This window comes from Streptomyces sp. NBC_00234 (genome assembly GCF_036195325.1).
Taxonomy (GTDB): Bacteria; Actinomycetota; Actinomycetes; order Streptomycetales; family Streptomycetaceae; genus Streptomyces.
On sequence record NZ_CP108101.1, the window covers coordinates 6,463,116 to 6,520,102 of the forward strand.

Annotated in this window: 51 protein-coding genes (2 of these 51 cut by a window edge); 31 read left to right on the forward strand and 20 right to left on the reverse strand. The window is 71.3% G+C overall.

Annotated elements, in window-relative coordinates:
* On the forward strand, positions 1–72 hold the end of the coding sequence (locus OG230_RS28405) for an AraC family transcriptional regulator (protein ID WP_328906572.1). Its footprint begins 678 nt before the window's first position; the window shows 72 of its 750 coding nt (coding positions 679–750); the start codon falls outside the window, past its left edge; it ends in the stop codon at positions 70–72.
* Here OG230_RS28405 and OG230_RS28410 read toward each other — a convergent pair.
* The 4 genes from OG230_RS28410 to OG230_RS28425 all read right to left on the reverse strand — a co-directional run bounded on the left by OG230_RS28410 (position 12) and on the right by OG230_RS28425 (position 3,814).
* Entirely contained in the window at positions 12–404 is a 393-nt protein-coding gene (locus tag OG230_RS28410) for a VOC family protein (protein ID WP_328906573.1), read from the reverse strand. The two genes, OG230_RS28405 and OG230_RS28410, sit on opposite strands and share 61 nt — an antisense overlap.
* Before the next feature lie 101 nt (positions 405–505).
* Positions 506–2,044 carry a 3-hydroxyacyl-CoA dehydrogenase gene (locus OG230_RS28415; protein WP_328906574.1) on the reverse strand — a complete coding sequence of 513 codons (1,539 nt, stop codon included), beginning with the start codon at positions 2,042–2,044 and terminating at the stop codon, positions 506–508.
* Between the two features lie 35 nt (positions 2,045–2,079).
* Positions 2,080–2,859, reverse strand: a complete 780-nt coding sequence (locus tag OG230_RS28420) for a CoA-transferase subunit beta (RefSeq protein ID WP_328906575.1) — start codon at positions 2,857–2,859, stop codon at positions 2,080–2,082.
* 37 nt (positions 2,860–2,896) lie between these two features.
* Complete coding sequence (locus OG230_RS28425; RefSeq protein ID WP_328911561.1) at positions 2,897–3,814, reverse strand: CoA transferase subunit A; 918 nt, start codon at positions 3,812–3,814, stop codon at positions 2,897–2,899.
* A gap of 179 nt (positions 3,815–3,993) precedes the next feature.
* Here OG230_RS28425 and OG230_RS28430 point away from each other — a divergent pair, with 179 nt between their 5' ends.
* From OG230_RS28430 to OG230_RS28445, 4 genes are all read left to right on the forward strand, one after another.
* Positions 3,994–4,896, forward strand: coding sequence for a LysR substrate-binding domain-containing protein (locus OG230_RS28430; protein ID WP_328906576.1), 903 nt, complete (start codon positions 3,994–3,996; stop codon positions 4,894–4,896).
* A 149-nt stretch (positions 4,897–5,045) separates the two neighbouring features.
* Positions 5,046–6,269, forward strand: coding sequence for an acetyl-CoA C-acetyltransferase (locus OG230_RS28435; RefSeq protein ID WP_328906577.1), 1,224 nt, complete (start codon positions 5,046–5,048; stop codon positions 6,267–6,269).
* 127 nt (positions 6,270–6,396) lie between these two features.
* On the forward strand, positions 6,397–7,734 hold the full coding sequence (locus OG230_RS28440) for an MFS transporter (RefSeq protein ID WP_328906578.1): 1,338 nt from the start codon (positions 6,397–6,399) through the stop codon (positions 7,732–7,734).
* 37 nt (positions 7,735–7,771) lie between these two features.
* Positions 7,772–8,239, forward strand: coding sequence for a MaoC family dehydratase (locus tag OG230_RS28445; protein WP_328906579.1), 468 nt, complete (start codon positions 7,772–7,774; stop codon positions 8,237–8,239).
* Between the two features lie 4 nt (positions 8,240–8,243).
* Here OG230_RS28445 and OG230_RS28450 read toward each other — a convergent pair whose 3' ends face one another.
* From OG230_RS28450 to OG230_RS28465, 4 genes are all read right to left on the reverse strand, one after another.
* A complete protein-coding gene (locus OG230_RS28450) occupies positions 8,244–9,716 on the reverse strand; it encodes a sialate:H+ symport family MFS transporter (RefSeq protein WP_328906580.1) in 1,473 nt (490 codons plus the stop codon).
* Between the two features lie 66 nt (positions 9,717–9,782).
* Positions 9,783–10,460 carry an N-acetylmannosamine-6-phosphate 2-epimerase gene (locus tag OG230_RS28455; protein ID WP_328906581.1) on the reverse strand — a complete coding sequence of 226 codons (678 nt, stop codon included), beginning with the start codon at positions 10,458–10,460 and terminating at the stop codon, positions 9,783–9,785.
* Entirely contained in the window at positions 10,457–11,401 is a 945-nt protein-coding gene (locus OG230_RS28460) for an ROK family protein (RefSeq protein ID WP_328906582.1), read from the reverse strand. The genes OG230_RS28455 and OG230_RS28460 overlap by 4 nt, the downstream gene beginning before the upstream one ends.
* Entirely contained in the window at positions 11,398–12,357 is a 960-nt protein-coding gene (locus tag OG230_RS28465) for a dihydrodipicolinate synthase family protein (protein WP_328911562.1), read from the reverse strand. Before OG230_RS28465 ends, OG230_RS28460 begins: the two co-directional genes overlap by 4 nt.
* Positions 12,358–12,518: 161 nt before the next feature.
* Between OG230_RS28465 and OG230_RS28470 the strand changes: the two genes are divergently transcribed.
* A complete protein-coding gene (locus tag OG230_RS28470) occupies positions 12,519–13,208 on the forward strand; it encodes a FadR/GntR family transcriptional regulator (protein WP_328906583.1) in 690 nt (229 codons plus the stop codon).
* Between the two features lie 7 nt (positions 13,209–13,215).
* On the opposite strand, the gene OG230_RS28475 is transcribed toward OG230_RS28470, so the two are convergent.
* The 4 genes from OG230_RS28475 to OG230_RS28490 all read right to left on the reverse strand — a co-directional run bounded on the left by OG230_RS28475 (position 13,216) and on the right by OG230_RS28490 (position 17,961).
* Positions 13,216–14,373: an FAD-dependent monooxygenase gene (locus tag OG230_RS28475; RefSeq protein ID WP_328906584.1), complete on the reverse strand. Its 1,158-nt coding sequence runs from the start codon at positions 14,371–14,373 to the stop codon at positions 13,216–13,218.
* Positions 14,374–14,496: 123 nt separating this feature from the next.
* Positions 14,497–15,933: a sialidase family protein gene (locus OG230_RS28480; RefSeq protein WP_328906585.1), complete on the reverse strand. Its 1,437-nt coding sequence runs from the start codon at positions 15,931–15,933 to the stop codon at positions 14,497–14,499.
* A 120-nt stretch (positions 15,934–16,053) separates the two neighbouring features.
* Positions 16,054–17,058 carry an acetylxylan esterase gene (locus OG230_RS28485; RefSeq protein WP_328906586.1) on the reverse strand — a complete coding sequence of 335 codons (1,005 nt, stop codon included), beginning with the start codon at positions 17,056–17,058 and terminating at the stop codon, positions 16,054–16,056.
* Between the two features lie 171 nt (positions 17,059–17,229).
* The gene (locus tag OG230_RS28490; protein WP_328906587.1) at positions 17,230–17,961 is read right to left on the reverse strand and encodes a FadR/GntR family transcriptional regulator; all 732 of its coding nucleotides are present in this window, start codon (positions 17,959–17,961) and stop codon (positions 17,230–17,232) included.
* 167 nt (positions 17,962–18,128) lie between these two features.
* Here OG230_RS28490 and OG230_RS28495 point away from each other — a divergent pair, with 167 nt between their 5' ends.
* From OG230_RS28495 to OG230_RS28515, 5 genes are all read left to right on the forward strand, one after another.
* On the forward strand, positions 18,129–19,724 hold the full coding sequence (locus OG230_RS28495) for an ABC transporter substrate-binding protein (RefSeq protein WP_328906588.1): 1,596 nt from the start codon (positions 18,129–18,131) through the stop codon (positions 19,722–19,724).
* A gap of 77 nt (positions 19,725–19,801) precedes the next feature.
* Positions 19,802–20,752, forward strand: a complete 951-nt coding sequence (locus tag OG230_RS28500; protein WP_328906589.1) for an ABC transporter permease — start codon at positions 19,802–19,804, stop codon at positions 20,750–20,752.
* A 1-nt stretch (position 20,753) separates the two neighbouring features.
* Positions 20,754–22,724 (forward strand): dipeptide/oligopeptide/nickel ABC transporter permease/ATP-binding protein, encoded by a 1,971-nt coding sequence (locus OG230_RS28505; RefSeq protein ID WP_328906590.1) that lies wholly within the window; start codon positions 20,754–20,756, stop codon positions 22,722–22,724.
* Positions 22,721–23,710: an ABC transporter ATP-binding protein gene (locus OG230_RS28510; protein ID WP_328906591.1), complete on the forward strand. Its 990-nt coding sequence runs from the start codon at positions 22,721–22,723 to the stop codon at positions 23,708–23,710. Before OG230_RS28505 ends, OG230_RS28510 begins: the two co-directional genes overlap by 4 nt.
* Positions 23,707–24,648, forward strand: coding sequence for a dihydrodipicolinate synthase family protein (locus tag OG230_RS28515; protein ID WP_328906592.1), 942 nt, complete (start codon positions 23,707–23,709; stop codon positions 24,646–24,648). Before OG230_RS28510 ends, OG230_RS28515 begins: the two co-directional genes overlap by 4 nt.
* A gap of 81 nt (positions 24,649–24,729) precedes the next feature.
* Here the strand turns inward: OG230_RS28515 and OG230_RS28520 are convergent, their stop codons facing one another.
* Positions 24,730–25,440, reverse strand: a complete 711-nt coding sequence (locus OG230_RS28520) for a chaplin (RefSeq protein ID WP_328906593.1) — start codon at positions 25,438–25,440, stop codon at positions 24,730–24,732.
* A gap of 476 nt (positions 25,441–25,916) precedes the next feature.
* On the opposite strand from OG230_RS28520, the gene OG230_RS28525 reads away from it, so the two are divergent.
* The 5 genes from OG230_RS28525 (at position 25,917) to OG230_RS28545 (ending at position 28,324) form a co-directional block, all read left to right on the forward strand.
* Complete coding sequence (locus tag OG230_RS28525) at positions 25,917–26,141, forward strand: hypothetical protein (RefSeq protein WP_328906594.1); 225 nt, start codon at positions 25,917–25,919, stop codon at positions 26,139–26,141.
* A gap of 182 nt (positions 26,142–26,323) precedes the next feature.
* Positions 26,324–26,725 carry a rodlin gene (locus OG230_RS28530; protein WP_328906595.1) on the forward strand — a complete coding sequence of 134 codons (402 nt, stop codon included), beginning with the start codon at positions 26,324–26,326 and terminating at the stop codon, positions 26,723–26,725.
* Positions 26,726–26,954: 229 nt separating this feature from the next.
* Positions 26,955–27,188 (forward strand): chaplin, encoded by a 234-nt coding sequence (locus OG230_RS28535; RefSeq protein WP_443051395.1) that lies wholly within the window; start codon positions 26,955–26,957, stop codon positions 27,186–27,188.
* 248 nt (positions 27,189–27,436) lie between these two features.
* The gene (locus tag OG230_RS28540; RefSeq protein WP_328906596.1) at positions 27,437–27,727 is read left to right on the forward strand and encodes a hypothetical protein; all 291 of its coding nucleotides are present in this window, start codon (positions 27,437–27,439) and stop codon (positions 27,725–27,727) included.
* A 186-nt stretch (positions 27,728–27,913) separates the two neighbouring features.
* On the forward strand, positions 27,914–28,324 hold the full coding sequence (locus OG230_RS28545) for a rodlin (RefSeq protein WP_328906597.1): 411 nt from the start codon (positions 27,914–27,916) through the stop codon (positions 28,322–28,324).
* Positions 28,325–28,482: 158 nt separating this feature from the next.
* On the opposite strand, the gene OG230_RS28550 is transcribed toward OG230_RS28545, so the two are convergent.
* Positions 28,483–29,133: a hypothetical protein gene (locus OG230_RS28550; protein WP_328906598.1), complete on the reverse strand. Its 651-nt coding sequence runs from the start codon at positions 29,131–29,133 to the stop codon at positions 28,483–28,485.
* A 306-nt stretch (positions 29,134–29,439) separates the two neighbouring features.
* Here OG230_RS28550 and OG230_RS28555 point away from each other — a divergent pair, with 306 nt between their 5' ends.
* Both OG230_RS28555 and OG230_RS28560 read left to right on the forward strand, forming a co-directional pair.
* Positions 29,440–29,640 carry a hypothetical protein gene (locus OG230_RS28555; protein WP_328906599.1) on the forward strand — a complete coding sequence of 67 codons (201 nt, stop codon included), beginning with the start codon at positions 29,440–29,442 and terminating at the stop codon, positions 29,638–29,640.
* Positions 29,641–29,759: 119 nt separating this feature from the next.
* A complete protein-coding gene (locus tag OG230_RS28560; protein ID WP_328906600.1) occupies positions 29,760–30,170 on the forward strand; it encodes a rodlin in 411 nt (136 codons plus the stop codon).
* A gap of 130 nt (positions 30,171–30,300) precedes the next feature.
* Here OG230_RS28560 and OG230_RS28565 read toward each other — a convergent pair whose 3' ends face one another.
* On the reverse strand, positions 30,301–30,801 hold the full coding sequence (locus OG230_RS28565) for a DUF5949 family protein (protein WP_328906601.1): 501 nt from the start codon (positions 30,799–30,801) through the stop codon (positions 30,301–30,303).
* Positions 30,802–31,180: 379 nt separating this feature from the next.
* On the opposite strand from OG230_RS28565, the gene rsgA reads away from it, so the two are divergent.
* Positions 31,181–32,335, forward strand: coding sequence for a ribosome small subunit-dependent GTPase A (rsgA, locus tag OG230_RS28570; RefSeq protein ID WP_328906602.1), 1,155 nt, complete (start codon positions 31,181–31,183; stop codon positions 32,333–32,335).
* 74 nt (positions 32,336–32,409) lie between these two features.
* On the forward strand, positions 32,410–33,768 hold the full coding sequence (locus OG230_RS28575; protein WP_328911564.1) for a DNA-3-methyladenine glycosylase 2 family protein: 1,359 nt from the start codon (positions 32,410–32,412) through the stop codon (positions 33,766–33,768).
* On the opposite strand, the gene OG230_RS28580 is transcribed toward OG230_RS28575, so the two are convergent.
* From OG230_RS28580 to OG230_RS28595, 4 genes are all read right to left on the reverse strand, one after another.
* Positions 33,765–34,139 (reverse strand): PPOX class F420-dependent oxidoreductase, encoded by a 375-nt coding sequence (locus OG230_RS28580; protein WP_328906603.1) that lies wholly within the window; start codon positions 34,137–34,139, stop codon positions 33,765–33,767. The two genes, OG230_RS28575 and OG230_RS28580, sit on opposite strands and share 4 nt — an antisense overlap.
* A gap of 126 nt (positions 34,140–34,265) precedes the next feature.
* Positions 34,266–36,617: a glycosyl hydrolase family 95 catalytic domain-containing protein gene (locus OG230_RS28585; protein WP_328906604.1), complete on the reverse strand. Its 2,352-nt coding sequence runs from the start codon at positions 36,615–36,617 to the stop codon at positions 34,266–34,268.
* Positions 36,618–36,744: 127 nt separating this feature from the next.
* A complete protein-coding gene (locus OG230_RS28590) occupies positions 36,745–37,227 on the reverse strand; it encodes a DUF456 domain-containing protein (protein ID WP_328906605.1) in 483 nt (160 codons plus the stop codon).
* 70 nt (positions 37,228–37,297) lie between these two features.
* The gene (locus tag OG230_RS28595; RefSeq protein ID WP_328906606.1) at positions 37,298–38,287 is read right to left on the reverse strand and encodes a helix-turn-helix domain-containing protein; all 990 of its coding nucleotides are present in this window, start codon (positions 38,285–38,287) and stop codon (positions 37,298–37,300) included.
* A gap of 205 nt (positions 38,288–38,492) precedes the next feature.
* On the opposite strand from OG230_RS28595, the gene OG230_RS28600 reads away from it, so the two are divergent.
* The 3 genes from OG230_RS28600 to OG230_RS28610 all read left to right on the forward strand — a co-directional run bounded on the left by OG230_RS28600 (position 38,493) and on the right by OG230_RS28610 (position 45,808).
* The gene (locus OG230_RS28600) at positions 38,493–42,260 is read left to right on the forward strand and encodes a S8 family peptidase (RefSeq protein WP_328906607.1); all 3,768 of its coding nucleotides are present in this window, start codon (positions 38,493–38,495) and stop codon (positions 42,258–42,260) included.
* A 114-nt stretch (positions 42,261–42,374) separates the two neighbouring features.
* Positions 42,375–44,000: a protein phosphatase 2C domain-containing protein gene (locus OG230_RS28605; RefSeq protein WP_328906608.1), complete on the forward strand. Its 1,626-nt coding sequence runs from the start codon at positions 42,375–42,377 to the stop codon at positions 43,998–44,000.
* A gap of 65 nt (positions 44,001–44,065) precedes the next feature.
* Positions 44,066–45,808 (forward strand): pyruvate dehydrogenase, encoded by a 1,743-nt coding sequence (locus OG230_RS28610; RefSeq protein WP_328906609.1) that lies wholly within the window; start codon positions 44,066–44,068, stop codon positions 45,806–45,808.
* Between the two features lie 48 nt (positions 45,809–45,856).
* On the opposite strand, the gene OG230_RS28615 is transcribed toward OG230_RS28610, so the two are convergent.
* Entirely contained in the window at positions 45,857–48,970 is a 3,114-nt protein-coding gene (locus OG230_RS28615) for an alpha-mannosidase (RefSeq protein WP_328906610.1), read from the reverse strand.
* A gap of 177 nt (positions 48,971–49,147) precedes the next feature.
* On the opposite strand from OG230_RS28615, the gene OG230_RS28620 reads away from it, so the two are divergent.
* The 8 genes from OG230_RS28620 to OG230_RS28655 form a co-directional block, all read left to right on the forward strand.
* Positions 49,148–50,314 carry an NAD(P)/FAD-dependent oxidoreductase gene (locus tag OG230_RS28620; RefSeq protein ID WP_328906611.1) on the forward strand — a complete coding sequence of 389 codons (1,167 nt, stop codon included), beginning with the start codon at positions 49,148–49,150 and terminating at the stop codon, positions 50,312–50,314.
* Positions 50,315–50,421: 107 nt separating this feature from the next.
* Positions 50,422–50,769, forward strand: a complete 348-nt coding sequence (locus tag OG230_RS28625) for a (2Fe-2S)-binding protein (RefSeq protein WP_328911565.1) — start codon at positions 50,422–50,424, stop codon at positions 50,767–50,769.
* A gap of 139 nt (positions 50,770–50,908) precedes the next feature.
* The gene (locus tag OG230_RS28630; protein ID WP_443051604.1) at positions 50,909–52,357 is read left to right on the forward strand and encodes an FAD-dependent oxidoreductase; all 1,449 of its coding nucleotides are present in this window, start codon (positions 50,909–50,911) and stop codon (positions 52,355–52,357) included.
* A 139-nt stretch (positions 52,358–52,496) separates the two neighbouring features.
* Complete coding sequence (locus OG230_RS28635) at positions 52,497–53,411, forward strand: dihydrodipicolinate synthase family protein (protein WP_328906613.1); 915 nt, start codon at positions 52,497–52,499, stop codon at positions 53,409–53,411.
* Positions 53,412–53,493: 82 nt separating this feature from the next.
* Positions 53,494–54,495, forward strand: coding sequence for a proline racemase family protein (locus OG230_RS28640; protein WP_328906614.1), 1,002 nt, complete (start codon positions 53,494–53,496; stop codon positions 54,493–54,495).
* A complete protein-coding gene (locus tag OG230_RS28645; RefSeq protein ID WP_328906615.1) occupies positions 54,492–55,433 on the forward strand; it encodes an ornithine cyclodeaminase family protein in 942 nt (313 codons plus the stop codon). Before OG230_RS28640 ends, OG230_RS28645 begins: the two co-directional genes overlap by 4 nt.
* 82 nt (positions 55,434–55,515) lie before the next feature.
* On the forward strand, positions 55,516–56,238 hold the full coding sequence (locus tag OG230_RS28650) for a GntR family transcriptional regulator (protein ID WP_328906616.1): 723 nt from the start codon (positions 55,516–55,518) through the stop codon (positions 56,236–56,238).
* 485 nt (positions 56,239–56,723) lie between these two features.
* On the forward strand, positions 56,724–56,987 hold the start of the coding sequence (locus OG230_RS28655; RefSeq protein WP_328906617.1) for a M9 family metallopeptidase. It continues 2,112 nt past the right edge of the window; only the first 264 of its 2,376 coding nucleotides appear in the window; its start codon is at positions 56,724–56,726; the stop codon falls past the right edge of the window.

Consider the following 56,987-nt stretch of genomic DNA (forward strand, 5'->3'; position numbering starts at 1 on the left):
CGGGGTAGGGGCTACGAGGCGTCGGCGAAGAGCGACACGGCGCTGCCGTCCGGATCGAGCACCACCGCGTAGCGCTGCCCCCACACCGCGTCCCACGGCTTGAGATGGCCCTCGTACCCGGCGCCGGTCAGATCGCCGTACACGGCGTCCACCTCCGCCGGGCTGTCACAGCGGAACGCGAGTCCCAGCCGCTCCCCGCCGGCCGTGCCCGCCCAGTCCGGATCGAAGGAGCGGACGACGTCCTCGGTGTCCCAGAGCAGCCGCTGCCCGCCCGGCAGGGCCACTTCCACATGGGGTGCGGATTCGGCGCCGGCCGGGATGTCGAGCCCGAGCCGGCGGTAGAAGGCGAGCGAGGCGCCCAGGTCCGCGGTGGTGATGCTGATCGCGTCGAGTCGTGGAGTCATACTCCGAACCTAGGCCCGGAACGCGCCCGCGGTCTTGTACGAATCGGTCGTCCGGCCGGGCGCCCGGGACCACAGGTCCCTCCCGGGCGCCCGGCGCGCCCTCACACGCAGTCGGCGGGGGAGACGCCCGGGTCCGTCAGCGCGAGGCCGAGCCGCGCGCGTTCGGCGACCCAGCGGGTCGGCCGGTGACGCGGGTCGCCCGTCGAGGCGTACAGGGCCCGGTGCAGCTCCAGCATCCGCTCCGCGCCGACCCGCTCGCCCCAGGCCAGCGGTCCGGCCGGGTAGCCGAGCCCCGTCGTGACGGCCAGGTCGATGTCGGCGGGGGTGGCAAGGGAGCGCTCCGCGATCGACGCGGCGACCGAGACGATGGAGGCGAGCAGCCGCTGCGCGACCGAGCCCGCCGTGTCCCGGACCACCGACACGGCCCAGGGCTCCTCGCCGTCCGCCGCGCGGGCGAGCACCGCGCGGGCGTCCCGGGCGGCGGCCGGGTCCGCCGCGGGCGTCACGGCGAGCACCCGCCGCCTTCCCGCCGCGGGCAGCGGGTCCACGCCGAACGTACGGCCGGCCGGCAGCCCGTGCGCCGCGACCGCGGCGGCCACCGTGGTGCCCCAGACCGGGACGAGCACGACGGCGTCCGCGCCGGGCACCGGGCCGCTCCCGACCGTGGCGCCCGCCGCGGCCAGCTCCGCGCGCAGCCGGGCCGCCGCCGGGTCCGACTCCTCGCCCAGGACGTGCACGGGGCGGTCCGCGTCACCGCTGACCGGCGGCTCCGCGGCCGGGGCGGGCGCCCCGGGACCGTACGCGAACCAGCCCTGCCCGGTCTTGCGGCCGTGCAGCCCCGCCGTGACCCGGTTCGGGGTGAGGTAGGAGGGCCGCAGACGGTCCTCGTATCGGAACCCCTGCCAGATCGAGTCGATCACCGCGGCGGTCACGTCGAGCCCCGTGAGGTCCATCAGCTCGAACGGGCCCATCCGGAGCCCCAGTACCTCGCGGGCCACCAGGTCGATCCCCGCCGGATCCGAGACCGACTCCTCCAGCAGGGCGAGCGCCTCGGTCACCAGGCCGCGCCCGGCGTGGTTGACCAGGAAGCCGGGGGTGTCGGCGACCGTGACCGCGCGGTGCCCGCAGCTCTCCACCAGGGCGGTGAGCGCCGGCGGGATCTCCGGGCGGGTGGCCGCGCCCGGCACCACCTCGACGATCTTCATCAGCGGCACCGGGTTGAAGAAGTGCAGCCCCGCCAGGCGCGACGGGTCCTGGAGCGTGGCCGCGATCCCGGTGACCGACAGGGAGGAGGTGTTCGTCGCGAAGACGGCCGAGGCGGGCAGCGCCCGCTCCAGCCGGCCGAAGACCTCGGCCTTGGTCGCCGGGTCCTCCCGTACGGCCTCGATGACGAGTTCCACCTCGGGGCCCGCCGCCCACGGGTCGTCGAGCGGCACCAGGCGCCCGACGGTGGCCGCGCACTCCTCGGCGGACAGACGGCCCTTGTGCACGGCGCGCTCCAGCATGCCCGTCACGAACTCCAGGGCGTCTTTCACCGCCTCGGCGCGTACGTCGCACAGCTCGACGGTGTGTCCTGCGGTCGCCGCCCACTGGGCGATGCCGCGGCCCATGGCTCCGGCCCCGACGATCCTGATACGCATGGCAGTTACGGTCCTTCCGGTATGCGGACTTCGGCTCAGCGAAGATAGACGCGTTCGGGGTCGACGTCGTCGCGCAGCAGGCGCAGCTCGTCGGCGGTCGGGGGTTCGATCGTGGTGACGGTGTCGGCGACCTGGAGGTCCCAGCCGGTCGCGGCCCTGACCTGATCGACGGTGACACCGGGCTGGACGGCCACGAGGCGCAGTTCGTGGCCGATGCCCTCCCGGGCCAGGATGCCCAGTTCGGTGATGACCCGGGTGACGCCGACACCGAGCGGGCGGATGCCCTCGGCGAGCGCCCGGTCGGGGCCGGGGGTCGTGCAGAAGTCCAGCGGATCGGTGAAGGAACGCGGGGTGTGCCGGCGCATCACCACGAAGACCTCGCGCGCGTTGGCCATCACCTCGACACCGCCGCCGGACCCCGGCAGCCGCACCGAGGGGCTCGCCCAGTCACCGATGACCGAGGTGTTGAGATTGCCCCACCGGTCGATCTGGGCGGCCCCGAGGAAGCCGACGTCGATGTGCCCGCCCTGGAGGACGCAGCCGAACAGCGTCGGCATCGAGATGACCGCCTCGGCCCCCGTGATCAGGACGGCGTCGGCGATGGTCTCCGGCAGATGCGAGGGATGGGCGCCGCAGACCCCGGACTCGTACACCACCTCGATCTCCGGTGCGACCGTCAGATGCGCCAGCTCGGTGGCGAGCGTCGGCAGCCCGATGCCCGCGAACACCGTCCGGCGCGCGACGAGTTCGCGCGACGCCACGACGGACAGCAGTTCCGACGAGGTGACGGGGGCGTCCTGTGCGGTGATGGTCATGACCGGCTCCTTCTCGTATCCGTACTCACAGTGGGCCTCACAGCCGGCGTCCGTAGTTCACCGGCTCGCTCAGCGCCTCGCCGACGGCCAGGCCCGCCCAGAACTCCTCGCCCTGCTTCGCCACGTACTCGGCGTGGTCGGCCGTCCCGAGCACCCACTCGTCCAGCCACGCCCGGATGCGCTCCGGGTCCTGGCTGATCTGCGACCAGGCCCGGTAGAAGGCGTTGTCGCGGTCGTAGTACCCCTGCGCGAAGGAGGGGTGCGCGCCGCGCGGGCAGACGACGACGGCGTGGACCGCGTGGGCGGGCACGAGCGTACGGTTCGGATCCGAGCGGATCACCTCGTCGTCGACGAGCTCCTCGACCACGACGACCGCCTTCCTCGCGGCGTACACCGCCTCCGCCTGGATGCCGGTCAGGCCCCACATCTGGGTGTTGCCCCGGCGGTCGGCGCGCTGCGCGTGGATGATCGTCACGTCGGGGTTGACGGGCGGCACGACGTAGATCTGCTCCGGTTCGCCGTCCGGTCCCGGATAGGGCGAAGTGACCTTGCGCAGGTCGCTGTTGACGGCCGGCAGATCACTGCCGCCGTACGAGCGCAGCGGATAGAACGGCAGCCGCTGGGAGCCGGCGAGATAGCGGCAGATCATCCCGTAGTGGCTGTACTCCTCGTAGGCCAGCGGCTCCGGGTCGGCGCTCTCGATCCGGCGCCGCAGATTGCCGAGCGACCCGGCGGACGAGTTGCCGACGAAGGAGGAGACCAGACGGGAGACACAGCCCGCCGCGAGCATCTGGTCCACCACGATGTCGGCGGTCATCCGGACGACGGTGAGGTCCTTGCGGCCCTGGCGGATGATCTCGTGCCCCGCGGCGGTCGGGATGAGATGGGTGAAGCCTTCGAGGCAGACGGTGTCCCCGTCATGGACGAAGGCGGCGACCGCGTCCTTCATCGTCATGACCTTGTCGGTCCGGTCCTGCCTGTCTGTCCTGTCCACGGTGCTCCTCGGGCGTGCGCATGCGGGTGGCCCCACCGTGTCAGCGGCCATTGATTGCTGTCCAATACCAAATTAAGGTCGCATCCAGACCGCTGATTAATGAATGCCGGTCGAAAGTCGATACAGGAGTGGGGTGCGGCATGGAGCTGCGTCATCTGACCGCGTTCGTCGCCGTGGCCGAGGAGCTGCACTTCGGCCGGGCCGCCAAGCGGCTGCAGATGGCCCAGCCGCCGCTGAGCCAGCAGATCCGCCAGCTGGAGAAGCAGCTCGGTGTGCAGCTCTTCGAACGCAACACCCGCTCCGTCCGCCTCACCAGCGCGGGCGAGTCCTTCCTCGAACCGGTACGCACCGTGCTCGACGACCTTGATACGGCGGTCCGCGCGGCCAAGGCCGCCGGACGCGGTGAGTACGGCCGGGTCACCATCGGGTTCGCCGGAGCCTCCAGCCACGAGACGCTGCCGCAGCTGACCCGGGCCGTGCGCGCCGCCCACCCCGGCCTGGAGCTCGTCATGACGGGCCAGACGTACGCCAACGTCGCCCTGTCCCGGGTCGCCGACGGCTCGCTCGACCTCGGCTTCGTCCGGCTGCCCGTGACCCAGCCCGGAGTGACCCACCGGGTGATCGACGAGGAGGAGCTGATCTGCGCGCTGCCCTCGGACCACCGGCTCGCCCAGCTGGACCGGGTCCCGCTGGCGGTGCTCTCCGAGGAGCCGTTCGTCTCGTTCCCCGCCAACACCGGATCGACCGTGCGCGACGCCATGACCGAGGCCTGCGAGGCGGCCGGGTTCAACCCGCGCGTGGTGCAGGAGGCCCCCGACTCGTACACGATCCTGGCCCTGGTCGCCGCCGGGGTGGGCGTCACCCTGACGGTCACCTCGTGCCGCCACATCCAGCAGAGCGGCCTGGTCTACCGGCCCCTCGCCGGACCGCCCATCCGGCGCCAGGCCGCCCTGGCCTGGCGCCACGACAACCCGTCCGCCGCGCTCCGCGCGGTGCTCGCGGTCGCGGAGGAGGCCCTGCCGACCCCCGTTCCCGCGGAGTGAGACACCCGTACGCCCGATTGAGACGCACCACGTCTTGAATCAGGGCGAATTCAATATTGGACCGAATCAGTCACCTGATGCGAGGGTCGGCCCACACCGCCACCGCTCGCCCGCCGGCCCGTCCCCGCCCACCTCCGAAAGGTCCCGCCGTGCCCGACCAGCTCGATGTCGTCATCTGCGAACCCCTGCGCACCCCCATCGGCCGCTTCGGCGGAGCGTTCGCACAGCAGACGCCGGCCTCGCTCGCCGCGCGCGTCATCGCCGAAGTGGTCGCCCGCACCGGCGTCGACCCCGACCGGGTCGACGAGGTGATCCTCGGGCACGCCTACCCCTCGTCCGACGCACCCGCCATCGGCCGGGTCGCCGCCCTGGACGCCGGACTGCCCGTGACCGTCACCGGCGCGCAGATCGACCGGCGCTGCGGCTCCGGCCTCCAGGCCGTCCTCGACGCGGCCATGCAGATCCGGGCCGGCTTCAGCGACATCGTGATCGCGGGCGGCGTCGACGTGATGAGCGCGGCCCCCTACTACACGCACGACGGACGCTGGGGCATCAAGGGCCCCGGCCTCCAGCTCCACGACTCCCTGGCCCGCGGCCGGGTCACCGCGGGCGGCGTCAACCACCCCGTCCCCGGCGGCATGATCGAGACCGCGGAGAACCTCCGCCGCGCGTACGCGATCAGCCGCGCCGACCAGGACGCGCTGGCCCTGCGCTCGCAGCAGCGCGCCGCACGCGCCGTGGCGGAGGGACGCTACACCGCGGAGACCGTGCCCGTCACCGTACGCACCCGCAAGGGCGAGACGGTCGTCACCGCCGACGAGCACCCCCGTCCGGACACCACCGCCGAGCAACTCGCCGCGCTGCGCCCCATCATGGGGAAGTCCGACCCGGACGCCACCGTCACCGCGGGCAACGCCAGCGGTCAGAACGACGCGGCGGCGGCCTGCCTGGTGACGAGCGCCGCCACCGCCGAACGCCTCGGCCTCACCCCGCTCGTACGCCTCGTCTCCTTCGCCCGCGCCGGAGTGCCGGCCGCGACCATGGGCATCGGCCCGGTCCCGGCCACCCACGCCGCGCTCGGCCGTGCGGGCCTCGGCCTCGCCGACATCGACCTGATCGAGCTCAACGAGGCGTTCGCCGCCCAAGTCCTGGCCTGCACACGTGAACTGGGACTCGGCGACAAGGACCACGAGCGGATCAACGTCAACGGCTCCGGAGTCTCCCTCGGCCACCCCGTAGGTGCCACGGGCGCCCGCATCCTCGCCACCCTGACCCGCGAGATGCACCGCAGCGAGGCCCGCTACGGGCTGGAGACCATGTGCATCGGCGGCGGCCAGGGACTCGCCGCGGTCTTCGAACGCATCGCCGTCTGACCCCACTTCACCCCTCCGACCCCCACCTCCCCTCAGCACCGGGCTTCCCCGGCGGGCACGCGTCTCGGGCGACGCTGCTTCGCCATGCCCCCATCCGCTCGACCAACGACGTTCACCGGGAGCCACCATGAGTGCGTCCACCGCACGAGAGCGCACAAGAGCCGCCAACCGCGCAGGATTCGGAGCCTTCATCGGCTCGACCATCGAGTGGTTCGACTTCTACATCTACGGGACCGCGGCAGCCCTCGTTTTCGACAAGGTCTTCTTCCCCGAACTCGAAGGCCCGATAGGCACCCTGGTCGCCTTCGCGACCTTCTGGGTCGGCTTCCTCGCCCGCCCCATCGGCGGCATCATCTTCGGCCACTACGGCGACCGCCTCGGCCGCAAGAAGACGCTCGTCATCACGCTCCTGATGATGGGCATCTCCACCACCGCGATCGGCCTGCTGCCCGGCTACGCCTCCATCGGCATCGCCGCACCGATCCTGCTGGTCTGCATCCGCATGGTGCAGGGCATCGGCCTCGGCGGCGAATGGGGCGGCTCGGTCCTGATCGCCTCCGAGCACGCCCCGAAGGGCAAGTCCGTGCTGTACGGGGCGTTCGCCCAGCAGGGCTCGCCCGTCGGCAACACCCTCTCCACCCTGAGCTTCCTGGCCATCAGCCAGCTGCCCGACGAGGCGTTCGTCTCCTGGGGCTGGCGGGTGCCCTTCCTCGCCTCCGCCGCGCTCGTCATCGTCGGACTCCTCGTACGGCTCAAGGTCTCCGAGTCCCCGGCCATGGCCGACCTCATCAAGAAGAAGGAGGTCGTCAAGCTCCCGCTGACCGAGGTCCTGCGCACCCAGCCCATGCTGATCGCCCTCGGTATCGGCGCCTGCACCATCGGCCTGTCCGCGACCTACTTCAAGTCCACCTTCGCGCTGTCCTGGGCCACGAGTTCGCTCGGCTTCGACCGCAGCTCGTTCCTGACGATCATCCTCGTCGCCAACGTCACCCAGATCCTCGTCCAGCCCTTCGGCGCGGTGATGGCCACCCGGATGAAGAGCTGGTCCCGGGCCGTGACCGTGATGCTGCTGCCCGAACTGATCCTGATGCCGCTGATGTTCGTCCTCATCAGCACCGAGAACTACGGGCTCGCGATGGTCGGCGTCGCCGTCGCCACCATTCCGCACTGCCTCTACTACGCCGCACTCGCCGGCATGCTCGCCAGCCGCTTCCCGGCCCACCTGCGCTACACCGGCATCTCGCTCTGCTACCAGCTCTGCGGCACCCTGCTCGGCGGCACGACACCGATCATCGGCCAGTTCCTGCTGAACCGCACCGGATCGATCGCCGCCGTCATCGCGTACGCGGTCTTCCAGGTGGCCCTGACCCTGGGCTGCATGCTGCTCCTGCTCAAGCGCCCCAACCACGACGAGCAGGCGGCGGAGCCGGTCTCCGCGCGGTCCGCCGTCCCCGCCACCGCCTGACCCCCCACGCCTCGGCGAACCGAACGGAGGACGGACCGTGCCAAGGACCCCGCTGACCGTGAACGGCATCCCGGAGATCCTCGCCCTGAGCGGGCGCGACCTCGGGCACTCGGACTGGAAGGAGATCACCCAGGAGCTCATCGACGCCTACGCGTACGTCTCCGGCGACCACCAGTGGATTCACACCGACACCGAACGCGCCGCGGCCGGACCCTACGGGCGCACCATCGCCCACGGCTACATGGTGCTCAGCTGGGGCATCCCGATGTTCGGCGAGCTGCTCCGGGTCCAGGGCGTCGGCCGGGCCCTCAACTACGGCGTCAACCGGGTCCGGTACCCCGCTCCCGTGCCCGTCGGCAGCCGGGTCAGGCTGCACGCCTCGGTCGCGGCGGTGCAGGAGGTCGCCCGGGGCGGCGTACAGATGACCCGGGCGTTCACCTTCGAACTGGAGGGCTCGCAGAAGCCGGCGTGTGTGGCCGAATCCCTGACGCACTTCTACCCGTAGGGCGTTACGGCACCGGAACCGGAGCGCCGGAGCGCCGCCCGTCGCCGTCCGGGCTCTGTGCCGCCAGATGGTCCCGCGCCCCGTCCGGGTCCGTCAGCCGGTTCAGCCGGGCCGGCACGTCGAACCCGATCAGCAGCACCACGATCACCGTGCCCGCGAAGGTCAGGCCCGCCAGCGCCTGCCCCAGATCCATCCCGGAGGCGAGGTGGGCTCCCAGGACGGGGGCGACCGCTCCGCCGAGCGCCCCCACGTTGTACGTGAAGCCGAGTGCCGCTCCGCGGCTCTCGGTCGGGAAGTGGCCGCCGATGTAGCGCGGCAGCAGTCCGGAGATCCCGAAGCCGGTCGCCTGGAGCAGGAACAGCAGGACACCCAGGAGCAGCAGGTTGTCGTGCACGGCGAAGACCGGGAAGACGAAGGCGAGGGAGGCCAGGAGCGTCAGCGCGTACGCCTTCCTCGCCCCGATCCGGTCGCCCAGGAACCCCGCGGCCCAGCAGCCGGCCATGGTGCCGAAGCCCGCGAAGTAGAGGACGTCGGTGACCTGGCCTGGGGTGTATCCGAGGTCGTTCTTGAGGTACGTGGGCAGCAGCGCCTGGATGGGCCACGAGTACAGGAACGCGAAGAACAGGGTCACGATCATCGAGAGGTAGAGCGGCCACCCGCGTCTGCCGCCCAGCTGGAAGGCGAAGGCGGCGAGCGCGAGCCCGGCGATCACGGACAGCACCGGTACCTGTCCGCTGCCGCCCGGGGTGAAGACCAGGAAGAGCGAGACGGTCGCGGCGGTGGCGAGGACCGTGTTGACGGTGGCCCGCCCGCGCGTCGCGAACAGCGGGCGGAAGGGGTTGGGCTTCACGCCCTTCTCCGCGACGGACTCGCTCCACTCCGCCGTCTCCGGCAGCGCACGCCGCATCCAGAGCGCGACCGCGATGGGTATCAGGCCCAGATAGAACATCCACCGCCAGCCGAGCGCGGGCACCACCCAGGTGTAGACCTGCGCGGCGAGGACCGAGCCGACGGAGAACCCGGAGATCAGGAAGCCGCTGGCGCGGCTGCGGACCCGGGCGGGCCAGCTCTCCATGACGTACGTGGCGCTGGCGCTGTACTCGCCGGCCATGCCCATCCCGATGGCGAGCCGGGCGGCGAAGAGGCTGTGGTAGTTCCAGGCGAATCCGCAGGCGAACGTGCCCAGCGAGTAGAGCAGGATGCTCAGCACCATGGAGAGCCTGCGGCCGTAGCGGTCGCCGACGGCACCGAGCACGGCGCCGCCGAGCCATCGCGTGATGAACGCACCGGAGACCAGGCTTGCCGCCTGCACCGTGGTCAGGCCGAACTCGTCACTGATCTCGGTGAGGACGAGCGTGATGAGGACGAAGTCGAAGCCGTCGAGGACGTATCCGGTCCACGCGGCGAAGAAGGACTTCCACTGGCTGCGGCTCACCTCGCGGTACCAGGGGAGCGTGGGGGGTGATGTGGGGTGCACGGTCTCTCCAGGATGCGGGATGTCCGCGCGCCTTCGAGCGGACATCCCACGTGATGGGGGGGCGGGTCAGCGGCCGATGCCGGCCACGAAGCGGGCGGTGAGGGCGGTGGGGGCGGTGATCGCGGTGCCGACGACCACGCTGTGTGCGCCGCGTTCCAGGGCTTCGGCGGCCTCTTCGGGGGTGTTGATACGGCCTTCGGCGACGACGGGGACATCGATCGCGGCCGCCAGGGATGTGACCAGATCGAGATCCGGGCCGGTCTGCTCCGGCGTGCCCGGGACGTAGCCGGACAGGGTCGTGGAGACGAAGTCGGCCCCCTGCGCCGCCGCCGCGACGCCCTCGGCGAGCGTGGACACGTCGGCCATGACCAGTGCGCCGGCCGCGTGCACGGCGGCGGCCAGCTCCGCGAAGGAGGACCCGTCGGGGCGCGGCCGGTCCGTGGCGTCCGCCGCGACCACGGCCGCACCGGCTTCGGCGACCGCCAGCGCGTGCCGGACCGTCGGCGTGATGTAGACGCCGGTGTCGCCGTCCTTCCACAGCCCGATGACCGGCACGGTGACGGCCCCGGCGATCGCGGCGACGACCTCCGGCTCGTTGGCGCGGATCGCGGCGCCGCCGCCGGCGACGGCCGACAGCGCGAGCCGTACCAGCGTGCCGGTCTCCCGCATCGGGTCGCCGGGCGGCGCCTGGCAGGAGACGATCAGCCGTCCCCGGAGGGCGTCGGTCAGGTCGTGTGCGGTCATCGGGCAGCTCCCGGGTGGTGGAGGGGAAGGGTGGAGGTCAGGGCCGCCGCGCCGATCACGGCCGCGTCGTGGCCGAACGCCGGGGGACGGGGCACGAGCCCGCGCAATGGCGGCATCAGCTCGGCGGCGAAGGCGGCGGCCAGCGCGTCCCCGTACAGCGCGCCGATCCGGGGGACGCCGCCGCCGACGACGACCCGGTCGGGGCCCAGCGCGTTGGCGAGCCCGCCGAGGACGCGTCCCAGGGCGGTGGCGCCGGTGGTGATGGCGTGGACGGCGGCGTCCTCGCCCCGGGCGGCCCGGGCGGCGACGGTTTCGAGCCGGTCCGCCGACGTGCCGGTGAGGCGTTCGTAGTGGGCGGTGATGCCCGGTCCGGAGGCGATGACCTCCAGGTGCCCGGTCGCGCCGCAGGTGCAGGGCAGCCCGGCCGCCTCGGCGCTCGGCAGATGACCGAGGTGGCCGGCGATGCCGGAGGCGCCGTGCAGCATCCGGCCGTCGACGGCGACGGCTCCGCCCACCCCCGTGCCGACCGCCGCGAAGAGCAGTGAACCGTGCTCCCCTGGCAGGGCGGCGAGTTCCGGCCCGGCGGTGGCGCGCACGTCGTTGTCGCAGGCCACCGGCAGTCCCGTACGGTCCGCGAGTCCGGCGCCGAGCGCGGTGCCCGCCCAGCCGCGGAGGGAGTCGGTGGCGCTGGTGACCATGCCGGTACGGGGATCGACGACCCCGGCGCTTGCGATACCGAGCACCGTGGCGAGCCGGTCCGGATCGACCTCGGCGGCGGCTGCCGCGAGCGCGTCGAGCACCGCCGCCGGGCCGTCCAGGGCCGGGGTGGGCCGGGTGTGCCGGGCCTTCACCGTGCCGTCGGCGGCGAAGAGGGCGGCGGCGATCTTCGTCCCGCCGAGGTCGAGTCCGACGACCGTGGTCCCGGTGGCGGCGGGAGTCATCGGACCGGCGCCAGACCGGCGCCGCGCAGTCGCTGCGAGACGAGCGCGACCGACTCGGCGGAGAGCGGGATCTGGGGGAACGCGGTGGCCCCGTCGTCGATGATCCCGAGCAGCCGCAGCGCCGCCTTGAAGGCGCCGAGCGCCGACGAACCGCGGCCCATGTCGGCCTCCGGGCCGGCGTCGACCATGGCGAAGAGTTCGATCAGCCGCTCCTGCTCCCGTGCGGCGGCCGGCCAGTCACCGGCGCGCGCGGCGTCGTACAGCCGCACGTACCCGGCGGGGTCCACGTTGCCGAGGCCCGGCACCACGCCGTCGGCGCCGGCGAGCAGGGCCGCGTCGACGGTGAGCTCGGATCCGGTCAGCACGCTGAACGCGGGGGCGGGGCCCTGCGCCCGGCCGTCCCGGCCGCCCAGCTCGACGACGAGCCGCCGCAGGCCGCCCTCGTCGCCGCTGCTGTCCTTGAGTCCGGCCAGGGTGCCGTCCTCGGCGAGCTCGCGGACCAGGGAGGCGGAGAGCTTGGAGTGCACGGCCACCGGGATGTCGTACGCGAAGAGCGGCAGGCCGACGGTCCCGCGGAGCCGGCGGAAGTGCCCGGCGATCTCCGCGGGGTGGGTACGGGTGTAGAAGGGCGCGGTCGCGACGAGGGCGTCGGCGCCCAGGTCCGCGGCGGTGCGTGCGTGCTCGACGACGCGGGCGGTCGTCGTGTCGATGACCCCGGCGAGCACCGGGACCCGGCCGTCGGTCGCGTTGACCACGGTCTCCAGCGCGGTGCCGCGCTGTTCGTCGGTGAGGAAGGCGACCTCGCTGGTCGAACCGAGCGCGAAGAGCCCGTGCACACCGCCTTCGATCAGGTGCTCGACCAGCCGGGCGAGGGAGGAGGTGTCGACCTCCCCGCGGTGGTCGAGCGGGGTGCAGACCGGCGGTACGACGCCGTGCAGCGGTGTGGTCAGGGGCATGGTGAAGGGCTCCGGCTCCCGCTCGCGTCCCGCACCGGCCCACTGGCCCCGAGAGCGGGACATGAGACGTAAGATGTCCTATGTCTGGTGTCACCTTAAACAGATGCCCCGGCGACCGGTCAAGAGGCACCGGCGGCCGGCAACACCCCAGGAGGACGGTTGTGGCGCGCCCCACCATGGCTCAGGACATCGAGCGTCAGATCAAGGAACTCATCCTCGGGCGCGGGCTCGGCCCCGGCGACCCGCTGCCCACCGAGGCCGAACTGATGGAGATCTTCGGCGCCGGGCGCGTGTCCGTGCGCGAGGCGCTCAAGGCGCTCCAGGCGGTGAACGTGGTCGAGATCCGCCGGGGCTTCGGGACCTTCGTCGGATCGCTCTCCCTGGCCCCCTTCGCCGAGGGCCTCGCCTTCCGGGCCGCGGTCCGGCACCGGCAGGGCGAACCGGGCCTCCTGGAACTGATGAAGGTCCGCGAGGCGCTGGAGGCGGGGCTGGTCGGCGCCGTCACCGCGGGCATCCCGGCCGAGGATCTCGCCGTGCTCCGGGGGCTGGTGACGGCCATGGAGGCCGAGGCCCGCACCGGCCGCGTCGCGCGCGCCACCGACCGGGCCTTCCACCTCGCTCTCTACGCCTCGCTCGACAACCACCTGCTCAGCGAGGTGCTGGACGCCTTCTGGGCGGCCATGGACCGGGTGCGCGGGGACCTCGGCGACGGCCACCAGGACCCGGCGACCACCTGCGCCCAGCACCACGAGATCGTGGAAGCGGTCGCGGCGGCCGACGGAGCCCGCGCGGTACGCGCGATGCGCACGCACTTCGACGGCATACGCGGGAGGCTGGCCACCAGGAACTGACGCTCCCTCAGTAGTCGTACAGGTAACTTCGGTTGCCGGCCAGCACCGCGCGGAACCAGGTGTCCACCTCGGCCTGGCCCATCGCGCTCCAGTCGGGAGTCCGTTCCACCTGTGCCGCCCCCAGCCGGCGGCCCAGCTCCACCAGCCTCGCGCCCTCGGGCGTGCGTTCGGCCGTGTAGCGGTGCAGTGCCTCCGCCGGCGACGCGCACGCTCCCAGCGCCCGTTCCAGACAGAGCGCGTCCTGGAGCGCCTTGACCGCCCCGCTCGCGGTGTGCGGCCGGGTGATGCCCGCGGCGTCACCGGCGAGGACGAACGGCGGATCCGCGGCACGGGGGGCGTGGAGGTCGGCGACCGGGTGGCACACCAGGGAGGCGTGTTCGCTGCGGGCGACGATGCCGGCCCACTCGTCAGGGAAGTGCTCCTCGGCGATCTCCCGTACGTACGGGGCGGGTTCGCGCTCCTCGCCCGGAGGGGAGGCGGGCGGCGAGGCGTAGATGGCGTACGCGAGCAGACGCTCCCGCGGGTCGCCCCCGGCTGCTCCCGGGATGAGGTAGAAGATGCCGTGGCCGCCAGGGAAGCCCAGCGTGACCCAGGCGCCGCGCAGCAGCTCCAGCGTGCGGCCCGTGAGCGCGCTCACCGGGATCGTGCCGCGCCACACGAGGTACCCGGCGGGTTCGGGCCGCAGCCCCGGTGCGACCGTCTGCCGGGTGAGCGACCGGTGGCCGTCGGCCCCCACGACGATGTCGTACGCCTCCTCGCCGTCCGCCGTACGGATCAGGGCGCCGCCCGCGGGGACCCGTTCGACGGAGGTGACCGGCCGCCCCCGGTGGTGGCGTGCGCCGCCCGCGCTCGCCCGTAGCGACTGCCACAGCCGGCCCCAGTTGCACGGGGTCACCGGACTCGGCTGCCGGGCGAGCTCGCGGGTCCCGCCGCTCCCGGGGGAGCGGGCCAGCCAGACGTGTTCGGCGACCGGGGCCGTCGGCATCGCGGCGTCCAGATAGCCCAGTTCCACGAGCCGGCCGTGCAGGTCGGGCGGGATGACGATCCCCAGACCCCGGTCCTGGAGTGCGCCGTCGCTCCGCTCGTACACGGTGACGTCGGCGCCCGCCCGGGTCCCCGCGACGGCCATCGCGCACCCGGCGATGCTGCCGCCGACCACACCCATTCGTAAGCCTGTCGCTGTCACGCCGCTACCGCCTGTCCGGGGCTCGGGAAGGTGCCGTACCGGCACATCGTCGCAGCCGTCGCCGTGTGCGACGGGAACGGACACCCTCCCGGGCGGGGGACGTCACGGAGTGACGGTGACCGTCCCGCTGCCGGATGCCTGCTTGCCGTCCGCCCGGTACGTCGCGGTGAGTACCGCGCTGCCGGATGCCCCCGCCGCGACCGTGACCGGGACCTTGATGTTCGCGCCCTCGCCGGCGCGGAGCGCGGGCACGGTCACCTGCTGCGTGGACCAGCCGGCGGGCACGGTCAGACCGAGGGTGCCCTGGGAGCGCCGCACGTCCATCCGGTTGACGACCCGGACGGTCACCTCCGCGCTCGTGCCGGCCTTCAGCGTCGCGGGCGCGGTGAGGGTGATGTCCGCGCACGTGCCGCCGAGCCACTTCAGGTCGAACGACGTGTAGGTGATGGCGGCGTAGCCGGCGCGCTCGTACAGCAGCCCGACCCGCCCGCCGGGCAGCGGCGTCAGGGTCGAGTACGCCGCGCTGCCGGGGTCGACGACCTTCTTGATCGGCCAGGTCTTCCCGTTGTCGCAGGACATCTTCACGGTGAGGTTGCGCCGCGACGCCGAGTCCTCGGTGTTGCTGAACAGCAGCCACGAGGACTTGGGGTCGGAGGCGGGGGCGTCCGGCGCGTAGCGGATGACCGAGGCGTTGTTCGCCGGGTCGGGCAGCGCGGTGTCCTGGACGAACGGGGTGTAGGTGACGCCGCCATCGGTGGAGTACGCGATCGTGCGGTAGGGCTTGGAACGGTTGTTGAGCAGGACGCGGCCGTCGTTGAGCTCCACGGTCTTGTTCTCGTCACCGCCCGGACCCACCGGACTGCCCGTCTTCCAGGTGTCGCCGTGGTCGTCGCTGTAGGCGCTGACCGCGTAGTTGGCCCCGTTGTCGCGGATGGCGTACTGCTGGATCAGCCGCCCCTTGTACGCGCCGTGGCGCAGCTGGATGCCCTCGCCGGACGCGGCGAACATGCCCGCCCAGGCAGGGTTCTTGATCTGCCGGGTGATCCGCCGGTGGGTCCAGGTCACGCCGTCGTCGTCCGAGTAGCTGTAGTCGGCCTGGAGGACGTCCGGGTCGTTCTCGTCGTTGCCCGTGGCGGAGCCGAAGAAGCCCTGGTTCACGGAGGCGGCGTAGAACAGGAAGATCCGGCCCGTGGTCCGGTCGGTGAGAAAGCTCGGGTCGCCGAAGCCCTTGGGCGCGGCCTCCTTGCGTACGACCTGCTGAGCCTGCCAGGTGGTGCCGCCGTCGGTGCTGCGCCGCAGGACGATCCCGAGGTTGCCCGGCAGGTCCGCGAGGGTGGGGCGTGCGTCGTAGGCCGCGAGCAGGGTGCCCTCGACCGAGGTGGTCAGGGCGGGGATGCGGTAGTAGGGGGAGCCGGCACCCTGGACCGCCAGGTCCTGGAAGGCCGGTTCACCGGCGGCGGGCGCGCCCTGGGCGGTGCCCGCCGTGGTGGCCACGAGCATGGCCGCGGACAGAAGGGCGACGGTGACTCTGCGCTGCATGAGTGATCTCTCTTCTCACGAAGGGGGGATGGGCAGAGCGTGCGGCGTGGGGCCGACGCGTCAGGGGATGGACAGTGAGTGCACGCCGCTGGATCGTCCGCGCACGGGGCCGACCTCCGGTCAGGAGCGGGCGGCCTGCCCGGTCGCCAGGCCGGCGAACAGGGAGCGCACCCAGGACAGCTGCTCCGCACGGTGGCGCTCGGTGCCGCCCTCGTGCCCGTTGAACTCGTAGACGCGCACGTCCTTCTCACCCGCGTAGTGGTTGAAGGCCGTGAAACACGTGGAGGGCGGGCAGATCTCGTCCAGCATCGCGATGGAGAACAGGGCGGGCGCCGTGGCCTTCGTGGCGTGCAGAGCGGCGTCGAAGTACGACAGGGTGCGGAACACCTCGTCGGCGCGGTCGTGGTGGAGCCGCAGGTAGGAGGCGATCTCGGTGTACGGCGGCAGTGCGCCGATCCTCACCGCCCGAGGCACGTTGCACAGGAACGGCACATCGGGCATCACCCCGGCCAGCCCCGGCACCAGCCCGGCCACCGCCAGTGCGATACCGCCGCCCTGGCTGATCCCGGTGACGACGACGCGCTCCGGATCGACCTCGGGATGCGCGCGCATCATCTCGACGCAGCGGACCGCGTCGACGAACAGCCGCCGGTAGTAGTACGTCTCCGGGCTCCCGACGCCACGCGTCACGAAGCCCGGCACGGTGCCGGCCGCGCCGGGATCCGGGTCCGCCGTGGCGCCCGAGGCCGCCGACCAGCCCTGGCCGCGGGTGTCCATGACCAGGTGGGCGTAGCCCGCACAGGCCCAGAACAGATCCTCGTGCGGCAGTCCGCGGCCACGCCCGTACCCCAGGAACTCGACGACGCAGCCGAGCGGTTCGGTGGCCCCGGCGGGCATCCGCAGCCAGCCGCGTACCGGCTGCCCGCCGTACCCCGGGAAGGTCACGTCGTAGGTGAGCACCTGGGTGAGCCCGGTGCCCACCGGCACGAACAGGGGTTTGTCCGCGCCTTCGTGGCCGGGCTCCTGGTCGAGGGTCCGGGACCAGAAGGCATCGAAGTCGCCGGGCACCGGCAGGTCCGGCCGGTAGGTGCGGCAGTCCGCGAGCGGGAGATCGGCCGACGGCATGGCGGTGCCTTCCTGGGAGGTGCGGGAAGCGGCAGGACAGAAGACGTCAGATGTCCTGGTGGCAACCGGACCTTAGGGAGCGCTGCGGCCGAACGTCAAGAGGGGCGGCCGGGGCGGACTCCGTCGTCACGGGGCCCGCCCCGGCCGGGGACGCGAGGGTGAAGGGTGTGCTCAGCCGGTGAGGCCGTCGCGGGCCCTGGCTTCGGCGATCCGCCGCCTGACCGGGGCGTAGTGCTCGCCCAGCGCCTTGAGGAAGGCGGTCGTGTCGGCGGCCCGCGCGGCGTCCACGATGTTCTGGTGGGCGTTGACCGTCGCCGTCTCGTCGGCGTGCGTGAATCCGTCGAGATGCGGCGCGACGATCGCGTACACGTCCCAGAAGGCCATCGAGAGCTGGCCGATCAGGTCGTTGCCGAGGGGGGCCACGAGCAGCGCGTGGAACGCCCGGTCGGCGGCCACGAAGCCGTCCCCGTCGCCGGCCCCGGTCGCGCGCATGGTGGCCACCAGCTGGTCCAGCCGGTCGAGCTCCTCCGGGGTGAGCGACGAGAGGATCCGGTCGGCCATGCCCCGCTCGAAGAGCTCGCGTACGTCGACGAGGTCGGCCAGCACCTGGAAGTCGTCGTCGGGGGAGAGGAGTCCGCGGAAGGTGAGGCTCTCCACCAGGGCCGACAGGCTCAGCCGGCCCACATAGGTCCCGTGCCCGTGGCGCACCTCGACGATGTCGAGGGCGTTCAGGATCTTGACCGCCTCGCGGACGCTGGAACGGCTGGCGCCGAGCGCCTCGCAGAGGGCGGGCTCGGTGGGCAGCGGGTCCCCGGGGCGCAGCCGCTTCTCCAGGATGTAGCGCTTGATCCCCTCCACGACTTCCTGCCGGAGAAGCGTCCGGCCGGACCGGATGCCGGACATATGTGAACTCCCCACCTCTTGACCCCTCTCGATTGGCAAGCTACGTTCCCACGCTATCAAGGCATCAGACATCTGACGTCTGATGCTTGATGATCCGACGTCCTCCACGAGGACCGCGCAGCCCCTGTTCCGCCCATCCCACTCCCCGAACGTCCCTTGGAGGACCCGTGCCCGAGCTGAGGTCAGCCGGCGTCGAGCGCCGCACCTTCCTGCGATACACCAGTGCCCTTGGCGCGGCAGCCGCCCTGACGGCAAGCCTCTCCGCCTGCGGCGGGCCGACCTCGAGCGCCGACGGCGCGGCGGGCAAGGGCGACGGCAACGGCACCATCGAGGCCGGTCTGTCGTACCCCCTGTCGACCGGATTCGACCCGATGATCACCTCGGGCGCGACCCCGTACGCCGCCAACATGCACATATTCGAGGGCCTCGTCGATCTCGATCCGGCCACACTCGTCGCCCGCCCCGCACTCGCCACCGAGATGCCGAAGAAGATCAACGCCACCACCTACCGGGCCACCCTCCGCGACGGTGCGACCTTCCACGACGGATCGCCGGTCACCGCCGACGACGTCGTGTTCAGCTTCGAACGCATCCTGGACGAGAAGAACGCCTCGCTGATGGCACAGTTCGTGCCCTTCGTCGACACGGTCACCGCCGTCGACAAGACGACGGTCGAGTTCAAGCTCACGTACGCCTTCGCGCTGTTCCCCTCCCGCATCGCCGTCGTCCGGATCGTGCCGAGGAAGATCGTCGAGGCGGACGTCAAGGGATTCGACGCCAAGCCGGTCGGCTCCGGGCCGTACAGGTTCGTCGAAGCCACCCGCGAGGACAAGATCGTCTTCGAGAAGTACGACAAGTACAACGGCCCGCACCCCGCCAAGGCCGAGAAGATGATCTGGCGGCTGATGTCCGACCAGTCCGCCCGCGTCAGCGCCATGGAGTCCGGCCGCGTCCAGGCCATCGAGGACGTCCCGTACATCGACGTGAAGCGGCTCTCCGCCACGACGCGGACCGAGTCCGTGCAGTCCTTCGGGCTCCTCTTCCTGATGTTCAACACCGCCGACAAGCGGTTCGCCGACAAGCGGGTCCGCCAGGCCCTGCACTACGCCCTGGACACCGAGAAGATCATCTCCACCGCGATGGTCGGCAACGCGGCGGCGGCCACCGGCTACGTCCCCGAGACCCACCCCGACTACCACGAGGCCGCCACCGTCTACACGCACGACGTCGCGAAGGCCAGGGAACTCCTCGCCGAGGCAGGCGTCGGGAAACTCTCCTTCACCGTCCTGACCACCGACACCGGCTGGGTCAAGGACATCGCCCCGCTGCTCAAGGAGAGCTGGGCGGCGGCCGGCATCGAGGTCACCCTCGACATCGCGCAGTCCCCGGCCCAGTGGGCCAAGGTCGACAAGGGCGACTTCGAGGTCATCGTCGCCCCCGGCGACCCCTCCGTCTTCGGCAACGACGTGGACCTCCTGATGCGCTGGTTCTACTACGGCTTCTGGCCGGAGAAGCGCTACGGCTGGGCGGGGTCCGCCGGGTACAAGCAGGTCAGGCAGACCCTCGACAAGGCGGCACGGGCCGCCGACGAGCCGACGCGCAAGAAGCTGTGGGGCGAGGTCACCGACCTGGTGGCCGAGGAGGCCGCGCTCTACCCGATCCTCCACCGCAAGCTGCCCACCGCCTGGAACGAGAAGGCCCTGCCCGGCTTCAAGCCGCTGCCCACCACGGGCCTGTCCTTCGTGGACGTCGGCCGCGCCTGACCCCCTGCCGGCCCGGGCCCGCCGCTCCTCCCGGCGGGCCCGGACCCGCCGTCCGCCCAATCGCAAGGAACCCGACGATGGTTGCTTTTCTCCGGCTCGCGCTGCGCCGCGTCGCGATGATGCCGGTGATGATCCTCGGCATCGCGCTGCTGGTCTTCGTGGTGCTGCAGTTCTCGCCGGCCGACCCGGCCTTCAACGCGCTCGGGGAGAGCGCCACTCCCGAGGCCCGACACGCCTTCGCCGAGGCCAACGGGCTCAACGACCCGCTGCCCGTACGCTACTTCGACTTCCTGGGCCAGCTCCTCCACTTCGACCTCGGCATGACCGTCCCACCGAGCCAGCCCGTGATCGACCGGATCACCGCCGCCTTCCCGCTCACCCTCCAGCTCACCTTCCTCGGACTCGCCCTGGCGATCGTCCTCGCCGTCACCGGCGGAGTCCTGGGCGCGATGTACCGCGACCGCTGGCCCGACCAGCTGTTCCGGGTCCTCTCCATGGCCGGGGTCGCCATCCCGTCCTTCTGGCTCGGCGTCCTGCTCATCCAGCAGTTCGCGCTGAACACCCGCGTCTTCCCGACCGGCGGATACACCAACCCCGCCGACTCGTTCAGCGGCTGGCTCACCACCATGGCCCTGCCGGCCGTCTCGCTCGCGGTACCCGTCGCCGCCTCGCTCGCCCGTCTCGTACGGACCTCGATGGTTGCCGAACTGGACCGCGACTACGTCCGTACCGCACAGGGCAACGGCCTGCCCGTCCTCCTGGTGATCCGCTCGGTCCTGCGCAACGCGCTCGTCACCCCGCTCACCGTGCTCGGCGTCAAGGTCGGCTACCTGCTCAGCGGAGCCGTCGTCATCGAAGCGATCTTCGACCTGCCCGGCATGGGCAAACTCATCCTCGAAGGTGTCACCGGCGGCGACGTCGCCCTGGTCCAGGGCACCGTACTGACCATCGCCATCGCCTTCCTGGTGGTCAACGTCGTCGTCGACCTGCTCTATCTGCTGGTCAACCCCCGCATCAGGACGGTGTGACATGTTCGCCACGGGCCGTCTGGCCACCCAGCTCTCCCGACCCGGCATCGCCTTCCGCGCCCTCCCGGTCACCTCCCGCATCGCCCTCGGCGTCCTGGTCGTCGTCGTACTCGGCGCCGTCCTCGCCCCCCTGCTCACCCAGGACCCGCTGACCACCGGCACCCCCGTCCAGCCCCCGGGCAGCGAGCACTGGTTCGGCACCGACCGGGCCGGCCGCGACGTCTTCGCCCGCGTCGTCCACGGCTCCCGCTACTCGCTGGTCATCGGCCTCGGCGCGACCGCCGTGGCCCTGGCCGCCGGCGCCCTCCTCGGCTCGCTCGCCGCCACCTCGCGCAAGCTCGGCGACGAGTCCGTCATGCGCACCCTCGACATCGTGATGTCGTTCCCGCCGATCGCCCTGGCGGCCGTCCTCGTCGCGGTCTTCGGCACCAGCGTCCCGGTGATCATCTTCACCATCGCCTTCGTCTACACACCGTCGCTCGCCCGCGTCGTACGCGCCAACGTCCTCTCCCAGTACGGCGAGGACTACGTCGCCGCCGAGAAGGTCATCGGCGCCCGGCGCGGCTACATCGTGCTCCGCCACGTCGCCGTCAACTGCATGGCCCCGGTCATGGTGTTCGCCACCGTCATGGTCGCCGAGGCGATCATCTTCGAAGCCAGCCTCTCCTTCATCGGCGCCGGAGTGCAGGACCCCGACCCCAGCTGGGGCAGCGTCCTCGCCTACGGCCGCCAGATCCTCCTCGCGGGCGGCTGGTGGGCCACCTTCTTCCCCGGCCTGGCCCTCCTGATCACGGTCCTCGCCCTCAACATCCTCTCCGAGGGCCTCACCGACGCCTCCGCCGCGCCCAGGAGCGCCCGCGCCGCCGTCGACACCACCGGGACCACGGCACCGGACCCCGTCGAGGCCGCATCCACCGTGGACATCGACGCCGCCCTCGCCAAGCTCGCCCACCACATCCACACCACCGCGCCCGCCCTCACGCCGGTCCCCGAGGACGCCGCCGAACTCCTTGTCGTACGCGACCTGGCGATCCGCTTCCCCGACCGCTACGGCGACATCCCCGTCGTCGACTCCCTGAACTTCACCGTCCACGAGGGCGAAACCCTCGGCCTGGTCGGCGAGTCCGGCTGCGGCAAGTCCATCACCAGCCTCGCCGTCATGGGCCTCCTCGCCCGCAACGCCGAGGTCAGCGGCGAAATCCTCTACCGGGGCCGGAACCTCCTCACGCTCCCCCCGAAGGAACGCCGCGCCTTGATGGGCCCCGAGATCGCGATGGTCTACCAGGACGCGCTCTCCTCCCTCAACCCCTCCGTCCTCGTCGGGACCCAGCTCAAGCAGCTGACCTCGCGCGGCGGTACGAAGACCCCGGCCGAACTCCTCGACCTCGTCGGCCTCTCGCCCGAACGCACCCTGCGCAGCTACCCGCACGAGCTCTCCGGCGGCCAGCGCCAGCGCGTCCTCATCGCGATGGCACTCTCCCGCAACCCCCGGCTGCTGATCGCCGACGAACCGACCACCGCCCTCGACGTCACCGTCCAGGCCCAGGTCGTCGAGCTCCTCATCCGGCTCCGCGACGAGCTCGGCTTCGCCATGGTGCTGGTCAGCCACGACCTCGCCCTGGTCGGCGACCTCTCGCACCGCGTCGCCGTGATGTACGCGGGCCGCCTCGCCGAGGTCGGCGGCACCCGCTCCGTCCTCACCGACCCCGCCCACCACTACAGCCGGGGCCTCCTCGGCTCCGTCGTCTCCCTGGAGGCGGGCGCCCAGCGGCTCCACCAGATCCGCGGAGTCGTCCCGGCGCCCCAGGGCTTCGGAACGGGCTGCCGCTTCGCCTCGCGGTGCGGCGCCGCGACCGACCTGTGCCGCCGTACGACACCGGAACTCACCGACCGCGGCGCCGCCCAGGACCACGGCTTCGCCTGCCACCACCCGGCCGGGGCCCCCGCACAGCTCGAAGGGAGCGCCCTGTGATCAGGCTCGACGGCGTTCACGTACGCCACAAGGCACGCAGCGGAGGCGTCTTCCGGCGCGATTCCGTGCACGCGCTCACCGACGCCACCCTGGAGGTCGGGCGCGGCGAGATCCTCGGCCTCGTGGGGGAGTCGGGCTGCGGAAAGTCCACGCTCGCCCGGGTCCTGACGGGCCTGCAGAAACCCACCGAGGGCGAGGTCCGCTTCCACGGCCGCGACCTCTGGGAGATGTCGGCGGCCCAGCGCCGCGACGAGTTCGGCTCCGCCGTCGGCGTCGTCTTCCAGGACCCGTCCACCGCCCTCAACCCACGGCTCACCGTCCGCCGCATCCTCCGGGACCCGCTGGACGTGCACGGACGCGGCACCCGGGCCTCGCGCGAGGCCAGGGTGGAGGAGCTCCTCGACCTGGTCGGACTGCCCGGCCACACCCTGGAGGCCCTGCCCGGACAGCTCTCCGGCGGCCAGCGCCAGCGCGTGGCCATCGCCCGCGCGCTGTGCCTCGAACCGGAACTCATCGTCGCCGACGAACCGACCTCCGCGCTCGACGTCTCCGTACGCGCCCAGGTCCTCAACCTCCTGGTGGACCTGCGCGAACGCCTCGGCCTCGGCATGGTGTTCATCTCCCACGACATCCAGACCGTCCGCTACCTCGCGGACCGCATCGCCGTCCTGTACCTCGGCCGCATCGTCGAGGAGGGACGCGCGGCCGACGTCGCCGGCGCCCCCGTGCACCCGTACACCGAGGCCCTGCTCTCGGCTACGCCCAGCCTGCTGGAGACCACCGAGCGGATCGTGCTCACCGGACCGGTGCCCTCGGCCACCAACCCGCCGGCCGGCTGCCCGTTCCGTACCCGCTGCTGGAAGGCCGACGACACCTGCGCGACGGCCTTCCCCGCCGCGACGCACGGCCCCGGCGAACACCGCTGGCACTGCGTCCACCCCCGGACCCCCCTTCCCCACCTGCCGTCCGCTAGGAGCACCGCATGACCGCCCGCACCCCCCGCTACACGGGAGTGATCCCGCCCGTCGTCACGCCCCTCACCGAGGACGGCGAGCTCGACCGGCCGTCCCTGGAACGGGTCGTCGGCCATCTGCTCGACGGCGGCGTCAGCGGCCTGTTCGCCCTCGGCAGCTCGGGCGAGACCGCCTATCTGACGCCCGGACAGCAGGACGAGGTCATCAAGGTCGTCACCGCCGCCGCGGCCGGCCAGGTCCCCGTCCTCGTCGGAGCGATCGAGACCACCACCAACCGCGCGATCGAACGCGCCCGCGCCGCGGCCGGTCTCGGCGCCGACGCCGTCGTCGTCACCGCCCCCTTCTACACGCGCACGCACGACAGCGAGATCGACCGGCACTTCCGGGACGTGGCCGCAGCCGTCGACCTGCCGCTCCTCGCGTACGACGTACCGGTCTGCGTCCACAGCAAGCTCAGCCCGGAACTGCTGCTGCCGCTGGCCGCCGACGGAGTCCTGGCCGGCGTGAAGGACTCCAGCGGCGACGACGGTTCCTTCCGCCGCCTGGCCCTCGGTGCCCGGGAGCTCCCGCACTTCTCGGTGCTCACCGGACACGAACTGGTCGTCGACGCGATGATGCTCGCAGGCGCCGACGGCTCCGTCCCGGGCCTCGGCAACGTCGACCCGCACGGCTACGTCCGGCTGCACGAGGCGGCGGTACGCGGGGACTGGGCCGCGGCCCGTTCCGAACAGGACCGGCTCGTCCGGCTCTTCGACATCGTCACCGCGGCCCGCCCCGGCACCGCGTCCGCCACCGCTGCAGGGCTCGGCGCGTTCAAGACGGCCCTGATGTTGCGCTCCGTCATCACCACGAACGTGATGAGCCCGCCGATGCGCCGCCTGGACGCTGAGGAGACGGCGAGCATCGCCGCCCACCTCGACCGTGCGGGCCTGGGCGGGCAGGCCGGCTGACGGCGCAGCGGGCGAACAGCGGAAAGGGCCGGCCGGACAGCATCAGCTGTCCGGCCGGCCCTCCGTCCGGGTGTACCCGGCTCAGCCCTGCGAGCCGCGGGTGCGGCGCAGCAGCACCGCGCCGCCGAGCATCAGCACGGCGCTCGCGCCGGCTGCCAGGCCGACACCGGCCGAGCCGGTCTGGGCGAGCTGCGAACCGGCACGGTGCGGACCGTGGTCGACGGGGGTCTGCTCGGCCGGCGGCGCGTAGGCCGGGGGCTCGTTGGCCGGCGGCTCCTGCGGCGGCTGGTGGGCCGGGGGCTCCTTCACCGGCGGCTTGCCGGTGGGCGGCTCCTCGGTGGGCGGCTCCGTCGGCGGCTTGTGGTCCGGGCCGCTGACGTTGGCGCAGGTGTTGCCCCCGGCGGGGTTCAGCGCGCCGACGACGTCGACCGTGTTGCCGCAGGCGTTGACCGGCACCTGCACGGGGGCCTGGATCAGGTTGCCCGACAGCACGCCGGGGGAGTGGGTGGCCGCACCCTCGGCCGAAGCGCCGCTCTGGTGTGCGCCGTTGCCCTTGCCCTTGCCCTTGCCGGAGTCGACGTTCGCGCACGTGTTGCCGAACGCGGGGTTCAGGAGCGCGATCACGTCGACGGTGTTGCCACAGAGGTTGACCGGGATGTGCACGGGCGCCTGTACGGCGTTGCCCGAACCGACGCCCGGCGAACCGATGGCCGCGCCATCAGCAGAGGAGTCGGCGTGTGCATAACCGCCGGCCGCGGAGAGAATGCCCGAAGCCGCCGCCATGACGATCATGCTTTTATTCAATACCTGCCGCATTACTTGTCCTTTCCTAGGACATTCCACACCCAACGGGAAAGCAGTCCAGCGGCGCGCTGGACGACACCCATAACGAACGAGGCATGCGCGGGAAACTTGAAGGCGCGTGGAAATTGTGTAACCACCCGGACGGATGACGGATGCGTGTTCGTGTCCGTATGGGTTCGCCGGTGCACGGGATTCAACTATCCCTTCTGTGCTGGACATTGACCATGGAATGACCAGCGCGACAACTCCCGTGCGACCCTCTCGCGCACGCTCAGTTCCACGTTCGGCGGCAGCCGCGGCGGTGTCGGGGCCGCATTTTCTTCACGAACAGTAGGCCGTACGAACGTAAGCCTGAAAGTGCTCCGGATCGGACTATTTTCCGGGCGCCGGCACACCGCGCGCCATTCCTATTCGTCGGGTAATACTTCTGGTGTCCCCATTTTCTGCGCTCTAGGAGTAGAGACATGCGCAAGTTCCTCGGCCGTGCCGCGGCCTCGGCCGCTGTCGCCGCGTTCGCCGTCATCCCCCTCGCCGGTGTGGCTTCGGCGCAGGCGCCGTCCGACGTCGCCCGGTCCGCCGCACCCTCCGACTGCGGCTGGTGGCACGGACAGTGGGTGTGCGACTCGCACCACGGGTGGCACCACGACCACGACCTCCTGGACCTCGACCTGGATGTCGACCTGCTCTGACACGAGCCGTGCATGACGAAGGGCCCCCGACGGGGGCCCTTTCGTGCTTCCGGGGACCGTGCGTGCCCCTGCCGGGCGACCCCGAGCGCCCGGCATTCGGGTGAATGCGGAGAACCAAACGTGCCGCGCCCAGTTGGGCAGGACGCTCCGCCACGGGGCAATCGGTACGAGAAGGGTTAATCGTGATCAAGAAGGTTCTGGCAACGGGCGCCGTCGCCGCCTCCGTCCTCGGTCTCTCGGCTACGCAGGCCATGGCGATCGGTGACGACGGAGGAACGACCTCGATCAACGGCAACGGCGCCTCGCAGGCGTTCGGCAACGCCGAGACGCACGGCGACTGGAGCCCCCAGTTCGGTCTGGTCCAGGGCTCGCTCAACAAGCCGTGTGTCGGTCTGCCGCTGAAGGGCAACGTCGGCTCCCTCGTCGGCCTGGTGCCGATCTCGGTCCAGGACGTCAACGTCCTGTCCTCGCCGCAGAACCAGCAGTGCACCGAGAACTCCACCCAGGCGAAGGGCGACGAGCCGCTGTCGCACATCCTGGACGGCATCCCGGTCCTCTCCGGGAACGGCGCGAACAACAGCTGACCCGGCCGCAACGCGGGCCCGGGCCGCCGGTTTTCCTCCTCCGAGCGGCCCGGGCCTGCTGCTGTGCCAATCGAGGGTTTTTTCCGAGAATCTGCTCAGGAATGAGTTTCGATCTCGGCCGTAAATCGTTTACGAATTACAGCTTCGGAGTCACGAGCGATCAGGACAGCGCTCGTGCGGCACGAAAGTCGTGGCCGCTCCGGACTCCGCTGCGAGAAAGGGACGAAAAGTGAAGTACACCAAGGTTGCCGCCGTCGCCGCCGGAACCCTCATGGCGATGGGCGCCGCTGCGCCGGCCATGGCCGACTCGGGTGCCGAGGCCATCGCCGCGCACTCCCCGGGCGTGCTCTCCGGCAACGTCGTGCAGGTTCCGGTCCACATCCCGGTCAACGTCTGCGGCAACACCGTGAACGTCATCGGTCTGCTGAACCCGGCCTTCGGCAACACCTGCGTCAACAGCTGAACAGCGGCTGGTTGAGCTGACCGCTCGCCGCCGCCGGGCCCCGGACCGCCACTGCGGTCCGGGGCCCACTCATTTTCCCGGGCCGGCCGAAAATCCCGCAGCCCGACGAGAAATTCGACGCCATGCAGTTGCCCGTTCGCCACCTGATCGTTACTCCTTATGAAAGCGGCAGAAGTCACAGCTAAAGAAGGCTGGTGCGGCGCGGGAACGCGACCGAAACAGATGCCGCTGCAGAAGGGAACCTGAAAGTGAAGTACGCGAAGACCGCTGCGTTTGTTGCCGGTTCCGTGGTTGCTCTCGGAACGGCTGCTCCCGCCTTCGCCGTTACTGAAGCCACGGCCCCCAACTTCAGCCTCGACAGCGGCCTGAACCAGGTCATGGCCGCCGCCCCGCAGGCCGTCGACCCGCTGGTCGACACGGTCGGCGGCGCCGCCGAGTCGGTGCAGGAGGACGGCACCGTCGGCAAGCTGGCGGGCGAGGCCACCGGTGCGGCCCAGGGCGCTGCCCCGCTGCTCGGCGGCGTGCCCCTCGGCGGCTGATCCGTCGGCGCGACGGCAATTCCTTCACAGAACCGCATTTTCTCCGGTGTCCCGGCGCACGCATTCAGTAGCGGCCCGGAAGACAAAACACCGTTCGAGTGAATAAGCACAACCAATCCCGCCGGAACGAGTTGAACAGAGCGCTCCGGATAGGCGGGCAAAAGAATACCTCGGAAGGGTTATTTCATGATCAAGAAGATTCTGGCCTCGGCAGCCGTCGCTGCTTCGGTCGTCGGTGTCTCCGCTGCGGTGGCCCCCTCGGCCATGGCGATCGGCAACGACGGCGGCACCACGTCGATCAACGGCAACGGCGCCTCGCAGGCGTTCGGCAACTCCGCCACGCACGGCGACTGGAGCCCGCAGTTCGCGCTCATCCAGGGTTCGCTGAACAAGCCCTGCATCGGCCTGCCGGCCAAGGCCAACGTCGGTTCCCTCATCGGCGCCGTGCCGATCGCGGTCCAGGACATCAACGTCCTGTCCTCGCCGCAGAACCAGCAGTGCACCGAGAACTCCACCCAGGCCAAGGGTGACGAGGCTCTGTCGCACATCCTCGACGACATCCCGGTTCTCTCCGGCAATGGCGTCGGCAACAACTGAGGTCGCGTAGGTCCGGGTCCTCGCCGCTGAATTCCTCGAGCTCGTCGGGGACGGCCCGGTTTCTGCCTGTTCGAAGTGCGTGAAACGTGGGGCCAGTTCATCCCGCGGCCACCGGTCAACGGTGGCCAGGACGGACTGGCCCCTCGTCGTGCGCCGGGTCAGAGCGGCAGGCCGCCGATCACCGGAACGTCAGGCACGCCCGGGATCTTGGGGAGTGCCGGGAGCCCCGCCAGGTCGGGGGCGGGCAGGCCGCCGCCGAGCACCACGCTCACGACGACGTTGAGGCTGCCGGTGATGGTCGCCTGGACGGCGGCTGCCACCTCGGCGGGCTTGCCCGACGCCGCGGCCTTGACCAGCGCGTCCACCTTCGCCTGAAGGTCCGCCGCCGCCTCGGCCTTCAGGACGGCGCCCGGATCGGGTTCGGCCTGCGGCCCCGGAGCGACACCCGGGGTGGCGACGTCCGGGGCGGGCAGGGTGGTCGCGGCCTTCTCCTTGAACGGTGCCAGGGAGTCGGTCACGGGGGCGGCGAGCTTCGTGGCCTCCGCCTCCGGCAGTTTGCCGTCCGGGGCCTTGAGCACGGCGTCGATCAGCTCGGTCACCGGGGCGAGAACGCCCGAGGTGTCCTTCAGGAGACCTGCTTGGGCGCCGAGTTGCTCGGCACCCGGGATGGTGGGTTCGGCGGCGAGGATGCCGGTGGAGTTGGCGGGCGACTCGGCCGCGGCCATCGCCTGGGCGCCGGCCGACCCTAGGGTGAGGGCACAGCAGGCGGCCGTCGAGACGAGGAGACCGGTCTTCCGGGAAATGCGCATGAAGCTTGTCCTTCCAGAAACGCTCGGATTGCGTGCCCTCTTCGTGGGAGGGCCACGACCACCGTGTAAAGGCCAGCTACCCGACGCAATCGGACGGGCACTCAAGGTGATCGGTGTTCGAGTGAGACCGGGCCTCTGAGCAGGCATTTCCGCGCGCACCAGTCCTGCCGCCATCGGGGGGACACGCCGGAGTGTCGGCCGGTGAGCGCCGCCTCCGGTGTGCATGTGCGGCGCGCGGAACGGGGCTTGGGCCGGATGGCCGAGGCGCAGGCTGCCCGGATTCGCCGCACGGGGTAGAGGCCCCTCATGGACCAGTACGACAGTCAACGCCCGTCGGGCGGCCGGCGGCCCGCGGAGGACAGCACACCGATCTACGACCGCCTGTTCGCGGAGTGGTGCGCGGCAGGCCGCAGCGTCGCGTCCGGCGCACCCTCCCACCTCGTACCGCGCCCCACGGGCGGTTTCGTCCCGGCGGCCCGCACGTCCGGCGAAGCCGGCCGTGAGTGAACGCGAGGCGTCGACCTTGCGCCGTATGGAACCCATTTGAGTGGTACTGCGGAACTGAATCCTCCGAATGGGGTTGATCAGTACGTTCCACAACGGGACGCTCCGAAAGGTGAAGCTTGATGAAGAAGATGATGGCCGGCGCGGCAGTAGCCGTGTCCCTGGTCGGTCTGTCCGCCGCTGCGGCCCCCTCGGCCATGGCGATCGGCAACGACGGGGGCACCACGTCGGTCAACGGCAACGGCGCCTCCCAGGCGTTCGGCAACGCCGTCACCGAAGGTGACTGGAGCCCGCAGACCCAGCTGGTCCAGGGCACCCTGAACAAGGCGTGCATCGGTCTGCCGGCCAAGGTCAACGCCGGTTCGCTCGTCGGCGTGCTCGTGCCCGTCGCCGTTCAGGACATCAACGTCCTGCACTCGCCGCAGAACCAGCAGTGCGCCGAGAACTCCACCCAGGCCAAGGGCGACGAGGCTCTGTCGCACATCCTGGACGACATCCCGGTGCTCTCGGGCAACGGCGTCGGCAACAACTGACGTTCCGAGCCGTGCGGGCGGTCCGGGGACTCTCCGGGCCGCCCGCACTCCCTTGTGCGGCACCGCGTACGACGATGCCCACCACTCCACGGGGGGTGGTGGGCATCGTCGTACGCGGTGCCGGGGGCTGTCAGCCCAGGCTGCGTACCGGCAGGAGGCAGATCGCGGACGTCTTGACGACCTCCTCGTCCGCCGCGAACGAACGCAGCAGTTCCTCGCTCACCGGCTGCCCCGGTACGCCCTCCGGCCACGGGCGGGTGGCGAACATTCCGTAGACCTCGCCCTGGGCCTCCGCCGCGGCCAGCCACTCCGGGGGTACCTGGTACTGCGCCTTGAAGTGGGGCATCGTCAGGACGGCCTGGCCGGCCTGCACGAGGAGCTTCACCGGGAGGCCCGGTGTCTCGGACGCCCTGGTGAGACCGCCGCCGACCGTCAGGCCGCTGCGCTCCAGCGCGGTGCGCATGGCGGCTTCGCCGGCCTCCGGGCCGTCCTGCCCGTCGCCGAGCGAGTAGGTGAGCAGGAAGGCGACGTCGTGGTCGCCCTCGGGGTGCCGGCCGCTCCAGCCGATCAGGATCTGGGTGCCCAACTGGGCTTGTGTGAACGTGCCGGTGGCGGTCTGGGGTGTGGTCATGCTCGGCACCATAACGGCCTGAGAGCGGTCGATGTGCACGCGTATCACCCGATCGGGGAAGCCTTCGGGATAACTCCGACGAACGTGTCCCATCCGGTCCGTCGATGTCCTCCGAGGGAGGCACCCGGAAATTCCGTTGACGCCGACCGGTGCCCCCGGGCTATGGTTGAACTCGTCCGCACACAGGGCCGGTAACAACCGGCCGTGTGCGTGAGCCGTGAGGAATCAGGAGGTGAGGACATTGATGACTGTCGTTGCGATGGGCGCTGCCCACAACCAGAAGAGCATCGTTCTCACCCCCGTGGCCACCGGCTGACCTTCTCGTACCTTTTCCGCGTCACTGTGCGCGGTGCCGGGGCCGCCCTTCGAAGGGTTCCCCTTGTCTTTCTCCTTTCTTCCGGTTCCGACCTCGTCGCACGCGCTGTCTCCGTACGGCTGGGACGAGGACTGGGCCGCCGCGTTCGCCCCGTACGCCGAGCAGGGTCTCCTGCCCGGACGTGTGGTGCGGGTGGACCGCGGTCAGTGCGACCTCGTCACCCCGAACGGCCCGATGCGGGCGGACACCGCGTTCGTGGTGCCCCGCGACCCGATGCGGGTCGTCTGCACCGGGGACTGGGTGGCCGTCGACCCCGACGGTGATCCGCAGTTCGTACGGACGCTGCTGCCGCGTCGGACGGCCTTCGTCCGCTCGACGTCGACCCAGCGTTCCGAGGGTCAGGTGCTGGCCACCAACATCGACCACATCGTCATCTGTGTCTCGCTCGCGGTCGAACTCGACCTCGGGCGCCTGGAGCGCTTCCTCGCGCTCGCCATGTCCAGCTCCAGCGGTGACGCGCTCCTCGGGGACGGACACACCGGCGCGGGGGCCGATCCCCAGCCGATCGTGCTGCTGACGAAGGCCGATCTCGTGCCGGACGTCGCCACGCTGTCCTATCTCGTCCAGGACATCGAGGCGATCGCGCCCGGCGTGCAGGTGCTGCCCGTCAGCTCCTCCACCGGTGAGGGCATCGACGTGTTCCGCGCCCTCGTCTCGGGCGGCACGAGTGTGCTGCTCGGTATCTCCGGCGCCGGCAAGTCCACCCTGGCCAACACTCTCCTCGGCGAGGAGGTGATGGACGTCAAGGCCGCCCGTGACGTCGACGGCAAGGGCCGGCACACCACCACGACCCGTAACCTCCTCGTCCTGCCGGAGGGGGGCGTCCTCATCGACACCCCCGGTCTGCGCGGGGTCGGGCTCTGGGACGCGGAGGCCGGTGTCGGCCAGGTCTTCTCCGAGATCGAGGAACTGGCGCAGCGGTGCCGCTTCCACGACTGCGCCCACGAGGCCGAGCCCGGCTGCGAGGTCCTCGGCGCGATCGAGGACGGCACGCTCGCCGTACGGCGCCTCGACAGCTACCGCAAGCTGCTCCGGGAGAACCACCGGATCGCGGCCAAGACCGACGCCCGGCTGCGCTCGGAGACCATGCGCGAATGGAAGCGCAGGGGCGCCGAGGGGCGCGCGGCCGTGGACTTCAAGCGGGGCCGGATGCGGTAGTGCCCAGGAGTACCGGTTCGACGTCCGAAAACCGCGAGTGCGGCACCGCAAGGTGCCGCACACTGGACGGTGTGATGGACGAACAGACCAGGTACGAGGCGGTGAGCAGCCGCGACGCAAGGTTCGACGGACAGTTCTTCTTCGCCGTCGCGACCACCGGCATCTACTGCCGGCCGAGCTGCCCCGCCGTCACCCCCAAACGGAAGAACGTGCGGTTCTATCCCACCGCTGCCGCGGCCCAGGGCAACGGATTCCGGGCCTGCAGACGCTGCCGCCCCGACGCCGTGCCCGGCTCCGCCGAGTGGAACGTCCGCGCCGACGTCGTCGGGCGCGCCATGCGGATGATCGGCGACGGCGTCGTGGACCGGGAGGGCGTCCCCGGGCTCGCCGGCCGGCTCGGGTACAGCGCCAGGCAGGTGCAGCGCCAGCTCAACGCCGAGCTGGGCGCCGGTCCCGTCGCGCTCGCCCGGGCCCAGCGCTCGCACACCGCGCGCGTCCTCCTCCAGACCACGGACCTGCCGGTCACCGAGATCGCCTTCGCCGCCGGCTTCGCCAGCGTGCGCCAGTTCAACGACACGATCCGGCAGATCTACGCCCGTACCCCCAGCGCCCTGCGCGCCGAGTCCGGGACCGGTCTGGGAGCAGGCGTACGGGAGGGGACCAGGGCCGGGATTCCGCTCCGGCTCGCCCACCGGGGACCGTACGCGGCCCGGCAGGTCTTCGACCTGCTCGCCGCCGGGGCGGTCGCCCGGATCGAGGAGACCACCGGGGTGCCGGGCCGCCGTACCTACCGGCGGACCCTGACGCTGCCCTACGGCGCGGGCATCGTCGCCGTCGACGAGGAGTCACCCGGGCCGTGGCTGGAGGCCCGGATCCACCTCACCGATCTGCGCGACCTGACGACCGCCGTGCAGCGGCTGCGCCGGCTGCTCGACCTGGACGCCGATCCCTGCGCCGTCGCCGAGACGCTCGGCGCCGATCCGCTGCTGGCGCCGCTGGTCGCCGCCCGCCCGGGGCTGCGCTCGCCGGGCGTCGCGGACCCGGACGAGTTCGCCGTACGGACGCTGGTGGGCCGTGAGGCCGCTCAGGAGCTGGTCGAGGAGTACGGAAAGGTCCTCGACGTGCCCTGCGGCGGGCTCACCCATCTCTTCCCCGAGCCGGGGGTGCTGGCCTGCGGGGCCGCGGACTCCGCCCTGCGGGCCCTGGCCGCCGCGCTGGCCGACGGCGCGGTGCGGCTCGACGCGGGCGCGGACCGGGACGAGGCCGAGCGGGCGCTGCTGCGGCTGCCGGGGATCGGTCCGGCGGAGGCGGCGCTGATCAGGATGCGGGCGCTGGGCGATCCCGATGTGGACCCGTACGGGACACCGGGCAGCGAGGCGTGGCGGCCGTGGCGGTCGTACGCCGTACGTCATCTGGAACGCGCGAGCTCTTAGCTCTCCTCGTCGAGGCCCCAGCTGTGGATCTTCTTCGGGTGGATGCGGATGACCTCCTCACTGAAGTGCGGACCGAGGTCGTGCGGACCCGTGAGGAGCTCGGCCTCGCCCCGGATGTCGATGCCCCGGACCGTCCACGGCTTGAGGCTGACGATGTCGTCGACGACCAGGGCCACTTTCGGATTGGCCTGGAGGTTGCGCCACTTCTTCGTCTTCCCCAGGGCGTAACCGCCGACGAGGATCGTGCCGTCGGGCTGGGGGAAGAAGCCGACCGGGTTCGCCTGGGGCTGGCCGTGCGGGTCGACGGTGGCCAGCCGTCCCAGCCGCTGGGAGGTGAGGTACGCGCGCTCGGCCTCGCTGAATTGGCTCATGGCTCAGCCTCACACGCGTACCGGGCCCCTCGCATCGGGGCATGGTCCTAGGTCGTGTCCGCAGAGTCTCGTCTGGCCGGCGGTACTTTGCGGACACTCCCTAATCCCCCGGACGCAGGTCCGGGCTCAGGCGGGCAGGCCCCAGCGCGGTGCTTCGGCGGTCGCGGGCACCGGGCGGATCGTCAGGTCGGGGCGGTCCCCGGCCGCTGTGATCAGGGCGGATCCGCCCTTGGGCAGGGCGATCCGGACGGTGCCGGGGGCGGTCTCCTCGTACGCCAGAGGGTGGCCGCTCCGGTCCCGGATCTCGATCGGGCCCTCGATGCCATGGCGTACGAGACAGGGCGCGCCGGCCTCGCTGGTCAGCCGGACCCACCGGGTCCGGCCCTCTTCCCGCACCGCGCTGAGCAGGAACGCGCCCTGGGTGCGGAAGTCGTGCACGGTCAGTTCGCGCCAGGCCGCGGGCAGCGCGGGGAAGACCCTGATCGTGTCGCCCCAGGACTGGCAGACCATGTCGTGCAGCGACTGGGCGGCGGCCAGCGGGGTCTCGATGACCGGGCCGGACTCCTTGTACATGGTGTTGGCCTGGATGAACTGCCGCATCAGGGTGGACAGGTACGTCAGCGCGTCCTCGCCCTTCCCGAGGAGCGCGGAGATCGAGGCGGCACCGGTGAAGGTGTAGCCCTGGAGGGCTCCGGTGAAGCCGACCCAGTGCGCCAGGGACTTCTCGATCAGGGCGCGTTCCTCGGTGGTGCGGCCCGTGACCTCGTGGAGCGGATAGACGGCGAGCAGGTGGGAGAAGTGCCGGTGCGACTTGGCGAAGGGGATGTCCGCGCCGATCATGTAGCCGTTCGCGTCGACCGGGTAGGGGGCGAGCCGGGTGAGGACCTCGCTCCAGCGGCCCGACATCTCGTCGTCCAGACCGAGGGTCCTCGCCGATTCGACGAGGGTGGCGCAGCCCCAGCGGAGCAGCATCAGGTCGTAGTTGCAGTCCCGGGTGATGCCGCCGTACTCGGGGGAGTAGGTGGCGGGCAGATGCAGTCTGCCGTCCGGGCCGGGGGTCAGGAAGTGCAAGTAGTAGGCGACGGCCCTGCGCAGGAGCGGGAACAGGGTGTCGCGCAGGACCGACTCGTCCATGGAGTGCCGGTAGGAGAGCCACACGTTGTGCAGGGCCCAGGTGAGGTTGCCGATCTCCGGGGTCGGCGTCGCCTCGCCCGGGATGCCGACCGGGAACGTGGCGTTGAGGGCGACGTCACCGCTGCGCAGCTTCATGTCGGTGGTGCGCGCGATGCCCGCCGAGTCCGGGCGGTAGGGCGCCGGCACCTGCTGGGAGAGGCTGTCACGGAACTCGCCCAGCGCCCTGGCGACCGCGTCCATGTCGAGGTGGTTGGAGCCGTGGAGCAGCCAGTACTCCAGCTGCACGTTGAGGTTCCACCAGGTGGCGGGCCAGGGCGTCGGCTCCAGCCACGGCCCGCTCGTCGCCATGACCGGGGCGTCCTTGCGGGCGGCTGCGGCGAACTTGTACAGCTGGATCCAGTAGAAGCGCTGGAGCCCGGCGTCCGGCAGGGAGAGGAAGCTCTTGCGGTAGTAGCGGAGCCACCAGGCGCGGTGGGCCGGGGTGTGGACGTCGTACGGGGCCGTGCTCGCCGCCCGCACGGTCCGTACGGCCCGGTCGCGGGCGGTGGTGCCGGGGAAGGAGTGGGCCACGCTCACGTACAGCGTGCGCCGGTCCTCGTCCTCCCGTATCCGCTCGTGCCACGCGGTGACGTGCTGGCCGCCCGCGAGCAGGGGCTGTACGGCGGCGTGGACCCCGTCCAGCTCCTCGACGGTGGCGGGCGGGTTGGGTCCGTAGCCGGGCGGGCGCGGCATGAACGCGACACGGGGGCTGACGGCCTGCGCGGGACGGAAGACCCAGCGGAAGTCCCGCTCGTCCCCGGCCGGGGTCACCTCGACGGCCATCAGCGCGGACGAGGTGTGGACGAACGCGCGCAGCGCGAGGCTGCCCCGGTCGGTCGTGACCGTGCCGGTCAGCTCCGCTTCGCGCAGGCCGAGCCGCCAGTCGACCGCGGTGATCGTGCCGACGGGCTCCAGCGTGAAGTGGCCGATCGGGAGGCGGGCGAGACCGAAGAGCGACCCGAACTCCGGCCGGTGGTCCTGCACCTCGGAGTGCTGGACGTTGAAGCGGACCGCGTTGGCGCCGGGCTCCGCGTAGATGCCCGAGCCGAGGAACCCGTTGCCGAGGAACGGGCCCTCGTACCAGGTCTTCGGCATCCGCTTCCAGACCAGGTCGGCATCGTCGAGGACGGTGCGCCAGCTGTCGGCGGGGGAGTGGACGACGGGCGCGGCGGCAGGTGCGGGACCCGTGAGCGCGGCGGCGGCCTGGGCGGGGACGGCGGCGCCGGCCAGCACGGCGCCACCGAGGGCGCTGCCGGTGGCGAGAACGGATCTGCGGGACGGGCAAGGTTCCGGAGCTGTGGGCAAGACGTCTCCTCGAAACTCAACGCACATAGATTCATCCGAGCTATACCTTCAGGGAAGGTAGGCATGGGGTGTCCGAGCGTCAATAGGCCGGAAGAGATCCGATGTGTAGAGGTGATGCGGAGGGATGTCAGCCCCAGATGACGGCGACGAGCCACGCGCCCGCCACCAGCAGGCAGGCGAACAGCTCCACCAGCACCGAGTAACCGGTCGCCCGCATGACGGAGCGCACCGACGCCCAGCCGGCGCCCCGGCTGCCCAGCCTCAGCCGCTCCGCACCGTAGATCGCCCCGACGTACCCCACGACCGCGCCCACCACGGGCAGCACGAAGAACCCGGCGATCGCCGCGATCCCGCCGAGCGTCAGCGTCTTGCGCGGGGCGCCCGACGCGGCGGGCCGGCGAGGCGGCAGCAGCGGTTTGAGCGCCTGGTTCAACAGGAGCAGGGCCGTTGCTCCGATCAGTACGACCCAGGCGTCCTGGCCCACGTCCGTCAGGGCCCACCACAGCACGGCGGCCCAGACCATCGCCGGCCCCGGAACGCCGGGCACCAGCACGCCGACCAGGCCGACCAGCATGACCACGCCGACGGCGACGAGCTGCCACACACCCATTCCACCAGCCTGCCGGAATCCCCCGATTCCTGCCCGTCAGCGCAGGTCCGAGGGGGTTCGCCGCCCGCCGTCAGGCCCGTGGCGTGCGCGCGACCCAGCCCCGCTCGTACGCGTGCCAGCCCAGTTGCAGCCGCGTCGACACTCCGGTCAGCTCCATGAGGCCCTTGACCCGCCGCTGGACCGTCCGCAGTCCCAGATCCAGCTGCTTGGCCACACTCGCGTCGGTCAGCCCGGCCAGCAGCAGCGACAGGATCTCCAGATCGGTCGGATCCGGCCCCGTCGTCTCCTCCTGCGCCCAGCCGCTCTCACCGAGCCGCAGCGGCATCGCGTCGCGCCACACCGCTTCGAACAGACCCATCAGAGACTCCAGCAGTCCGCTGGCATGGACGACCAGCGCCGCCGGCTCCGCACCGCGCCCCGTCAGGGGCACCATCGCCAGACTGCCGTCGGCCACGACCAGCTTCGTCGGCACCCGGTCGACCACCCGGCACTGCTCGTTGCGGCTCAGGGCCGCCGACAGCTCCAGGATTCCCGAGGGCAGCGCCAGCACCTCGCGCTCCACGACGACCCGGTAGGCCACCCCGCGGTTCGCCGCGCGCTCCTCCGACTCGTTCTCCATGCCGCTCACCGCGATCGGCTTCCCCGTGACCAGGGCGCAGACCTCCGACACCGCACCGAGCTGCAACTGATGGAAACGGTGGGTCACCGCGCTCGCTCCGGTCACCACCTCCACCAGGTCGTGCACCGCGGGCTCGCTGGCCTCCGCCCGGTACTCCTCGGCCAGCAGTGCAGCCGCCAGCTCCGCCTGCTCCAGCTCGTGCCGCTGCTGGATCAGCAGGGCGCCCAGCGCCACACCCGGCGGGGCGGCGACCCAGCGCCCGGGCCTCGCCGACGACTGCGCCGCGAGCCCCTGGTGCTCCAGCCGACGCAGCGCACGCTCCGTATCCGCCTGTGGAACCGCCAGTCGGTGCGCGAGATCGGAGACCTCCGCCGCCCCTGCCGCGACAAGCGCGCGGTACGTCGCTTCCTGTCTCTCGTCGAGACCTATCGCACCCAGCATCCTCGACCCTCCCCGGCCTTGGTGGTCGCACAACGTGTGCTCCGGCCGACCGGCCGTGGCGGAAAAAGGCCACGGCGTAAACCCGCCGCAGACATCATCCCCCGTACCAGTGGCCACTCTGTCAATGTGGCGCCACCGCAGCACCAACAACCTCCGGAACGTGGCGCCTTGCGCTGCTTCACACCGGAATGACCTGGGGAGAGCGATGCGCCCGATATCGCGTACGGCACTGGGACTGGCCACCGCCGCCGTCCTGGCCGTCACCGCGATCGCACCGTCCGTGGCGGCGCCACAGGACGATGCGACCACCGACAGACCGCTGACCGGCAGCGCGACCGCAGCCGCGAGGGCCGTCAAGCCGGTCACCGTCACCCTCGTGACGGGCGACAAGGTTCTGGTGACCACTGACGGTTCGGGAACCACCTCCGCCACCGCACTGCCCCGCGAGGACGGCACCGTCCCCCTCGTACAGACCCGGCAGTCCGGCAAGGACCTGTACGTCTACCCCGAAGCCGCCGTCGACGCCCTCGCCGCCGACACGGTGGACGAGGAACTCTTCAACGTCACCGGTCTCATCCGCCAGGGCTACGACGACGCACACGCCAAGACCGTCCCGCTGATCGCGACCTACACCGGGCAGGCCGCGCGCAGCGCTCCCGTCACCCCGCGCGGCGCCGAGCGCGGAGTCCATCTCGCGGCCATCGACGGCGTCGCGCTCAAGGCCGACAAGAAGAAGGCCACCGACTTCTGGGCCGATGTCACCGCCACGCGGTCGCGCTCGGCCGCCGGCCTCAAGAAGCTCTGGCTCGACCGCCAGGTCGAAGCCAGCCTCGACCGGTCGGCCAAGCAGGTCGGGGCCGACCTCGCCTGGGCCGCCGGCTACGACGGCAAGGGCACCAAGGTCGCCGTCCTGGACACCGGCGCGGACGCCGAGCACCCCGACCTCAAGGGCCGGATCGCCGCATCCGAGAACTTCACGGACTCCGACACCACGGACGACCGCCAGGGCCACGGCACCCACACCGCCTCCACCGTCGGCGGCAGCGGCGCGGCCAGCGACGGCAGGAACAAGGGCATCGCCCCCGGCACCGACCTCCTCGTCGGCAAGGTCCTCAACGACCAGGGCTCCGGCGCCTCCTCCTGGATCATCGCCGGCATGCAGTGGGCCGTGGACAACAAGGCCGACGTCGTCTCGATGAGCCTCGGCAGCGCCGTACCCACCGACTGCACCGACCCGATGAGCCTCGCCGCCGAGGAGCTCGGCCGGAGCAAAAACACCCTGTTCGTGATCGCGGCCGGCAACTCGGGCCCCTCCCTGAACACCGTCTCCTCACCGGGCTGCGCCCCCAGCGTCCTCACCGTCGGCGCCGTCGACCGCGACGACTCCACCGCAGGATTCTCCAGCCGCGGACCCGCGATCGTCTCGCACACCCTCAAGCCCGAGATCGCCGCCCCCGGCGTCGCCATCTCGGCCGCCGCGGCAGGCGGCCGTGGCCCGTACGCGTACCGGGCGATGTCCGGTACGTCGATGGCCACCCCGCACGTCGCGGGCGCCGCCGCCATCGTGAAGCAGCGCCACCCCGACTGGACGGCCCAGCAGATCAAGGCCGCGCTCGTCTCCTCGGCGAAGAGCGACATCCCCGGCGACGTACGGGAGACCGGCGGCGGCCGGCTCGACGTCGAGGCCGCCATCGGCACCCGGGTCACGGGCGCCCCCGCCGTCCAGGGCGGCACCTTCAACTGGCCGCAGGACGCCTCCGACCGCACCACCGTCGAGGTCCCCTACACCAACACGGGTTCCGCACCGGTCACGCTCTCCCTGCGCGTCGCGGGCGTCACCGGCAACGACGGCTCGGCCGTCCGCTCGGCCGTCGCCCGGCTCGCCGACCGCAAGGTCACCGTCCCGGCCGGCGCCACCGTCACGGTCCCCCTGACGATCGACCCGACCGCGCAGCTCGCCCGCAGCCAGTACGGCGACGTCACCGGACGCGTCCTGGCCACGGCCCCGGGCGGCGTCGACGTCTCCACCCCGTTCTCGCTGTACGTCGGCGCCGAGACCGTCACCCTGCGCGTCAAGCTCGTCGACCGCACCGGCAAGCCCGCGAGCGGCTCCTCCTCGCTCGACGTCATCGGCACCGACACCGCGACCGGCGAACGCCGCTTCAACGACGGCGCCACCGACCAGGTCTACCAGGTGCGCCCCGGCGCGTACTTCGTCTCCGGCTTCGTCACCTCGCCCGACCCGGCGGACGCCACCGGCAGGATGGTCGAGTCCGTCGGCTACCTCGCCAGGCCGCAGCTGAACCTCACCAAGGACACCACCCTGGTGCTGGACGCCCGCAAGGCCCACCGGGTCCAGGTGCGGACGGAGGACCGCACGTCCGAGAGCCGCTCCACGACGCTCACCTTCGGCCGCAGCTGGGACGACGTCTGGCTGCACTCGGGTTCCATCACCGGCGGCCGCGCCATCAAGAACTACGTGGTCGACGTTCAGGGCAAGGCGAGTGACGGCGACTTCGAGTTCGCCAGCTACTGGCGTGCGTACGCTCCGCAGATCGAGAAGCTCTCGGTCGTGGGCGGTGCCACACTGCACCCGCAGACGGCGAGCACCGGCTCCGTCAACCTCGACGGTACGGGCGAGGCACAGCTCGTCGACGCCGGCACCGGCACACCCGCCGAACTGACCGCCGCCGATGTCGCGGGCAAGATCGCCCTGGTGAAGGTCGCCGACGACGGATTCATGACCGTCCAGGCGCGGAACGCCGAGGCCGCCGGCGCAAAGGCGATCATCGTGCACCGGCCGTCCGCCGGCGCCTGGCTGCCGTCCGTCGGCTACGGCCCGGCGCCGCTGCCCTCCCTCGGAGTCGAGGCGAGCGAGGCCGCCGGACTGACCGCCGCTCTCGCGGATGGTCCCGTGACGCTGCGCTGGAAGGGCACGGCCGCCAGCCCGTTCGTCTACAACCTAGGCTTCCCCGAGACCGGCCCGGTCACCTCGGACCGTACGTACAAGGTCCGTGACAGCAAGCTCGGTAAGTCCACGGCCACGTACGAGGCCATGGGCATCGCGGCCGACTACGTCGACTCGATGGTCGTCGCCGGGCCGTTCGGCGCACGCTTCAACGCCGGAGTGTTCGACACCGTCGCTGCCCCCGGCAAGCGCACCGAGTACTACTCGGCGGGCGACCGCCGCTGGGAGCGCTACCTCTCCTCCAGCTTCCCCTGGGGCGAGACCATGTTCGACAAGCCCCGTACGTACAAGGAGGGCCAGCAGCGCACGGAAAGCTGGTACCGGGGCATCCTCGGCCCGTCGACGCCGCTCACCACGCAGGGCGAGCAGCTGCTCGCCGCCGAGCGTCAGGACAACCTGATCGGCGTTGCCCCCGGCTTCTGGGCGGACAGCGAACACGGCGGTATGCAGGGCTCCTTCGGAGACCTGGGCGGCATGACGCTCAAGAGCGGTGGCGAGGTGCTCGGCCAGTCCGGCTGGCCTTCCGGGGTGTTCACCGTCCCGGCCGGGGACGCGGCGTACGAACTGACCATGATGACCATGAAGGTCGGTCAGCCGGCTGCTGTGTGGAAGCGGTCGACCCGCACCGAGACAACGTGGAAGTTCCGCTCGCACCGCGAGGAGAACACCTACTCCCAGGGCATTCCGCTGCTCTTCCCGCACTACGACCTGGAGACGGACGGACTGAAGACCCTCGCGGCACAGGACGGTCAGAAGATCGGCCTGAGCGTCAGCGGCCACGCCGGCTACACGCCCGGCGAGCTCACGGCGGCCACGGTCTCCTACTCGTACGACGGCGGTGAGACCTGGTCCCGGGCCACCACCGCTCGCGACGGCGGCCGGTGGACGGCGACCGTCGATCACGCGGGTGCGGCGGGCAAGCCCGTCACTCTCAAGACTGAACTGACGGACGCCAACGGAAACTCCGTCATCCAGACCGTGGTCGACGCGTACGCCGTGCGCTGACCACGTCCCGACCGGTCCGCCGGGCGTCCCTCCCGTGGGGGGTGGGGCCGCCCGGCGGACCTCTTTTTCCGGATGACCCGTTTTCGTACGCCTCCCGCGGTGGACAATAAGGGCATGAGTCAGCAGGGGGAGAGGCCCGCCGCCCACGAGGACGACTGGTGGCGCAGGCTGTACGACGAGACCGCACCGGACACCGGCCCGAGCGGCGCGGCCGACAGTCTCGACGACCGCTTCGACTCCGCGTCGGATGCGGTGGGTTCGGCGGCGGACCGCGTGGACGCCGATCCGGTGCGGGAGCAGGTGGCCGAGGGCGAGCGGGAGCCACGGTCGGCCTCGGCCGTACCGGCGCAGGAACGGATGGCCGAGACGCAGCCGCAGACGCCGGCGGAGTTGCAGACGCCGACGGAGTCGCAGCCTCGGCCGCCGACGGAGCTGCCGGTTCCGGTTCCGGGGCCGGGGCCCGTGCCTGAGCCGCCGTCCGGGCCCGTGCCGCCGCCCGTGCCCGTACCGCCCACCACGTCACCGCCCGTCATGGCGGTCCGGGCTCCCTGGGAGCCACCGTCCGGATCCCGGCCGCCCCGCACCTTCCCCGCCCCTCCGCCACAGCCGCCCACTCCGCCGCCGCCCCCGGTGGCCGAGTCGGCAGAGGCGGCCGGGGCGAGCGCCGGTGCCGGTGAAAGGGAGCCCACCACCCGCACCGCCACCGACACCGTCCCGGACGGCGTCCCCCTTCCCGCCTCCCGCCCCCCGCTCGACTACCTCGGCGACCGGCCGCCGACGTACGACGCCGAACCCACCGCCCTGCCCGCCTCCAGTTCCATGGACCTGCAGGGGCTCGTTCCCGACACCGTGCTCGACGGCGCCCGGTACGGCACGTACACCCTGCGCGCCGCCTCCGTGCGCGGCGACTCCGCCCGCTTCCGGGGCGAGCCGCGCCGCGACGCCCTGCTCACCGCGCGCTTCGGAGCCGCCGAAAGCGCCCTCGTCCTCGTCGCCGTCGCCGGCGGCGCACGCGCGGCCGAAGAAGCGCACCTCGCGGCGGCCGACGCCGTCCAGTGGATCGGCGGCGCCGTCGGCCGAAGCCACGCCCGGCTTTCCGACGACATAAGGGCGGGCCGCCGCGGCGACCTCAAATCGGGTCTGCACCGCCTCACCGACCGCACCTACGGCAAGCTCCGCGCCCGTGCGGCCGAGCTCGGGCTCGAACCCGGCGACTACACCGCGAGCCTGCGCTGCCTCCTCCTGTCGGCCGATCCGCAGTGCCGCACCCGCATCTTCTTCGGCGTCGGCGCCGGCGGCCTCTTCCGGCTCCGCGACGGCGTGTGGCAGGACCTCGAACCCCGCGTCCCGGACGCCGGGGCCGTCACCGGCGAGGCCGTCGTCGGCTTCGGGTCCGCGCCGCCCGGCGGAGCGGACAGCGAGGAGGGACCCGACGGCGACCGGCTGACCATGGATCTGCAGATCACGACGCCCCCGTCCCCGTACGTCGAGAGCCCCGTGCCCCCGCCGTCCGAACCCTTCCGCTTCCGAGCCTCCGTCGCCTGTCCGGGCGACACCCTGCTGCTGTGCAGCAACGGCCTCGCCGACCCGATGCGCGGCGAACCCGCCCTCGCCAAGGAACTCGCCGAGCGCTGGTCGGCCGCCGGACCGCCGGGACTGGCGGCCTACCTCGCGGACACCCAGCTCCGGATCAAGGGGTACGCCGACGACCGCACGAGCGCGGCCGTCTGGGAGGCGTGATCGCACGGCCCATGGGTTGATGGACTCCGGAAGAGCACGGAGCACAGCGGAGAGGGTGCGCCCCCATGGCCAAGCAGAACGTGTCGGAGCAGTTCGTCGACATCCTCGTGCGGGCGGGGGTGAAGCGGATGTACGGCGTCGTCGGCGACAGCCTCAACCCCGTCGTCGACGCCATCCGGCGTAACGCGGCCATCGACTGGATCCAGGTCAGGCACGAGGAGACCGCCGCGTTCGCCGCCGGTGCGGAAGCCCAGATCACCGGCAGTCTGGCGGCCTGCGCCGGCTCGTGCGGGCCCGGGAACCTGCACCTCATCAACGGCCTCTACGACGCCCACCGCTCCATGGCCCCCGTGCTCGCTCTCGCCTCCCACATCCCGTCCAGCGAGATCGGTCTCGGCTACTTCCAGGAGACCCACCCGGAGCTGCTCTTCCAGGAGTGCAGCCACTACAACGAGATGATCTCCCACCCGCAGCAGATGCCGAGGCTGCTCCAGACGGCCATTCAGCACGCGATCGGCCGGGGTGGCGTCAGCGTCGTGTCGATGCCGGGCGACGTCGCCTCCCGCCCCGCCCCGGAGAAGTCGATCGAGCACGCCCTCGTCACCTCCCGGCCGACGGTCCGGCCCGGGGACGGGGAGATCGAGAAGCTCTGCCGGATGGTCGACGAGGCGAAACGGGTGACCCTGTTCTGCGGCAGCGGCACCGCGGGCGCGCACGCCGAGGTCATGGAGTTCGCGGAGCGGGTGAAGTCCCCGGTCGGGCACGCGTTGCGGGGCAAGGAATGGATCCAGTACGACAACCCGTACGACGTCGGCATGAGCGGGCTGCTCGGCTACGGGGCCGCCTACGAGGCCACCCACGAATGCGATCTCCTCATCCTGCTCGGCACCGACTTCCCGTACAACGCCTTCCTCCCCGACGACGTGAAGATCGTCCAGGTCGATGTGCGCCCCGAGCGCCTGGGCCGGCGGTCCAAACTCGACCTCGCCGTCTGGGGCGACGTCCGCGAGACACTGCGCTGTCTCACCCCGCGGGTGAAGGCCAAGAGCGACCGCAAGTTCCTCGACCGGATGCTGAAGAAGCACGCGGACGCGCTGGAAGGCGTGGTCAAGGCGTACACGCGCAAGGTCGAGAAGCACGTGCCGATCCACCCCGAGTACGTCGCCTCCGTCCTCGACGAACTCGCCGACGACGACGCCGTGTTCACTGTCGACACCGGCATGTGCAATGTGTGGGCCGCGCGCTATCTGACGCCCAACGGCAAGCGCCGGGTGATCGGTTCGTTCAGCCACGGATCGATGGCCAACGCGCTGCCGCAGGCGATCGGCGCGCAGTTCGTCGACCGGAACCGGCAGGTCGTCTCGATGTCGGGCGATGGCGGATTCACCATGCTCATGGGCGACTTCCTCACCCTGGTTCAGTACAACCTGCCGGTGAAGGTGGTCCTCTTCAACAACTCCTCGCTCGGCATGGTCGAGCTGGAGATGCTCGTGGCGGGGCTGCCCTCGTTCGGGACGACGAACAAGAACCCGGACTTCGCCGCCGTCGCGCGGGCCTCCGGAGCCTACGGAGTACGGGTCGAGAAACCCAAGCAGCTCGAAGGCGCCCTCAAGGACGCCTTCAAGCACAAGGGGCCCGCTCTCGTCGACATCGTCACCGACCCGAACGCGCTGTCCATCCCGCCGAAGATCAGCGCCGAGATGGTGTCCGGCTTCGCGCTCTCCGCCAGCAAGATCGTGCTGGACGGGGGAGTGGGCCGCATGCTCCAGATGGCCCGCTCCAACATGCGCAACGTGCCCCGACCTTGACGGCCCGACAGTGCACGTTTCCCGCGCCGGGGGTCCTCTGTGCCCTCCTCACGCCGGAGTCAGCCTGACCGTCAGGATCTGGAACGGCCGCAGCGACAGTACGAGACCGTCCTCGTCCGTCTCCGCCTCGTGCAGCGGCCGTTCCAAGAGGTCGGTGATCTGCGCCCGCACGACGGGGAACGAGGTGCGCAGCCTCGCATCGGCGCGCCCGCCCGCCGATTCGTAGAGCCGCACGACCACATCGCCGCTGCGGTCCTCCGCGAGCTTCACCGACTCCACGGTGACCGCCGGATTCCCGGTGGCGACGAGCGAGGGCACCACCGGTGCCACCGCCGCCCGCAGTGGCAGATTGAGGGCGAGCCCCTCCCGTACCGCGTCCGTGACCTCGGCCCCCGGCGCCAGCGAGTAACGGAACCGGTGCGTGCCCAGGTCGGTCTCGGGGTCGGGGCTGTGCGGGGCGCGCAGCAGCGTCAGCCGTACCGTCGTGCCGAGACCCGAGGCGTGCGGGATCCGCGTCACGTCGTGGCCGTACGTCGAGTCGTTGAGGAGCGCGACCCCGTAACCGGGCTCCGCCACCCGCAGCCACCGGTGGGCGCAGATCTCGAAGCGGGCCGCGTCCCACCCGGTGTTGTCGTGCGTGGACCGGTGGACATGGCCGAACTGGATCTCGGCCGTGGAGCGTTCGGCATGCACGTCCAGCGGGAAGGCCGCCTTGAGCACCTTCTCCGACTCCTGCCAGTCCACCTCGGTGTCGATGTCGAGCTGCCTGCTGCCCGCCGCGAGCCGCAGCTCCTGCACGACCCGCGACCTCCCGAACGAGCGGACCACACGCACGGCGGCCCGCAGGGGCCCCTCCTCGACCAGCTCGACCGATTCGGCCTCGGTGAGATCGGTGCGCGAACGCAGATAGTGGCGGTCGATGTCCCAGGCATCCCAGTGGTTGGGGTGATCGGGGTGCAGCTGAAGGAGGTTGGCCCGGTGCCCCGGGGCGAGGACGTCCCGCCCGGCATCGAGATCGCGCACCGCGCAGACCAGCCCGTCGCCGTCGACCGTGACGCGCAGCAGCCCGTTGTCGAGGACGAGGCAGTTCTCCGGCGCCCGGACGGCGGTCACCGGATGCCGCGCGACGGCCGAACCGTCCAGCGGACCCGCCCCCAGCCCCGGCGTCCGCACCAGCACCGCCGTACGACCGTCGCCCAACGGCTGCGTATGCGCTCCCGAAGGCAGGACATCAGTCGCCTCCGCGTCGAGCTCGATCACTTGATCCCGTTCGTACGGAGACGAGTTGAGGGCCACCATCCCCTCGGGGTCTCCGAGCGAGGTGACCGCCTCGGCGACCAGGTCGGCCAGCTCCGCGCGCACCTCCTCGTACGTGTCACGCGCCTCGCGATGCACCCACGCGATGGACGAACCGGGCAGGATGTCGTGGAACTGGTGCAGCAGCACGGTCTTCCACACCCGGTCCAGCGCCTCGTACGGATAGGCGTACCCCGGCGACCTCAGCGCAGCGACCGTTGCCCACAACTCGGCCTCGCGCAACAGGTGTTCGCTGCGACGGTTGCCCTGCTTCGTCTTGGCCTGCGTGGTGTACGTCGCGCGGTGCAGCTCCAGATACAGCTCGCCCGACCAGACCGGGGCCTGGGCCCCGTACTCCTCCTCGGCCGCCGCGAAGAAGGCCGAGGGCTTCTCGACCTCGACCCGGGGCGAACCCTCCAGATCCCGGAGCCGGCGCGCCCGCTCCATCATCTCCCGGGTCGGACCCCCACCGCCGTCGCCCCACCCGAACGGGACCAGCGAGCGGGAGGCCCGCCCTTTCTCGGCGAAGTTCCGCTCCGCGTGCGCGAGTTCACTGGCATGCAGCTGGGAGTTGTACGTGTCCACGGGAGGGAAGTGCGTGAAGACCCGGGTGCCGTCGATGCCCTCCCACCAGAACGTGTGGTGCGGCATCTTGTTCTGCTGGTTCCACGACAGCTTCTGCGTCAGGAACCACCGCACCCCCGCCAGCCGCGCGAGCTGCGGGAACGCCGCCGTGTAGCCGAAGGAGTCCGGCAGCCAGATCTCCTCCGTCTCCACTCCCAACTCCTGCTCGAAGAAACGCTTTCCGTGCACGAGCTGCCGCGCCAGCGCCTCGCCCCCCGGCATGTTGGCGTCCGACTCCACCCACATCGAACCGACCGGCGACCACTGCCCGTCCGTCACGGCCTGCTTGATCCGCTCCCAGATGTGCGGCTGGTTCTCCTTCACCCAGGCGTACTGCTGGGCCTGGGAGCACGCGAAGACCAGCTCCGGGTAGTCCCGGGCCAGCGCGGTGACGTTGGCGAAGGTGCGCGAGGCCTTGCGCACCGTCTCCCGCAGCGGCCACAGCCACGCCGAGTCGATGTGGGCGTGCCCCGCCGCCGAGATCCGGTGGGCGCTCGCCGAGGCGGGCCGGGACAGCGCATCGGCAAGCTCCGCCCGGCCCGCCGACGCCGTAGCCGCCACCTCGTGCAGATCGAGCGCGTCGAGCATCCGCTCCAGCGCCCGCAGGATCTCGTGGTGTCGTGAACGGTCCTCGGGAAGCTCCCGCATCAGCTCGGACAACACCTCGATATCCAGGACGAGATGCCAGACCTCCTCGTCGAGAACGGCGAGCTCGGCCGAGGCGAACCGGTAGATCGGACGGTCGCCCGCGGTGGTCACGTCCCCCAGGTGGGTCGGCTCGAAGCCCCGCTCCAGCACATAGGGGTTGGACGCCGCCTCCAGGAGCAGTGCGACGGGCTCCCCGCCGGCCGCCTCGGCCGCGACGAGGAGATGGCGGTTGCGCGGGTGGATGCCCTTGAGGGGGACGCCGTCGGAGTCGTACAGCATCCCCTCCGCCTGGAAGCCCGGGCCGTGACCGGAGAACCCCGGGTCGACGACCACCTCGACCCGGCGGCCCGCCCACTCCGGGGGCACCTCGCCCGTCAGCCGGAACCAGCTGGTGGACCACGGCCTTCCCCACTCCGCACCGGCTTCGAAGGGCTCGTACGTCCCCTTCAGCGCCTCCGCCACCGGTACGGGTTCGCCGGGGGCATGCCAGACGGACAGGGCGAGCGGGGTCCGCGCCGTGTACTGGGCGGGGCGGATGAACTGGTTGAGGGCGCGTTCGAGACGGCCCTCCACCAGTGCGCGGTCGTCGTGCATCACGGCTCCTCGGGGTCGGCACCTGCGGATATCCATGGCTCTACTTCCCCGAAGGGGACGGCGACACCCGCGGGGAAGAGGGGAGTGTTTTGCGGCCCGTGATCCCATGACGACACGTCATATTCCGTGCTTTCGCGCACCCTTGGCACTCACAGAGCAATGTGACATATTACTGCCGTGCTCACGAGACACCCCCTGGACGTCGTCATCGTCGGAGCCGGCGTCGTCGGCGCCGCATGCGCCTACTACGCCACCCGGTCCGGACTCGACGTCGCAGTGGTCGACCGCGGCCCGGTCGCGGGCGGCACCACCGGAGCGGGCGAGGGAAACCTCCTCGTCTCCGACAAGGAGCCCGGACCCGAACTGGACCTCGCCCTGCTGTCCAGCGCCCTCTGGCAGGAACTCGCCGACGAACTGCCGGCGGACATCGAGTTCGAGCGCAAGGGCGGGCTGGTCGTGGCAGCCGGCGAGGCTTCGCTCGCCACGCTCACCGCGACAGCGCGGGGCCAGAACACCGCTGGTGTGACGGCGTACCCGGTGACATCACACGGTCTGAAAGACCTCGAACCACACCTGACACCCGGACTCGCGGGCGGCTTCCACTACCCGCAGGACGCCCAGGTGCAGCCCGCCCTGGCCGCCGCCCATCTGCTGCGCGCGGCTCGCGATGCCGGGGCGCGGCTGTACGCGGGCGAGGAGGTCGTCGCGGTGCTCACCGGCCCCACGGGCGACGTGCGCGGCGTCCGCACCAGCCGGAGAGAACTGCACGCCCCCGCCGTCGTCAACGCCGCCGGTACCTGGGGCGGCGAACTGGCCGCCCTGGCCGGAGTCGAACTGCCCGTCCTGCCGCGCAGGGGATTCGTCCTCGTCACGGAACCCCTGCCGCGGCTGATCCGGCACAAGGTGTACGCCGCGGAGTATCTGGGAGACGTGTCCAGCGGATCGGCCGCGCTCCAGACCTCCCCGGTGGTGGAAGGAACGCCGTCCGGCCCCGTACTGATCGGGGCGAGCCGCGAACGGGTCGGATTCGACCACTCCTTGTCCGTCCCCGCCGTCAGCAGGCTGGCCGCTCAGGCCGCCGCACTGTTCCCGGTCCTGGCCGATGTCCGGGTCATGCGCGCCTACCACGGGTTCCGCCCGTACCTGCCCGACCACCTGCCCGCCATCGGGCCCGACCCCCGGGCTCCGGGCCTCTTCCACGCCTGCGGACACGAGGGCGCGGGCATCGGGCTGGCACCCGCGACGGGACGACTGATCGCCGACGCGCTCCGGGGCGACGCCCCCGTCCTCGATCCGGCGCCGTTCCGGCCCGAACGCTTCGACCATTCCCGGGAGGCGGCGTGAACACCGACGGTGGAGAGTCCGTGCCGCGCACCGAGGCATATGGAGCCCCTGTGACACGTACGCCCGGCCGCCCGAACGGCAGCCTGCCCGGTCGTGTACTTCGCCGGATTTCCGGGCGCGGGCACGCGGGCACACCCGCACGCGCACGTGACGTTGCCGAACTGGTCGGGGCGTCGCCGGGAACGGAGTTCGAGCTCTCCTTCGACGGGCGCCCGATCCGCGCCCTGCCCGGACAGAGCATCGCCGCGGCGCTCTGGACGGCCGGCATCCTGTCCTGGCGCACGACCCGGGTGAACGGGAATCCACGGGGCGCCTTCTGCGGAATCGGATCCTGCTTCGACTGCCTGGCCACGGTCAACGGCCGCCCCAACCAGCGGGCCTGCCTGCTGCCCGCACGCCCCGGCGACACGATCACCCCACAGAAGGGCGACGGACATGGCGAACTCCTCCGGTGAACCAGGTGTCGAGCGACCGGGTCCCCGCGACCGCGAACACCGATCCGGCCGGGAAGAGTTCGGCGATCCCGCGCCGTCCGATCTCCTCGGTCTGCCCGATCCACCCGACCTTGCCGTCGTGGGCGCCGGGCCCGCAGGCATGACAGCGGCGGTCACCGCAGCCGATCACGGGCTCGACGTGGCTGTCCTCGATGCTGCGGCGGCGACCGGCGGTCAGTACTACCGCTCCCCGGCCCCCGCCCTCGGCGCCACCCGGCCGGAGGTCCTGCACCACGACTGGGCCGCGTACGAGAGGCTTGCCGGGCGGTTCGAACTGCACCGACGTGCCGGTCGCATCCGCCATTTCACATGGCACCAGGTATGGGCCGTCGAAAGCACGGGGGACACCTGGACGCTGCACGCGGTCACCGGGCCCGAGGGGACGGGCAGTGCGGCCCTCGAAGCGCGACATCTGCTGGTGGCGACCGGATCCCACGAGCGCCAACTGCCTTTCCCCGGCTGGACTCTGCCCGGTGTCGTGGGAGCGGCAGGCGCGCAGGCCATGCTCAAGTCCGGCCTGGCCCTGCCGGGCCGTCGCATCGTCGTCGCGGGCAGCGGACCGCTCCTCCAAGCGGTCGCGGCCTCCCTGGTGAAGGCGGGCGCAGACGTTCCGCTCCTCGTCGAGGCGGCCGGATACACGGCGTACGCGAAGGCACCGCGCACCTTGGCCGCCAATCCCGGGAAACTGGCGGAGGGCGCACGCCACGGGGCTGCGCTCCTGCGCCACAAGGTGCGGGTCCTGACCCGCAGTGCGGTGACGGCCGTCCATGGTGGCGACCGGGTAGAAGGTGTCACCGTCAGCCGCCTGAACGGAAGTTGGCGTCCGATCCCGGGCTCCGGCCGACACTACGACTGCGATGCCCTCGCCGTGGGACACGGGCTCGTACCCCAACTGGAACTCGCCACGGCCCTGGGCTGCGCCACCCGCACCGGCACCGACGGAACGCACGCCCTGGTCCTGGACGAACAGCTGCGGACCACGGTGCCCGGAGTGTGGGCCGCAGGTGAGGTCGGCGGTATCGGTGGCGTTGAACTTGCCAGGATCGAGGGTGAGTTGGCGGCGCTCTCGGTGGTCCGTCATGCGCGAGGGGTAGCGACTTCGAGGGGGCGGGGCCATGGCGGCAGGACCGCCGCCCTGGTCCGGGGCCGTCGCAGAATGCGTGCCTTCGCCGATGTGATGGGTGCCGTGCACCGGCCTGGATCCGGCTGGCGGGGATGGCCGGCCGAGGACACCGAGGTCTGCCGGTGCGAGGAGGTCACCGCCGGACGTATTCGCCGTGCGGTGGACGAACTCGGCGCAGGAGACGCCCGCAGCGTCAAGCTCCTCACCAGGTCAGGAATGGGCTGGTGCCAGGGGCGCACCTGCGGCTTCGCCGTACGCGAACTCGCCGGTCCGGAAGATGTTTCCGCAGCCGGCACGACCGCCGACCGCCGACCCTTCGCCTGCCCGGTACCACTGTCCGTACTCGCTGAAGCGGCTGAAGCGGCTGAAGCGGCTGAGGCGGATCGGGTCGTCGACGGCGGCTGCGCCGGAGAAGTCCGCCCGTAAGTCCGTGGCAGGCCATTTCACGGTCACACCTGCTATCGCACGGTCACACCTGCTATCGCAGGGTGACATGTCACATCTCCTATAGCTGTCTTACCTCTTACCGCTCGCATCTCCCGCACCTCTCGTACAAGGAGTCCCGATGCAGACAGACACCGTCCACGCCCCCCGCACCCGCCCCTGGCACGGCGTCATGGTCGCCACCCCTCTTACCCTGCGCGCCGACGGTTCCGTCGACTTCGATGCCTATGGGGAGCACGTCCGCAACCTCGTCGAGGCAGGCTGCGACGGCGTTGTGCCCAACGGCTCCCTGGGGGAGTACCAGACCCTCACCGACGAGGAGCGGGACCAGGTCGTCCGGGTCGCGGTCGACGCGGCCGGCGACGGCGCCAGGGTCATGCCCGGTGTGGCCGCCTATGGCAGCGACGAGTCCCGTCGTTGGGCCGAACGGGCCGCGGAGGCGGGCGCGGGTTCGGTCCTCCTGTTGCCCCCGAACGGCTACAAGTGCGAGGAGGACGCCGTCCGGGCGCACTACGCCGCGGTCGCGGAAGTAGGGGTTCCAGTCGTCGCGTACAACAATCCGTACGACACCAAAGTGGATCTGACCCCCCGACTGCTGGCGCGGCTCCACCGCGAGAACAGCATCGTCGCCGTCAAGGAGTTCAGTGGCGACGTCCGCAGGGCCTACGAGATCGCCGAGCAGGCCCCTGGGCTCGATGTGCTCATCGGTGCCGATGACGTGCTGCTGGAACTGGCGCTCGCAGGAGCCGTCGGATGGATCGCCGGGTGCCCCAACATGCTGCCCACCACCTGCGTCGAGCTGTACCGGGCCGCTGTGACAGGTGACATGGCAACGGCTCTCCCCCTCTACCGTCAGCTCCACCCGCTGTTGCGCTGGGACTCCAAGCCGGAGTTCGTGCAGGCGATCAAGGCGTCCATGGATGTCGTCGGACGCCACGGCGGACCCACCAGGCCGCCCCGCTTCCCGCTGTCACCGGAGTCCGCCGCAGCCGTGCGCGCAGCGACCGAGAAGGCACTCGCCGAAGGCATGAACTGACCATGAACTGACCAACGGGCCTGCAGCGCCGTCGAGGCAGGTGCAGAGCATCCAGACCCAACGGAACACCAGAGGGGGACCCTTGCGGACACGTCACATCTTCCATGCGGTCGACTCACACACCGAAGGCATGCCCACCCGTGTCATCACCGGTGGCATCGGAACCATTCCCGGCGCCACCATGGCGGAACGGCGCCGCTACTTCCAGAACAACCGGGACGCGGTCCGTACCCTGCTGATGTACGAGCCGCGCGGGCACGCCGCCATGAGTGGGGCGATTCTTCAGCCGCCCACCCGCCCGGACGCGGATTTCGGCGTCCTCTACATAGAGGTCTCCGGGTTCCTGCCGATGTGCGGCCACGGCACGATCGGTGTGGCCACCGTCCTCGTGGAGACCGGCATGGTGGAAGTCACCGAGCCCGTCACCACCGTCCGGCTCGACACTCCGGCCGGGCTCGTATCGGTGGACGTGCGGGTTCAGGACGGCGCGGCCACGTCCGTCACCCTCACCAACGTGCCCGCCTTCTGCGCCGGACTCGACCGCAAGGTGGACGTTCCCGGATACGGCACGCTGCACTACGACCTCGCCTACGGCGGCAACTTCTACGCGATGCTGCCGCTGTCCGACGTCGGGCTCCCCTTCGAGCGTGCCCGCAAGGACGACATCCTGGCGGCCGGGCTCGCCCTGATGGACGCGGTGAACGCCACCGATCGCCCCGTGCATCCGGAGGACCCCGACATCAACGGGCTGAAGCACGTGCAGTGGATCGCACCCGGATCCGATGCCGCACACTCCCGGCACGCCATGGCCATCCACCCCGGGTGGTTCGACCGGTCGCCCTGCGGGACCGGTACGTCGGCCCGGATGGCACAGCTCCATGCGCGGGGCGAACTCGGTCTGAACACCGACTTCGTCAACGAATCGTTCATCGGTACCTCGTTCACGGGGCGGCTCGTCGAGGAGACCGCCGTCGCGGGTCTTCCCGCAGTCGTCCCGACCGTGACAGGCCGTGCCTGGATCACCGGGACGGCGCAGTTCTTCCTGGACCCGACCGATCCCTTCCCCGAAGGATTCCTGCTGTGACCTTGCCCCTGCTCGGCGCCGCCGACATCGAAGACCTCGGCCCCGGCGGGGCCGCGGACGCACTGGAGGCGGCGCTGCGCGGGGGACTCGATCCGGCGGCCACACCCGCGCGCAGTCATGTGACGGTCCCGGGCGGAGAGCTCCTGATCATGCCGGCAGCCACCCAGGAGGTGGTCGGCGTCAAGATCGCCGGCGTGGCCCCGGGCAACGCGGCACGTGGACTGCCACGGATCACCGGGAGTTATCTGCTGCTGGACGGTGCCACTCTGGTGCCCCTCGCCCTGCTCGACGGCGCCGCACTGACCACCCTTCGTACCCCGGCCGTGTCCGCACTCGCCCTTCGCCACCTGACACCGCCCTCGATCGGGCACCTCGTCCTGTTCGGTACCGGACCCCAGGCGTACGGGCACCTCGGTGCCGTACTCGCGGAACGCCACGTGGAAAGGGTCACCGTCGTCGGCCGTACCCCGCACCGAGTCGAAGCGCTGGTCGCGCACTCGCGTCGGCTGGGCGTCGCCGCCGGAGCCGGTGACGCGGACGCCGTGGCCTCCGCCGACCTGGTGCTCTGCTGCACCACGGCCGGAAAACCACTGTTCGACGGTGAGCTGGTGCGGGATTCGGCCACGGTCGTGGCGGTCGGCTCGCACACACCCGATGCGCGGGAGGTCGATTCGCGGCTGGTGGCCCGTTCCGCCGTGGTCGTGGAGGAGCGGTCGGCCGCCTTGGCGGAAGCGGGGGATCTTCTGCTCCCGATCGAGGAAGGGGTCTTCGCGGCCGAGGACGTCGCGTCCGATCTTGCGGAGTTGGTGACCCGTCCGGACCGTGCCGCGGAACTGGCCTCCGGCGTCCGGCCACGGTTCTTCAAGAGCGTCGGAATGGGCTGGGAGGACCTTGTGGTGGCGGCTGCGGTTCACCGCAACGCGCCTGCCGGAGCGTGATATCCACAGCTGGGAAGCGGCAGGTCCGAACGGCAACCTGCCATTGTATTCTGTGACTCCGCACGGTGCTGGAGGAACACACATGGCCCGCCTGACGTCGCTCAACGTGATCTCGGCGCAGGAGCATCTGCGTGACCGTGTGGCGCACGCGCTGAGAGCCGCGCTCATCGCCGGCGACCTCCGTCCGGGCACGATCTATTCAGCTCCCGCGCTCGCCTCCCAGTTCGGCGTCTCGGCCACTCCCGTACGCGAGGCCATGCTCGACCTGGCCCGGGAGGGTCTGGTCGAGGCGGTACGCAACAAGGGCTTCCGGATCACCGAGTTGACCGAGCAGGATCTCGACGACTTCACCGAGCTCCGCGCCATGATCGAGGCCCCGACGGTCGGCCGTATCGCCCGGATGGGCAAGGCATGGGAGTTGGCGGAGCTCCGGCCGCTCGCTCTGGAGATCGTCGAAGCCGCCCGGGCGAACGACATCCTGGCCTACCTGGAGGCCGACCGGCGCTTCCATCTCGAACTGCTCGGGCTGGCAGGAAACCGCCGACTGGTGGAAGAGGTCGGCAACCTGCGTAAGCGGTCGCGGCTCTTCGGTCTCAACAGGCTAGCCGAGACCGGGCAGTTGACGGCGTCGGCGGAGGAGCACGTCGAGCTCCTCGATCTGATGGTTGCCGGAGACGGCCCCCGCGCCGAGGCGTTCATGCTCGCTCACATGTCACATGTCCGAAAGCTCTGGGCGGCCCCCGGGGCCGAGGCGTCCGAGAGCGCCCCGCCCAAGCAGGTGTGGCTCGACCCCAGTGACGCCTGAGCTCCGTCGCCGACGACCGGCAGTTCGTCAACTCCTCAGCGCCGTAGGCCCGTCGTAGCCGTCGCGCTTGCCGCGTGCCTGCGGAGCCGTCCCGAGATCCTGCGGCACCCTTCCTCCGGCGCGCGGTCCGGGAAGGCATCAGCCCGCACCTACGCGTAACACCCCCATCCTTTGATCCACCCAACGCCCCTCAGTCGAGGGGCTGTTCGGCGTTTCCCGCGCAACCGGTGCGAGTGCGCCCGGCTCGGCTCATTGCTCCATCAGGGCTTCTGCGGCAGCGAGTTGTCGTGCAGATGAATGTGCGCGCAGCGTCTTCCTAAGACCATGTGACATGTGCAATTGTACAGCGCGCAGGATGCGAGGTCGTGCTCATGTCACGACGCGAGTGCAGTCGGACGACCCTGTTCGCCTTCACCTCTCGCTCCACCCCCCTACGGCCGCACCGTTCCCCGTGCGGCCAACACACCGCTGGGAGGCGGCACGTGATGAACCGAATGGTTCGACAGAGATTCACCGGGCTATCCACCGTGGTGCTGGCAGCTTGTCTGGGCGTCGGGCTGCTGTCCGCACCGAGCCGCGCAGCCGAGCCCCGTCCCCTCGTGGCCGCGGTCGAGTCACCGAGGAACGCCGATGCCGAGGCCCGTGCGGACGAGCCGGGTGGGCCGGCCGCCCAGGCGCTCACCGCGCCCTCCGACGAGGCCGGCCACGCCGACCGCGCAGCCCTCAAGCCCGCGGACCGCGCCCCCCTG

What these genes read in the sequence shown, in the direction of transcription:
- OG230_RS28410 (WP_328906573.1), bottom strand. Translation starts at nt 404, where the DNA reads ATGACTCCACGACTCGACGCGATCAGCATCACCACCGCGGACCTGGGC.
- OG230_RS28415 (WP_328906574.1), bottom strand. Translation starts at nt 2,044, where the DNA reads ATGCGTATCAGGATCGTCGGGGCCGGAGCCATGGGCCGCGGCATCGCC.
- OG230_RS28420 (WP_328906575.1), bottom strand. Translation starts at nt 2,859, where the DNA reads ATGACCATCACCGCACAGGACGCCCCCGTCACCTCGTCGGAACTGCTG.
- OG230_RS28425 (WP_328911561.1), bottom strand. Translation starts at nt 3,814, where the DNA reads ATGACGATGAAGGACGCGGTCGCCGCCTTCGTCCATGACGGGGACACC.
- OG230_RS28430 (WP_328906576.1), top strand. Translation starts at nt 3,994, where the DNA reads ATGGAGCTGCGTCATCTGACCGCGTTCGTCGCCGTGGCCGAGGAGCTG.
- OG230_RS28440 (WP_328906578.1), top strand. Translation starts at nt 6,397, where the DNA reads ATGAGTGCGTCCACCGCACGAGAGCGCACAAGAGCCGCCAACCGCGCA.
- OG230_RS28455 (WP_328906581.1), bottom strand. Translation starts at nt 10,460, where the DNA reads ATGACCGCACACGACCTGACCGACGCCCTCCGGGGACGGCTGATCGTC.
- OG230_RS28460 (WP_328906582.1), bottom strand. Translation starts at nt 11,401, where the DNA reads ATGACTCCCGCCGCCACCGGGACCACGGTCGTCGGACTCGACCTCGGC.
- OG230_RS28465 (WP_328911562.1), bottom strand. Translation starts at nt 12,357, where the DNA reads ATGCCCCTGACCACACCGCTGCACGGCGTCGTACCGCCGGTCTGCACC.
- OG230_RS28475 (WP_328906584.1), bottom strand. Translation starts at nt 14,373, where the DNA reads ATGGGTGTGGTCGGCGGCAGCATCGCCGGGTGCGCGATGGCCGTCGCG.
- OG230_RS28480 (WP_328906585.1), bottom strand. Translation starts at nt 15,933, where the DNA reads ATGCAGCGCAGAGTCACCGTCGCCCTTCTGTCCGCGGCCATGCTCGTG.
- OG230_RS28485 (WP_328906586.1), bottom strand. Translation starts at nt 17,058, where the DNA reads ATGCCGTCGGCCGATCTCCCGCTCGCGGACTGCCGCACCTACCGGCCG.
- OG230_RS28490 (WP_328906587.1), bottom strand. Translation starts at nt 17,961, where the DNA reads ATGTCCGGCATCCGGTCCGGCCGGACGCTTCTCCGGCAGGAAGTCGTG.
- OG230_RS28500 (WP_328906589.1), top strand. Translation starts at nt 19,802, where the DNA reads ATGGTTGCTTTTCTCCGGCTCGCGCTGCGCCGCGTCGCGATGATGCCG.
- OG230_RS28505 (WP_328906590.1), top strand. Translation starts at nt 20,754, where the DNA reads ATGTTCGCCACGGGCCGTCTGGCCACCCAGCTCTCCCGACCCGGCATC.
- OG230_RS28515 (WP_328906592.1), top strand. Translation starts at nt 23,707, where the DNA reads ATGACCGCCCGCACCCCCCGCTACACGGGAGTGATCCCGCCCGTCGTC.
- OG230_RS28520 (WP_328906593.1), bottom strand. Translation starts at nt 25,440, where the DNA reads ATGATCGTCATGGCGGCGGCTTCGGGCATTCTCTCCGCGGCCGGCGGT.
- OG230_RS28525 (WP_328906594.1), top strand. Translation starts at nt 25,917, where the DNA reads ATGCGCAAGTTCCTCGGCCGTGCCGCGGCCTCGGCCGCTGTCGCCGCG.
- OG230_RS28545 (WP_328906597.1), top strand. Translation starts at nt 27,914, where the DNA reads ATGATCAAGAAGATTCTGGCCTCGGCAGCCGTCGCTGCTTCGGTCGTC.
- OG230_RS28550 (WP_328906598.1), bottom strand. Translation starts at nt 29,133, where the DNA reads ATGCGCATTTCCCGGAAGACCGGTCTCCTCGTCTCGACGGCCGCCTGC.
- OG230_RS28555 (WP_328906599.1), top strand. Translation starts at nt 29,440, where the DNA reads ATGGACCAGTACGACAGTCAACGCCCGTCGGGCGGCCGGCGGCCCGCG.
- OG230_RS28560 (WP_328906600.1), top strand. Translation starts at nt 29,760, where the DNA reads ATGAAGAAGATGATGGCCGGCGCGGCAGTAGCCGTGTCCCTGGTCGGT.
- OG230_RS28565 (WP_328906601.1), bottom strand. Translation starts at nt 30,801, where the DNA reads ATGACCACACCCCAGACCGCCACCGGCACGTTCACACAAGCCCAGTTG.
- OG230_RS28575 (WP_328911564.1), top strand. Translation starts at nt 32,410, where the DNA reads ATGGACGAACAGACCAGGTACGAGGCGGTGAGCAGCCGCGACGCAAGG.
- OG230_RS28580 (WP_328906603.1), bottom strand. Translation starts at nt 34,139, where the DNA reads ATGAGCCAATTCAGCGAGGCCGAGCGCGCGTACCTCACCTCCCAGCGG.
- OG230_RS28590 (WP_328906605.1), bottom strand. Translation starts at nt 37,227, where the DNA reads ATGGGTGTGTGGCAGCTCGTCGCCGTCGGCGTGGTCATGCTGGTCGGC.
- OG230_RS28595 (WP_328906606.1), bottom strand. Translation starts at nt 38,287, where the DNA reads ATGCTGGGTGCGATAGGTCTCGACGAGAGACAGGAAGCGACGTACCGC.
- OG230_RS28600 (WP_328906607.1), top strand. Translation starts at nt 38,493, where the DNA reads ATGCGCCCGATATCGCGTACGGCACTGGGACTGGCCACCGCCGCCGTC.
- OG230_RS28605 (WP_328906608.1), top strand. Translation starts at nt 42,375, where the DNA reads ATGAGTCAGCAGGGGGAGAGGCCCGCCGCCCACGAGGACGACTGGTGG.
- OG230_RS28610 (WP_328906609.1), top strand. Translation starts at nt 44,066, where the DNA reads ATGGCCAAGCAGAACGTGTCGGAGCAGTTCGTCGACATCCTCGTGCGG.
- OG230_RS28615 (WP_328906610.1), bottom strand. Translation starts at nt 48,970, where the DNA reads ATGCACGACGACCGCGCACTGGTGGAGGGCCGTCTCGAACGCGCCCTC.
- OG230_RS28630 (WP_443051604.1), top strand. Translation starts at nt 50,909, where the DNA reads ATGACAGCGGCGGTCACCGCAGCCGATCACGGGCTCGACGTGGCTGTC.
- OG230_RS28635 (WP_328906613.1), top strand. Translation starts at nt 52,497, where the DNA reads ATGCAGACAGACACCGTCCACGCCCCCCGCACCCGCCCCTGGCACGGC.
- OG230_RS28650 (WP_328906616.1), top strand. Translation starts at nt 55,516, where the DNA reads ATGGCCCGCCTGACGTCGCTCAACGTGATCTCGGCGCAGGAGCATCTG.